This is a genomic window from Mesorhizobium sp. BH1-1-4, assembly GCF_020165665.1.
Lineage (GTDB): Bacteria > Pseudomonadota > Alphaproteobacteria > Rhizobiales > Rhizobiaceae > Mesorhizobium.
Genome location: NZ_JAIUIN010000007.1, coordinates 56,769 through 113,393 on the forward strand (window position 1 = coordinate 56,769; position 56,625 = coordinate 113,393).

Genomic DNA, 56,625 nt, shown 5'->3' on the forward strand with positions numbered 1-56,625 from the left:
GCCCGTGGCCGCGCTTGTCGTAGACCAGCAAGGGCATTTGCCCCTCAAGTGCGGTGACAATTTCGTCCCATATGCGGAAGTCGGTGCCGAGCGAATTGATGAATACCAGCGGTGGCGTGCTACCGTTCGCCGCGACATATCGGTGATGCAGCGTGATGCCGCCAAGGGTGACGAATGGCACGGTTTCAATCCTCCATCCCCACATTGCACAAGGCATTTGGTTCGGTAAAATGATATTTTGCGCCGTTTCATTAACTCAGGGGTTATCAAACTCATGTCCGAGAGCCGCATCCGGTTCCGTCACCTGCAGGCCTTCCTGGAAGTCGCGCGGCAGGGCAGCGTGGCCCGCGCCGCCGATTTTCTGCATGTCAGCGCGCCGGCGGTGACCAAGACGCTGCGTGAACTGGAAGAAGCGCTCGGTGTCGCCGTCGTCGAGCGGGACGGGCGCGGCATCCGCGTCACCAGGCTTGGCGAGATTTTCCTCGGCCATGCCGGCTCGGCGATCACGGCTCTGAAGCGTGGTGTCGATTCAGTCCGCCAGGACGGCGCCGTCAATCGCCATCCGATCCGCATCGGCGCGCTGCCGACCGTGTCGGCGAAGGTCATGCCGCGGGCCATGAGCCTGTTCCTGAGGGAAAATACCGGAGCCGCGCTCAAGATCGTCACCGGCGAGAACGCCGTTCTGCTCGAGCAGTTGCGCATCGGCGCGCTCGACCTCGTCGTCGGGCGGCTGGCGGCGCCCGAGAACATGACCGGCTTCTTCTTTGAGCATCTCTATTCCGAACAGGTGTTGTTCGTGGTGCGGGCCGGACATCCGTTGCTAGAGCCGGAGGCCGACATCTTCGCCCGCCTCGACGACTTCCCGGTGCTGATGCCGACACGCGAATCCGTCATCCGCCCGTTTGTCGATCGCCTGTTCATAACCAACGGCATGACCGCGCCGGCCACCGAGATCGAGACGGTCTCGGATTCGTTCGGCCGCGCGTTCATGCGGCAGAGCAATGCGGTGTGGATCATTTCGGCCGGCGTGGTCGCCAGCGAGATCGCCAGCGGCGCTTTCGTGGCCTTGCCGGTCGACACCGAGGAAACCAAGGGGCCGGTCGGGCTGACGATGCGCACCGATACAGCCCCCTCGCCCGCTTTCTCCATCCTGCTGCAAACCATTCGCGAGGCGGCAAGGCCGGGCAATTGAGCCCTGGACGGCCGACAGGCCCTCCGGGCCATCGAAAATCTGTTAACCCAGAGGTTAATGAAACACGTCAAAATATCATTTTACCGAACCAAAACGCTGGTGCACTGTGCCTATGGAGGAGCCATAAGGGAGGAACACATGACCCAATTTATCGGCAGCAGATCCATTGCTCGTGGCGTGTCGCGGCGCCAGTTCATCGCCACCTCGATCGCCGGCGGCGCGGCATTGGCACTTGGCGGCAACAAGGCCTTCGCGCAGGCCGCCGACACGCTCAAGGTCGGCTTCGTCAGCCCGCGCACCGGGCCGCTGGCCGGCTTCGGCCAGACCGACGGCTATGTGCTCGATCTCGCCCGCAAGGCGCTCGCCGGCGGTCTTGAGATCGGCGGCAAGAAATACAGCGTGGAAATCCTCGACCAGGATACGCAATCGGATCCCTCCCGCGCCGGCCAGCTCGCCAAGGACCTGATCAACAACCAGGCCATCGACCTGATGCTGGCCGTCTCGACGCCCGAGGTGATCAATCCGGTGGCCGATGCCTGCGAAGCCGCCGGTGTGCCGTGCCTGTCGACGGTCATGCCGTGGGAAGCCTGGTATTTCGGCCGTGGCGCCAAGCCGGGCGCGCCCTCGCCGTTCAAATGGACCTACCATTTCGGCTTCGGCGTCGGTGAGTTCTTCAAGACCTACATCTCGCAGTGGAACCTGATCGAGACCAACAAGAAGGTCGGCGTCATGTATCCCAACGACGCCGACGGCAACGCCATCCGCGCCAATCTGGCGCCGCTCTTGGCCAAGCAGGGTTTTACCATCGTCGACCCGGGCGCATACGAGACCGGGACCACCGATTATTCCTCGCAGATCGCGCTGTTCAAGCAGGAAGGCGTCGAGATCTTCAACTCCTTCCCGATCCCGCCTGACTTCGCCGCCTTCTGGCGTCAGGCGGCACAGCAAGGGCTGATCAAGCAGATCAAGATCTGCCAGGTCGCCAAGACCGGGCTGTTTCCCTCGGATATCGAGGCGCTCGGCGATCTCGGCGCGAAGATTTCCAGCGCCGCCTATTGGCACAAGGCCTTCCCGTACAAGTCGCCGCTGACCGGCGTTTCGGGAACCGAGCTTGCCGACGGCTATGAGGCGGCGAGCGGCAAGCAATGGACGCAGCAACTCGGCGCATCGATGTCGCTGCTCGACGCCGGCTTCGAGGCTTTGAAGGCGAGCACCGACGCCAAGGACAAGGCGGCGGTCGCCAAGGCGCTGAGCACGCTCAAGACCGAGACGATGATCGGCAAGGTCGACTTCACCAGCGGCCCGGTGGCCAATGTCTCGCCCGGACCGATCATCGGCACGCAATGGATTGCCGCCAAGGAAGGCAGTAAGTTCCCGCTCGACTATGTCGTGACCGAGAACGCCACTGACCCGAAGGTGCCGGTCGAGGCCAAGCTTCTGCCTTACAACGGCTGATGGACCGCTGACGAGGACCGTCTGGTGACCCATCCGCAACAACAGGCCGTTCTCGCCGCCGCCGGCATCCACAAGCGCTTCGGCGCGCTGGTGGTGCTGGATGCCGTCGACTTCACCATGTCGGCCGACGAGGCGGTCGGCATTGTCGGGCCGAACGGTGCCGGCAAGACGACGCTGCTCAGCGTGCTTTCAGGCGCCTTTCCGCCAAGCTCGGGGACGGTCAGCTTCAAGGGCGGCGACGTGACGTCCCTGCCGGCGACGCAGCGCTGCCGGCTCGGCCTGGTGCGCACGCACCAGGTGCCAAAACCGTTCAGCGGCATGACCACCTTCGAGAATGTCTTCGTCGCCGCCTCGCATGGCGCCGGCCTCGCCCGCGACGAGGCCTATGAGGAGGCGCTCGGCTCGCTGAAGCTGTGCGGCATGCTTGGGGTCGCCAACCGGCGCGCCGAGACGCTAGGGCTGCTCGATCGCAAGAGGCTGGAACTGGCGCGCGCATTGGCGGCCCGGCCGACGCTGCTGTTGCTGGACGAGATCGGCGGCGGCCTGACCGATGGCGAAGCCGGCGAACTGGTCGACACGATCAAGGAATTGCGCCGGCGCAAGATCGGCATCGTCTGGATCGAGCATATCGTTCACATCCTGCTGCAGGTGGCGGAGCGACTGATCTGCATGGATGCGGGCAAGATCATCGCCGATGGCGACCCGCAAACGGTGATGGCCGACCCACAGGTGATCCACGCCTATCTCGGCGGAGGCCCGAAATGAGCCTGTTGTCGGTGGAGAACCTGGTTGTCCGGCACGGCCTGCTGCAGGCGGTGCGCGGCGTGAGCTTCAGCGTCGAGCGCGGCGAGACGCTGGCGCTGGTCGGCGCCAACGGCGCCGGCAAGACGACGCTGCTCAGGGCCATCGCCGGCGCGCATCAGCCGGCGGCCGGCCGCGTGCTGCTGGATGGTGCCGATCTCACCAGCGTGCCATCGCACAGCCGCGTCGGCATGGGCATAGCGCTGGTGCCGGAGGGGCGGAAACTGTTCGTGCGGATGACGGTCGAGGAGAACCTTCTGCTCGGCAGGACCGCTGGGCGGCCAGGCGAGTGGAGCGTCGACAAGGTGCTCGAAATGTTTCCCAATTTGAAGCCGCGCCGTCACGCCAGGACGGGCCATCTGTCGGGCGGCGAGCAGCAGGCGACGGCGATCGGCCGGGCACTAATGAGCAATCCGGATGTGCTGCTGCTCGACGAGGTCTCGCTTGGCCTGTCGCCACTTATCGTCGATCGCGTCTATGCGGCACTTCAGGGGCTGATCCGCTCGGGGACCACGATCATCCTGGTCGAGCAGGATCTAAACCGCGCGCTGTCAGTTTCCGACAAGGTGATTTGCATGCTGGAAGGGCGCATCGCGCTCGCCGCGGACAGCAAGAGCGTTTCGCGCGACGAGGTGACGAAAGCTTATTTCGGCCTGCACAGGCAGAAAGCCGAGCCGGCATGACCAACCAGATCATCCAGGGCATCCTGCTCGGCGGCTACTACGCGCTGATCGCCTGCGGCCTGTCCTTCATGTTTTCGGTGATGCGCATCATCAATCTCGCCCATGGCAGCCTTGCCGTGTTCGCAGCCTATGCGCTGTGGTGGCTCGCCTCGCGGCTCCACATCCCGCCGTTTTTCGGCCTGCTCATCGTGCTGCCCGTGATGGCCGTGATCGGCTGGGCGTTGCAGCGCTTCCTGCTCGAACGTAGCGCGCGCGGCGGCGCGCTGCTGCCGATCCTGACCACGTTCGGCCTCGCCATCGTCATCGACAACATGCTGTTCGAGCAGTTCGGAGCCGACACCCGTTCGCTGGCGCCCTTCATCGGCAGCCTGTCCTATGATTCCTGGGAATGGCCTGGCGGCATCTATGTCGGCAAGCTCGCGGTGATCATGTTCGCCACCGCCGTGATCCTGCTTGGCGGGCTGCAGCTGTTCCTGACCCGCACCCGGCTCGGCCGCTCGATCCGCGCCACGTCGGAAGACCCAGACACCGCCGGCCTGGTCGGCGTCGATGCACGGCGTGCCAACGCCATCGCCGCGGCCATCGCCATGGTCACCGTCGGCCTGGCTGGCGCCTTCCTCGGCATGCGCGCCACCTTCGATCCCTATGCCGGCGCGCCGCAATTGCTGTTTGCCTTCGAGGCGGCGGTTATCGGCGGCGCCGGGTCGCTGTGGGGAACGCTGATCGGCGGCATCGTGCTAGCGCTGGCCCAGACACTCGGCGCGCAGGTGCATCCGCAGGGATTTCTGATCGGCGGCCATGCCGTGTTCCTTGTCGTGCTGTTCGTGCGGCTCTCGGCGTCGGGCCTTGGCCTGCGCGGCCTGTTGCACCTGCCTTCCCGGAGCGGGCCATGAGCGCGGTTTCGCCGATCATCGAGCGCGGCACGGCGACATCGCGGATCGCCGCGATCGCAGTCGCACTCGTCATCGCGCTGCTGGCGGTCGCGCCGCAATTCCTGTCGGCCGGCGCGGTCGACCGGATGACGGCGCTGTTCATCTACGTGATCCTGGCGGCGATGTGGAACGCGCTGGCCGGGTTTGGCGGGCTGGTCTCGGTCGGCCAGCAGGTGTTCTTCGGGCTCGGCGCCTATTTCGCCATCCGGCTGGCCGATGCCGGCCTCAACCCTTTCCTGGCGCTGTTTGCATCGGGACTTATCGTCGGCGCCGTCTCCTGGCCGCTGTCGCTGTTCATGCTGCGGCTGAGGAACGGCGAGTTCGCCATCGGCATGTGGGTAATCGCGGCGCTGACGCATCTGCTGGTCAATCTCGACCGGCTGGTGCAGGGCGAGACCGGCACCTCGCTGATCTCGCTCAACGTCTACGATGCCGGCACGAGACGAACCACGATCTACTGGTTGGCGTTGGCTTCGATGACCGCCCTTCTTGCCATCCTGTTCGGCCTGCTGCGCGGCAGCACCGGTGCCGCGATCCGCGCCATCCGCGACAATGAGGATGCCGCCGCCTCGGTCGGCGTGCGCGTCACCGGCACCAAGCGGCTGCTATTCGTGCTGGCCGCCTTCGGCATCGGCATTGCCGGCGCGCTGTGGCTGGCGACGGCGATCACCTTCCAGCCAAAAACCTACTTCAACGTGCAGTGGACAGCCTACATGATCTTCATGGTGCTGGTCGGCGGCATCGGCACGTTCGAGGGCGCCATTCTGGGTGCCTTGGTGTTCTTCCTCATCGAGACGTGGTTTGGCGGCGCGGGCGTCTGGTACCTGGTCGGCCTCGGCGCTATCGCCGTCCTGTTCTCGCTGTTCCTGCCGCGCGGCCTGTGGGGCACGATCGAGGAGCGCTTCGGCCTGCGCCTGCTGCCCATAGGCTACCGGGTCAGGCTACCCGGAAACCCGGCAGCGCCGGCCAACGACGAAACCGCGCCATCGCCGCAGACCACACAGCATCAGGAGAAGGCATGACCATGCTTTTCGGCAAGACGATTCTCATTACCGGCGTTGCCTCCGGCATCGGCGCGCGGACGGCGGAACTCGCCGGCCAGCTCGGCGCCGACGTGATCGGCGTCGATGTACGCGAGCCGGCCGCACCGGTCGTCGGTTTCGTCAAGGCCGACATCTCGTCCAAAGCGGGTGTCGATGAGCTCATCGCGCGTCTGCCGCAACGCATCGATGCACTCTGCAATGTCGCCGGCCTCTCCGGCAACACCGGTGCGGCCTCGACGCTGGCCGTCAACTTCTTCGGGCTGCGGGCGCTCTCGGAAGGGCTTGCGCCGAGACTTCGCGAAGGCAGCGCCATCGTCAACGTCGCCTCGATCGCCGGTTATGGCTGGCGCGCCAACCTCAACCGCGCCGCCTCGATGGTCGGCATCGGGGGTTTTCCCGATGTCGCCAAAGTGGTCGCCGACCACGCGGTGAAGAACGAGGAAGGCTATCCCGTCTCCAAGGAGTTGCTGCTCTTGTGGACCATGCGCGCCGCGCATCAGGAGCTGTTCAGGCGCCGAGGCATCCGCGTCAATGCAGTGAGCCCCGGTCCGGTCGAGACGCCTATCCTGAAACAGTTCCGCGGCGTGCTTGGCGATGCCCGCGTCGACAGCGACATTGCCCGGGTCGGGCGTGCCGGCACATCGGGCGATATCGCGCCCGTAGTGCTGTTCCTGTGCTCGGATGGCGCGCGCTGGGTCAACGGCGCCAATGTGCCGGTTGACGGTGGCCTCGAGGCATCGATCAATGCCGAAGTGCTCGGCTTCCAACATCCAATCTGAGAAGCTCCATCGAGAGCGAGGGAAAGAACAATGGATATAGTGCTTCTGATCGACGGCGACGAAAAGGCGGCAACAGGCAAGGCTTCCTACGAGCGCATGGACCCGTTCACCGGCAAATTGGCGACGCGCGCGGCGGCGGCAAGCATCGCCGATGTCAACAGCGCCGTCGACGCGGCCGCCGCTGCCTTTCCCGCCTGGTCGAAGACCGGGCCTGGCGAGCGCCGCGCACTGCTCTCCAAGGCGGCCGACGTCATGGCGTCGAAAGTCAGCGAATTCACCAGGCTGATGATGGAAGAGACAGGCGCGACCGGCCCCTGGGCCGGCTTCAACGTCATGCTGGCGGCCAACATGCTGCGCGAGGCGGCCGCCATGACGACGCAGATTTCTGGTGAGATCATCCCCTCCGACAAGCCGGGGACGCTGGCCATGGCGATCCGCCAGCCGGCAGGCGTCTGTCTCGGCATCGCGCCATGGAATGCGCCGGTCATTCTCGGTACCCGCGCCATCGCCATGCCGATCGCCTGCGGCAACACGGTGGTGCTGAAAGCCTCCGAAATGTGCCCCGGGACGCACCGGCTGATCGGCCAGGTGCTGGTCGAGGCGGGCCTGCCCAAGGGCGTCATCAATGTCGTCACCAACGACCCCAGGGACGCCGCCGGTATCGTCGAGGCGCTGGTCGCGCATCCCGCGGTCAAGCGCGTCAACTTCACCGGCTCGACCAAGGTCGGCCGGATCATCGCCGAGCTCGCCGGCCGGCACCTCAAGCCGGCGCTGCTCGAACTCGGCGGCAAGGCGCCGCTCCTGGTGCTGGACGATGCCGACATCGATGCGGCTGTTAACGCCGCGACCTTCGGCGCTTTCATGCATCAGGGCCAGATCTGCATGTCGACCGAGCGGCTGATCGTCGACCAAGGGATCGCCGACGAGTTCGTCGCCAAGCTCGCCGCCCGCGCCTCGCAGCTGCCGGCGGGCGACCCGCGCGGTCATGTCGTGCTGGGCTCGCTGATCAGCAGCCAGGCGGCCGACAAGATGGAGGAACTCGTTGCCGATGCGGTGGCCAAAGGCGCCAAGCTTGTCGCCGGCGGCAAGCGTACGGGCACCGTGGTCGAGGCAACGCTGCTCGACCACGTGACACCGGCGATGCGCGTCTATTCGGAAGAATCCTTCGGGCCGGTCAAGCCGGTGATCCGGGTGAAGGGCGAGGATGAGGCCGTGCGGGTCGCCAACGACACCGAGTATGGCCTGTCGTCAGCCGTCTTCAGCCGCGACATCAAACGTGCGATGGCGGTCGCCGCCCGTATCGAGGCCGGCATCTGCCACATCAACGGACCGACGGTCGGCGATGAGGCGCAGATGCCGTTCGGCGGCGTCAAGGGCTCCGGCTATGGCCGCTTCGGCGGCAAAGCCTCGATCGCGGAATTCACTGACCTGCGCTGGGTGACGATCGAAGATCCGGGCCAGCACTATCCGTTCTGACCCAGCTTCGGGCTCCCGAAGCTCAAACACCCAGCGACGGTGTGAAGCGAACGCTGGCGGATGTTATCTGACCGGGCGCCAGCACGATGCAGCCGGTTTCGATGTCCTCGTCATCCATCCGGTTGAAAGCATCGGTGATGTTGCTGACTGGCTCGGCGCAAAAGAACGGCTCGCCCGGCGGCGTGTAGAGGACGAGGAAATCGAGCGGCGCCTCCGCCTCGATGTTCAACTCCCGCCCCTGCTCCGGCCAAGAAATCCGGGCGCGGCGCTCCCATCCGGTGAAGATCGTGTCGAAGTCCACTTCCGACACGTCAAAGCCGATGGATGGATCGGCCCCGGCAGGCGGCGGGACATGCCGGACAGGCAGGACCTCCGCATCGGTTTCCCACATGCCTGACACCCGGGCCTGGACATGCGTCCACGGTGTCGACGGGAAATAGGGATGGAGGCCGAAGCCGACGGGCATCGGCGCGTCCGACAGGTTGCGCACCGCAATGGTCATGCAAAGCCTGCCATCGGCCAGCGAGATCGCTTGCTCGGCTTCATAGCTCCATGGCCAGGTATCGGCGGCATGGCGGTAGCGCAGGAAGATCGCGCTGGCTTGGTGGCTCACGATGCTCCATGGGCGACGCCAGCCATAGCCGTGCTCATGATGTGGATCGTCAGGCTGGCTCGGCAATTGGATGGAACGCCCCGCGAATTCGAAGCGGCCACCTCTGATACGGTTGGAGTAGGGCACGAGCGGAAAGCAGGCCATGGCGCCGGCATCGCGACGGCTGATCGCCGCCGGGTCGGCGGGCCGCAGCCAATCCACGGCAGTGCCATTTGGCCACCAGCGATACGACGTCAGCGCTCCGCCAGCGGCTGGAACAATGTCGACCGTCGCGATGCCGTCACTGATCGAGACCAGCTCCGTGTCCTGCGCGACGGCCACAGCGGAATTCTTTGTCATTGGCTATCCCCAATCCCTTGACTCCAAGCGCTACGAGTATAAGACATATCATATGAATAGTATGAAGAATACCAAAACGTTCAGCACGGCACGCACCTCAAGGGTCGCGGTGGCGGTTTCCAGCGGCTCCACCGCGCTGCACGCCACGGTCGTCGAGCAGATCGGCTTGCGCATCGTGCAGGGCGATTTCCTGCCCGGCGAGGCGCTGCCCAATGCCGACGATTCCAGCGAGATGCTGGGCGTCAGCCGCACGGTGCTGCGCGAGGCGATCAAGGTGCTGGCCGGCAAGGGACTGGTTGAATCCAGGCCGAAGACCGGTACCCGCGTGCGTCCCCGCGCCGACTGGAATTTCCTTGACCCGGACGTGCTGTCCTGGCGCTATGCAGGCGGCGTCAGCGCCGAGGATGTGCGGGCGCTGTTCGAATTGCGCCGCGCCATCGAGCCGATGTCGGCGGCCCTTGCCGCGCAACGCGCGACGCCGGCGCAGATCGCCGATATCCATGCGGCGTTGGCCGAGATGGAGGCGGTTGTCGATGACGGCGACCGCTTCGCCAAGCCTGACCTTGTGTTCCACCAGACTATTCTGCGCATGACCGGCAACGAGTTGATCGGCTCGCTGGCGGCGCTGGTGGAGACCGCATTGGTGATGAGCTTTCGCCTCTCCAACGACAATCCGGAAGGGCAGCGCCATTCCTTGCCGCTGCACCGGGAAGTCGCCGAGAAGATTGCCGCCGGCGACGACGCCGGCGCGCAAAAGGCGCTGCTGGTGCTCATCGACAATGCGGAAGAAGACGTGCGCCGCAGCGTCGAGAACCGCAACAAACGCCGCAACGACCGGGGCCAGCAATCGTGACCGAGACCAAACGCAAATTGCGGTCCGAAGCCTGGTTCGGCGGTGAAGGCAAGAACGCCTTCATGCACCGCAGCTGGATGAAGAACCAGGGCATTCCCGCGGATGCTTTCGACGGTCGCCCGGTGATCGGTATCTGCAACACCTGGTCGGAACTGACACCATGCAATGCGCATCTGCGGGCGCTGGCGGACCACGTCAAACGGGGCGTCTACGAGGCCGGCGGCCTGCCGCTGGAGTTTCCGGTGATGTCGCTGGGCGAAAGCAACATGCGCCCGACCGCCATGCTGTTCCGCAACCTGGCCAGCATGGATGTCGAGGAATCCATCCGTGGCAATCCGATCGACGGCGTCATCCTGCTTGTCGGCTGCGACAAGACCACGCCGGCGCTCTTGATGGGGGCCGCCTCGTGCAACCTGCCGACCATCGCCGTCTCCGGCGGGCCGATGCTCAATGGCAAGTTCCGCGGACAGGATATCGGCTCGGGCACGCATGTCTGGAAATTCGCCGAGGAGGTCAAGGCCGGCCGCATGCCGGTCGCCGACTTCCTCGCCGCCGAGCAGGGCCAGAGCCGGTCGGCGGGCAGCTGCATGACGATGGGCACCGCTTCAACGATGGCCAGCATGGTGGAAGCGCTCGGCATCGGCATGCCGGACAATGCCGCGATCCCGGCGGTGGATTCGCGCCGTGGCGTGCTCGCCCAGATGGCCGGACGGCAGATCGTCGACCTGGTTCATCGGGACGTGACGATCGCACAGATCATCACCCGGCAGGCTTTCGAGAATGCCATCCGCGTCAATGGCGCGATCGGCGGCTCGACCAATGCGGTGCTGCATCTGATCGCCATCGCCAACCGGGTCGGCGTCGATCTCGGTCTCGACGACTGGGACCGCCTTGGCCGCGACGTCCCGACCATTGTCGACCTAATGCCGTCGGGCCGGTTCCTGATGGAAGATTTCTACTATGCCGGGGGGCTAGCTGCGGTCATGGCGTCGCTTGATGAAGTGGGGCTTCTTCATCGCGACGTCATGACCGTCAGCGCCAAGACCATCGGTGAACTGATCGACGGCGCGCCCAACTACAACCGTGAGGTCATCCGGCCGCTGAGCGAGCCGCTGACCAAGGAGGGCGGCATTTCGATCCTGCGCGGCAATCTGGCGCCCAATGGCGCCGTCATCAAGCCGTCGGCCGCGACGCCGGAGTTGATGCAGCATCGCGGCAAGGCCGTCGTCTTCGAGAATATCGAGCACTACCATGCCCGCATCGACGATCCGGAACTGGATATCGATGCCTCCTCGGTGATGGTGCTGAAAAACTGCGGGCCGCGCGGTTATCCCGGGATGGCCGAGGTCGGCAACATGCCGCTGCCGGCCAAGCTGCTCAGGGAAGGCGTCTCCGACATGGTGCGCATTTCGGACGCGCGCATGAGCGGCACGGCCTATGGCACCGTCGTGCTGCATGTGGCGCCCGAGGCCGCGGCTGGCGGTACGCTGGCCCTGGTGCGTGACGGCGATATCATCGAGCTCGACGTCGCCGGCCGCCGGCTGGAGCTTTTGGTGTCGGATGAGGAACTGGCGATCCGCCGCCGTGACTGGAAGCCGCCGGCGCCGCCGCAGGGCGGCTACCAGAGCCTCTATGTCGAGCGCGTGCTGCAGGCCGACAAGGGCTGCGACTTCGACTTTCTCGTCGGCCGGCGCGATGCCGGTATCCCCCGGCATTCCCATTAGAGGCGCGCGATGACGGATCAGATCGGTAGCTACGCGACCTACCCCAGCCTCAAGGGCCGCAGCGTGTTCATTACCGGTGGCGGCAGCGGCATCGGCGAAAGCCTGGTGCGCCATTTCTGCGCGCAAGGCAGCCGCGTCGCCTTCGTCGATGTGGCCGAGGAGCCTTCGCGGCGCCTGGTCGATACGATCGCGGCCGAGGGACACCCCGCGCCGCTGTTCATTGCCTGCGACCTGCGCAATGTCGAGCAGCTGCAGGCGGCAACCGTGCAGGCGATGCAGCACAACGGCCCGATCCAGGTGCTGTGCAACAATGCCGGCAATGACGACCGCCACCAGACCAAGGACGTTACGGTAGCCTATTGGGACGACCGCATGGCGGTCAATCTGCGCCACCAGTTCTTCGCCGCCCAGGCGGTGCGCCCGCAAATGAGTTCGCTGGGTGGCGGCTCGATCATCAATTTCGGCTCCATCACCTGGATGGTCGGCGATCCCGATTGCCCGGCCTATGTCACCGCGAAGGCCGCTGTCTACGGCATGACGCGGGCGCTGGCTCGCGAACTCGGCCCCGAGCGGATCCGCGTCAACTGCATGGTGCCTGGCTGGGTCATGACCGAGCGCCAAATGCGGCTGTGGCTGAACCCGGCCGGCGAACGCCAGATCGCGGAGAGGCAATGCCTGCCCGACCGGCTGCAGCCTTCCGATATCGCGCGCATGGCGCTGTTCCTCGCCGCCGACGACAGCCTGATGTGCACGAGCCAGCAGTTCATCGTCGATGCCGGCTGGGTGTGATCCGTACGGTCTCAAGGAGAAGGTTTTTCATGCGTCTCGTTCAGTACACACCGCTCGATGGCGGCAGGCGGGTCGGCCGCGTTTCCGATGACGGCAATCGGCTACACACGCTCGACAAGACCAGCAGCGTGCTGGAGCTCGCCGAAGCAGCGATCGCCCAGGGCACGTCCATCGCGGCGCTGGCCGAGAAGCGGACCGGCACCGCGACGGTCGACTATGACGAACTGCTGCGCGATGGCCGCGTGCTCGCCCCCGTCGACCATCCGGAGCCGGCGCGCTTCCTGGTCACAGGCACCGGCCTGACCCACACCGGAAGCGCCGCCGCGCGCAACCAGATGCACTTGCTGACACATGGCGAGGAGGCCGAGGAATCGGATTCGCTGAAGATCTTCAAGATGGGCCTGGAAGGCGGCAAGCCTGGCGCCGGCAAGATCGGCATCCAGCCCGAATGGTTCTTCAAGGGCGTTGGTACCTGTGTGGTTCCGCCTGGCGCCGACCTGCCGATGCCGGCATTCGCGAAAGCTGGCGCGGAAGAGGCCGAGATCGTCGGGCTCTACCTCAATGGGCCGGATGGCCGCCCCTACCGCATCGGCTATGCGCTCGGCAACGAATATTCCGACCATGTGACCGAGGGCGAGAACTACCTTTACCTCGCCCACTCCAAGCTGCGCTCCTGCTCGATCGGCCCAGAGCTTTTGGTAGGCGACCTGCCCGAAGAAGTGCGCGGCCATTCCCGCATCCTGCGCGACAGCGCGGTCGTCTGGGAACAGGAATTCCTGTCGGGCGAAGCGCACATGTCGCACTCGATCGCCAATCTCGAACATTTCCATTTCCGCTACCCGATGCACCGCAGGGCGGGCGACCTGCACGCCTATTTCTTCGGCGCGGCGGTGATGAGCTACGCCTCCGGCATCAAGACAGCCTCCGGCGACGAGTATGAAATCCAGGCACCGGCATTCGGCAAGCCACTGCGCAACCGGATGGTTTCGGTGCCGGACGAGGGGCTGGTCACCGTCACCCCGCTGTGACGGCAAGAGCCCCGGAAATTACGGTCCACCAGAACGACAATGGGAGATTAAAAAATGGGACTGAAGAAAGCATTTCTGAGACTGGCGACGATCGGGCTCGGCATCGGCCTGATGACATCGGCGGCGCTCGCCGCGAACCTTCGCGTGCTGGCCTGGGACGGCTATGCCGACCCGGACTGGGTGAAGGACTTCACCGCCGCCACTGGCATTGGCGTCGATGTCGTCTTCATCGGCAGCGATGACGAGATCTGGGCCAAGATCAAGGGCAGCGAAGGTCAGGACTTCGATGTCTTCGCCGTCAACACCGCCCAGCTGCAGCGCTACATCAAGGCCGATCTGGTATCGCCGATCGACATCACGAAATTGCCGAACCAGAAGGAGGTGCTGCCGCGCTTTCGCGATCTGTCGCAGGTCAGCGGCGACACCAAGGACGGCAAGGTCTACGGCATTCCATTCTGCTTCGATTCCATCGGGCTGATCTACGACACCGACAAGGTCAAGCCGGCGCCGACCTCGATGTCGGTGCTGTGGGATCCGGCCTACAAGGGCAAGATCCTGGCCTACGACAATGGCGAGCACAATTTCTCGTTCACCGCGCTGACGCTCGGCTACAAGGATCCGTTCAACCTCGATGCGGAGCAGATGGCGGCGGTCAAGGCCAAGCTGGTCGAACTCAAGCGCAATGTGCTGAGCTTCTACACCACCGCCGACGAGGCGCAGCAGATCTACCAGAACAATGACGTCGCGCTGATCTGGGCCAATTACGGCCAGCAGCAGGTCAAGGCGTTGCAGAAGATCGGCGCCCATGTCGCCTACGTCAACCCGAGCGAAGGCGCGCTTGCCTGGCTCGACAACTGGGTGATCTCCAAGGGCGTCCGCGACAATGCGGCGGCCGAGAAGTGGATCGACTTCATGCTGAGCAAGAAGATCGGCGGCGAGCTTTCCGAGCGCACCGGCTTCGGCAACACCGTGGTCGAGTCGAGCAGCGCCGGCGGCAACGACAAGCTGGTCTGGCTCAACAATGTCGAGGATCCGCTCAAGCGCTCGGATCTGTGGAACGAGGTCAAGGCGACACCCTGATCCTTTCCGCACCTGATTTCGAAGGACCCGGCGGTCCGGACGTTCCGGACCGCCGCGGCGTATGCGAGACTATTCCATGAGCCAGAACACCGACCTCTTGACGCTGCGGTCCGTCTCGAAATCCTACGGCACGGTTCCCGTGCTGCACGACATCGACCTGTCGATCCGGGACGGCGAGTTCCTCACCGTGCTTGGACCATCAGGCTCGGGCAAAACCACGGTGCTGCGGTTGATCGGCGGGCTGGAACCGCTGACTGCGGGCGAGATCCGGCTGGACGGCCAGGACATCAGCCGCATGCCGATCAACAAGCGGCCGTTCAACACCGTGTTCCAGGACTATGCGCTGTTCCCCCACATGACCGTCTCCGGCAATGTCGGCTACGGGCTTTCGGTGCGCCATATCAAGCGCAAGGAGATCGCGCGTCGTGTCGCGCAAGCCCTCGAACTGGTCCAGCTCGGACGTTTCGCCGAGCGCTTTCCGGCGCAGCTTTCCGGCGGCCAGCGCCAGCGCGTCGCGCTCGCCCGGGCGCTGATCTGCCAGCCGCGCCTGATCCTGCTCGACGAGCCGCTGGCGGCGCTCGATCTCGAACTGCGGCGGCAGATGCAGGAATTCCTGAAGTCCATCCAGCGCGAGATCAATACCACCTTCCTGTTCGTCACCCACGACCAAGAAGAAGCGATCGGCATGGCCGACCGGATCTGCGTCATGCAGGCCGGCCATATCCGCCAGCTCGGCACGCCGCACGAGCTCTACTACAAACCGAATTGCGAGTTCGTTGCGCGCTTCTTCGGCGAGAACAACCTGGTGGCCGGAAAACTCGGTCCCGTGCAGGGCGAGCAGCGGCGCATCGAGACCGCGCTTGGGCGCCTGGTCTGCTCGATCAGTGATCAGCCGCATCTGAAAACCGCACCGGATGGCGCCAGCGCCTTCGCGGCGTTCCGTCCCGAAGCCTTGCGCCTTGCGGATGCCAATGATGGCGACAACCGCTTTTCCGGCACGATCGCCGATCTGGCCTTCGCCGGTTCGTCGACGGTCGCCACGATCATGGTAGGCGCGGACAACGCCGCGCAACGCTTGCGGTTGCGCATGCCGAGCCGGATCGACGGCAGTATTTTGAAATCAGGCGAGACGGTCTCGCTTTCGTTCGCGCCGCATGAAGGCCATCTGGTGCTGGCATGAGCGGAGCCGGGTCGACACATGCCGCGGAACGGCGATTGTCGCAGCTGATCACGGTGCTGGCCTTCGCCTTGCCGGTGGTCTTCGTCCTCGTGCCGCTGGCGATCTTCCTGGTCTACAGCTTCTTCAGCGTCAACCAGGGCACGATCGTCCATGCGCCGACGCTCGGCAACTATGTCAGGTTCTTCACCGATCCGATCTTTCTGCCGGTGTTCTGGAACACGATCGTGCTGTGCGTGTCGGTGGCCGTCATATGCATCCTTCTCGCCTATCCCGCCGCCTATTTCCTGACGACGCTGAAAGGGCGGTGGCGCTATGCCTTGCTGATGCTGCTGCTGGTGCCGCTGCTGATGAGCTACGTCATCAAGATCTACGCGATCCGCAGCATCCTCGGCCTCAACGGCTTCCTCAACAAGGCGCTGGTGGCGCTCGGCATCCTGGATCAGCCTTCGACGCTGTTCGTGTTCAACATGAACGCCATCCTTTTGACGCTGAGCCTGCTTTTGATCCCCTTCGCCATCCTGCCGATCTTCCTCTCGCTGGAGCGGATCCCGCAGACCTTGCTGCGCGCCTCCGACGATCTGGGCGCCAGCGGCCTGCAGACATTCCTGCGCATCACCTTGCCGCTCAGCCTGCCCGGCGTCGCCTCGACGGCGAGTTTCGTCTTCGTGCTGGCGATCGGCGATTTCCTGACGCCACAGATGGTCGGCGGGATCAGCGGCTTCACCTTCGGGCGCATCCTCTACAGCCAGTTCGGCACCGCCTATAACTGGCCGTTCGGCGCCGCACTCTCGGTCGCGCTTGCGATCGTGGTGATCGCCGCCATCCTCATCGGCGAACGGTTCGGACGCAGCCGGGGGACGTCGGTATGAGTGCCCTACCCCGGCCTTCCACAATCTTCCTCGCCGCGATCACGACGTTGGTCGCGGTGCTGCTCTACAGCCCGCTGTTCGTGCCGATCGTGTCGTCGTTCTTCATCATTTCACATGGCAATGTCGACTGGTCGACGCCTACCCTTTCGACCTATGTGGCGTTGGCCGAAAACGACGACATATTGGCCGCTCTGCGCACCACGCTGATCGTCGGCGTCTGCACCGTCATCCTCTCGGTGGTCAGCGGAACGCTGCTGGCACTCTACTATCACGGCCGCCGCTCAGGCCGTTCGATCCTGCAGTTCATCATCTTCCTGCCGTTCCTGATGCCGCCCATCATCAGCGGGCTGGCGCTGCTGATCTTCTTTCGCGAAATGGGCCTCGAACGCTCGCTGCTGACGGTCGTCATCGGCCATACGGTGTTCGTGCTGGCGATCGTCTATCGCACCGTTCTGATGCGGCTGCAGTCGATGAGCCGCACGCTGGTCGAAGCGTCCTACGATCTCGGCGCCAACGGCTGGCAGACCTTCTGGCGCATCATCCTGCCGAACCTGTCGAGCGCCATGGTCGGCGGCGCCATCCTGGCCTTCGCGCTGTCCTTTGACGAGACCATGATCACCATCCTGGTCACCGGCACGCAAAGCACGCTGCCGGTCAGGCTGTGGGCAATGATGCGGCTTGGCTTCTCGCCCGACATCAACGCGCTGGTGGCGCTGATCCTGATGTTCACCGTGCTGCTGTGCGTGCTCGCCGCCCGCTTTCTCATTCCCAGACAGATGGCGACGGAACGGAATTGAGGTTCAAGCCGATGGGCCGAGGTCGAAGACCCGTCCCGGGTTAAGGATGTTCTTCGGATCGAGTGCCGTCTTCAGCCGCCGCATCGCGGCGATTTCGGCGTCGCTGCGCACCAGATGCAGCCACTGCTTCTTGTCGAGGCCGATGCCGTGCTCGGCCGACACGCCGCCTCCGGCCGCCGCCACGCCGCGATAGATGATGCCGTAGGCCGCCGCCGGATCCGCCGTCAGAACCTGGTAGTGCAGGTTGCCGTCGCCGAGATGGCCGAAGACATAGATGTCGGCGCCGGGATCGACGGCATGGATGGCGGCGGCGGCTTCTTCCAGGAAAGTTGCCATACGTGCCAGCGGGATGCTGATGTCGACGCCGATCAGGCCCTTGATCGCAAACAGGATACGATTGGCGTCCTCGCGCACGTCCCAGAGCGCGCGGAATTCGCGCGGCGATTGCGAGACGACCACATCGTCGACGACGCTGTTCTCGACCGCCTGCATCAGGACCTCGGCGAAGCGCTCGCTGTCGCGGTCCGGCTCGCTGCCCTGGATCTCCGCCAGCACATAGACGGGCGCGCCAGCCGGCAGCGGCGCCGGCATGGCCATGCTGGCGACCATGAGGTCATAGAGCGGCGCGAAGTTGACCTCATAGGCGGACAGAAGCGGACCGAGTTTCTGCCGCAGCAGACCAAGCAGGGCGATCGCCGCATCGAGCGAGGGCAGCGCGCAGAAGGCGTTCACCTCGGAGGCTGGCTTCGGATGAAGCCGGAGCGCGGCGCGCGTAACGACGCCAAGCGTCCCTTCCGCGCCGATGAAGAGCTGGCTCAGATCATAGCCGGAATTGTCCTTGGGCAGGCCCTTCAGCGACGTCAGCACGCTGCCGTCGGCAAGCACCGCCTCCAGCCCCAGCACCTGTGCCCGGTACATGCCATAGCGCAACACGCGGATGCCGCCGGCATTGGTGGCGATGTTGCCGCCGACCGTGGCCGAACCCCGCGCGCCGATATCGACGCCGAACATCAGCCCGGCGCCGTCGACGGCCTCCTGCACCGCCTGCAGCGTGGCACCGGCTTCGGCAATGATGCTCGCGGCTTGGATGTCTGGCGCGGCAAGGCCGGTCATGCGCTCCAGCGACAGCACGATCTCGCCCGGCTGGACGCGGGCGCCGCCGGCCAGGCCGGTGCGTCCGCCCTGGACGACGACCGGCTGACCGACAGCGTTGCACCCGGCAAGGACAGCCGCGACACCGATTGTGTCGCGCGGCCGCAGCACGGCTTCGGGAAGTGCGCCAAGCTTGCCGTCGGGATCGTCGCGATAGCGCTGGTCGACGTCGGAGCCGGCGAGGATGCCGCCGGCGCCCAGCCGGTCGCCGAGAGCAGACAGAAGTCGTTCCGTTTCAGGCCACATCGCCTCAAGCGCCTGTGTGGCGAGGCGCGTCGTCAGCACCCACCGATCGGATGGCACGATGAGTATTTCCGTCCGACACGCTCGCCATCCCAGAATTGCAGCCAGCCGATCCTATTCGTGATCGCATGCCGTGCAAGCAATATCGACTAGGCCCAGGCGATGCCGGCACCGATCGCGACGAGCGAGATCGATGCCGGAAGCACGATATCGCCTTACTGAAGCTTGGCCTGCAGCGCGTTGACGTCGTCGGTGGTCATTTCGCCATCGGTCGTCACCTTGCCGTCGGCGATCTTCCACAGCCGGAACGGGCCGGTGATGTCGCCAAACTTGTCGAAGGCGACTGGACCGATGACGCCTTCATAGCGGATCGGCTTGCCGTCCTTGATCAGGCCGAGCGCCTTGGCGAACTCCTCCTTGCCGGCATAGATCGGCGTGCCGGCAGGGTCGACCGCCTTGTACATGGCATCCTTGATCTTGGCCGGATCCTCGGAGCCGGCAATGGCGATGGCCAGGCCGACGATGGCGCCGGCATCGTAGGAACGGTCGGCCGCCGGGTTCGACGGTTCGATGCCGGAGAATGCCTTGTAGTTCTTGGTGAAATACTCGGTCGAGGCGGTCGGGCTGGTGCCGGACGACGTGCCATAGGCGTCCTTCAGGTAGTCGGCGCCGACCGACTCGATGAAATCGGGGCTGTTCATGCCGTCATTGAGCAGGAATTTCTGCACGCCGCCCTGCGAAATCCAGGTGCGGGCGATGGTGGCGCCGTCAACGGGTGTGCTGACCAGGTAAAGCCCGTCAGGCTCGCCTCCCATCGCGGCGGTGACCTCGGAGGCATAGCTCGATTGCTTCTCATTGTAGGGCGTGTCGGAGACGATGGTGCCGCCGAGCGCTTTGTAGGCACGCGAGAATTCGGCCACCATGTTGACGCCGAAGTCGTTGTTGACGTGGATGATCGCCAGCTTCTTGAAACCCTTGTCGACGGCATATTTGGCGGCGGCGACGCCCTGCAGCGCATCCGAGGTGATGGTGCGGAAGAAGATGCCGTTGGTCTTGCCATCACGGCCGAGCGTCGTCAGCGTCGGCGAGGACGACGCCGGCGAGACCTGGACGATCTTGGCCGGAGCGGTGACCGAGGTCAGGATGGGAATCGACACCGAGGAAATGATGCCGCCGATGATCACAGGCACTTTCTTGACCTGAACCAGCTGGGTGGCGGCATCGACCGCGATGTTGCCCTGGCTCTGGCTGTCGCGCGTGTCGGTGACGAGATTGCAGCCACGAACGCCGCCGGCATCGTTGATGTCGCGGAAGGCCATTTCGACCGACTTGGCGCCGGCCTGGCCGTATTCGCCAGCCGGACCGGTCAGTTCCATGACGAGACCAACGGTGATCTTGCAGTCGGCGGCCTGGGCAGCACCGGCAATCGTGACAAGAGCAAGTGCGGTGGTGAGTTGGAGTATCGTCTTTCTCATTGTTGTTCCCCTTGAGTTACACGAACTGATTTGACGTCTGGAAAGTCTCAGTGTTCCGGCACCTGCAGCCAGGTTTCATGCAGATGCCGCCATTGGACGCCATTGGGCGCCGATGAACTGGTGGTGAAAACGGCGCTAGACTGGCGGCGGCTGTGTTTGCCGCCACGCGACTGCGCCTCGACGTAGAGGACGACGATCGTATCGCCGTCCTGCCATCCGGGCTTGATGTCCTCGATCGAGATGGCGAAGCCGTCGTCGCAGGTGGCGCGGCTGGAGCGAACATGGTCGATCACGGCATCGCGGTCGAGGACCTGGCCGCCTGGCGCGATCATGGTAAGGCCTTCGCCCATGACGGCTTCGAAGCGGCCGAAATCCACTTTGTCGGCGCGCGCCGCGACGAACCAGTCTACGAAGAAGCGGTGCAGGTCGATGATCTCGGCGCTGGCCTGCGAAAACAGCCTGTCGTCCATGGTTTCACACCCGGCCCGCGTTCAGATTGTAGTGCATGATCGAGCCGTGGCGGCCCTGGCGGTCACGCTCCAGCGTGTAGACGTCCCCCTCGAGGCCGTTGCCCTGGGCGATGACGGCGGTAATCCGCGCGCGGTCATCGGCGTCGAGCACGACATCCATGATTTTGACATTGGCCAGCGCATGCGCCTGGTTGCGGGCGCCGACGATGACGGCGGCCACTTGCGGCTGCTCCAGCACCCAGGCGCTGGCTATCGTGGCGATATCGACGCCGTGGCGGCCGCCGACGGCCTTGAGTGCCTGGAGCAGTTGCTGGAACAGGTCCCAGCCGCCGAAATCATCGATGATCAGCTTGTACTTGACCAGCGAGCGGTTTTCGAGCGGGGTGGCGGGTTCGGCCACGCCGAGCCATCTGTCGCTCAGAAAGCCGCCGGCGACGGAGCCATAGCAGAGGAAGCTGACGCCGTTCTTCGCGGCCAGTTCGGCAAGGCTGTTCGCGGGGCGCTGGTCGAGCACCGAATATTGCAGTTGCTGGCTGACCAGCGGGATGCCGGCGGCCATGATTTCGGCGAGGCGCGGCGTGTCGAAATTGGTGGTGCCGAGATTGCGCACCTTGCCCTCGCGCCGAAGCTCGTCGAGCCAGCCCATCGCATCGACATAGCCGGCCATCGCATAGTCCCACCAGTGGAACTGCACGAGATCGAGCCGCTCGGTCTTCAGCCGCCGCAGCGACTGGTCGACAATGCCCTTGATATAATCGCGGCTGATATTGGTCAGCCGTTCCAGATCAGGCACCAGCTTGGTGTGCACCTTCATTTTGGCCGCCGCATCGAGGCCGCGCTCATTGGCCAGCCGCAGGCGCGCGGCGCCGATCAGTTCCTCGACGCCGGTGTAGATATCGGCGCAATCGTAGGTCCAGATGCCGGCATCGAAGGTGGCGATCAGGTCGGTCACCGCTTGACCGCGATCGATGGCGCCATGCCCGCCGGCCAGTTGCCAGCCGCCACGAATGACGCGCGAGATCGTGTAGCCGGGCCCGAGTTCGAAGGTCCTGGCGGTCATGTCAGGTCATTCTCCTTGGGCAGTGGCACGGCCGTGGTTTCGGCATGGCTGAACCGTCGCTTGGCCAGCCTGACGATCCGCAGCCGGCTGCCGCAATTGGGATCGGGACAGGCGATCTCGGCATCCGAGGTCATCCAGTCATTGGCGTCGGTCGGGCGCTGCTTTGCCGCGAGCAGAGGCAGCACCGCAGCGAGCGAATAGATCGAAAAGCCCTGCCCCGCCGGCATCGACAGCATCTCGCCCTTGAGTTCGAAATAATCGCCTGATTTGGCGCCGCAATAGATCGGTTTGCCCTGCGGGATGACCGCCTCGACGCGGAGGTCGAAGAGTTCGAAACTGTCGTCGCGTTCAGCCATTCAAGCCTCCGCCAGACTGAAGGTGATGTCGCACGCGCCGTTGCGGCGGATGATGCCGCAGGCGGCCGCGAATTGATCGCGCTCCTCGGGCTTGACCTGCGCCACCACGCTGCCGGCCAGCCAGCCGATCGGGAACAGAAGCCGAGCGCCCTGGCCATAGAACAGGCCGATGTCGAAGATTGCATTGGGATTGCCGCCCCACATGCGCGGCGGCACATAGGACAGTACGATATCGCCCGGCTGCGGCGTCAGCGTCGCGTTCTCCGCCGGCAATGGCCTGGCATAGGCTTGCCCCTCTATATCGGCGGCGGGAACCGGGCAGGAAATTTCCGGTCCCGTCCACATGGCGTGGATGCCCGGAACGACGCGTGGCGCGGCCAGATAGGCCGTGAGAAAGGCGGCGTTTTCCGGCGCCTTCCCGGGCAGCAGCAGCGCCGTGACGGAAAGCTTCGAGCGCGGCTCGCTGATCCTGATGGCGGTCATGGCTGGCCTTTCGCGGCGGCGGATTGCAGTTTGCTGCGCAGGAAGGTGAAGGGCCGGCTGATGTCGGCGACCAGCGCTTCGCGTGCCGCTCGCGCGTCCTGCGTGGCCAATGCCTCGACGATGCGGCGGTGATACTGGGCGGTGTCGACCTCGCCGGCTTCCGAGAAGGCGTAGATGGCGACGCGGATGCATGGCCCCGATTGCAGCCACAGGCTCTCGATCATCGGGATCAGCACGGCCGAGCCACAGGAGCGGTAGATCTCGAAGTGAAAGCTCTGGTTGAGCGTCACTTCGCGGTCGACATCCTTCTTGTGCTTCAGCGCCCGCATCTCGTCCCATTCGCCGAGAATGGTTTCGATGGCGGCGATCTGGCGCTGCCCCATGCGCGCCGCGGCAAGCGCGATCGCCTCGCCCTCGATCAGGACTCGGGCCCGCAGGAGATCGTCGAGACGCTCCAGCGTGATCGGCGGCACGCGCACCGAGCGGTTGGGCAGCGCCTCCAGTGCCTTTTCCGTGATCAGCCGGCCGAGCGCCTCGCGCACCGGCATGGTCGAGGTAACCAGCGCATCGGCCAGGCCACGGATGGTCAGCACCTGGCTTGGCTCGAAGAGGCCGCCGATCAAGGCGCGTCGCAGTTCGGAATAGACCCGATCCTGCACCGTTTCGCGGCCGACCGGCGCAAGCTGGGCCGCGATCGCCTCGTTGTTCCTTTCGATGGCAGCCTTTTGCATGGGATTCCGTTCTTGGCCGGATTTCGGCTTGCGGAGGAAATTAAAGCCGAATAGCGTGATCAAAGCAAGTGTGATCACAAATCAAAAATCAGGAGACGGCGACGATCGTCTTCGGCCAGAGGGTTTGATGAGCGAGGCAAGCAGACCGCAAGGGCGGGAGACCCGTGCGCCGGTCCTGACGGCAAGGAACGTCGTCAGGCGTTTCGGCGGCCTTGTCGCGGTCAACGATGTCTCGTTCGACGTCAAGGCAGGCGAAATCCTTGGCCTCATCGGACCCAACGGCGCCGGCAAGACGACGATGTTCGACCTGCTTGCCGGCAGCATCCTGCCCACCAGCGGCGATATCATGCTCAACGGCGTGCGCGTCTCCGGCGAAGCCGCTCATTTGCGCATCGGCCGAGGGCTCGGCCGCACCTTCCAGATCCCGCGCCCGCTGCCCAATCTGACACTGATCGAAAACATCATGCTGGCGGCACAGGGCCAGGCGGGCGAAAGGCTGCTCGCCAACTTCGTCACGCCGTGGCGGGTGGCGGCGCAGGAAAGAGCCGCCCGGACAAAGGCGCTCGACCTGCTGGACCTGGTCACCCTCACCCACCTCGCGCATGAGCCGGCGCGCGTGCTGTCCGGCGGCCAGCGCAAGCTCCTCGAACTTGCCCGGGTGATGATGGCCGATCCGGCGATCATCCTGCTCGACGAACCGGCGGCGGGCGTCAACGCGACGCTGCTCGAAGTCATCATCGACCGCATCCGCGACATCAATGCGCGCGGCATCACCTTCCTGCTGATCGAGCACAATATCGACATGGTGACGCGGCTCTGTCACCGCGTCCTGGTCATGGCGAGCGGCCAATTGCTCAGCGAAGGCAGGGCGGAAGAGGTCGCGCGCGATCCACGCGTCATCGAGGCTTATCTTGGGGGCGCGGCATGAGCGAGACTGTCCTCGACGTCCGCAACCTGGAAGCCGGCTACGAGCCCGGCGTGCCGATCGTGCGCGGCGCCTCGATCACGGTCAGAAAAGGCGAGATCGTCGTCGTCCTCGGTCCCAACGGGGCCGGCAAATCGAGCTTCATCAAGGCGATCGCCGGCCTCGTGCCGATCACCGGCGGCACGGTGTTCCTGGACGGCAGGGATATCACCGCCGCACCGGCCCACACCATGGTGCGGCTTGGCCTCGCCTTCGTGCCGCAGACCGAGAACATCTTTCCGCTGATGTCGGTCGAGGACAATCTCAGGGTTGCCTGCGGCATCCTCGAGCGGCGCGAAATTCCCGGCCGCATCGAGGAAATGTATGCCGCCTTCCCCGACCTCGTCCGCCAGCGGCGCACGGCCGCCGGCAATCTTTCGGGCGGCCAGCGGCAAATGCTCGCCGTCGCGCGGGCGCTGATCGTCCACCCCAAGGTGCTGGTGCTGGACGAGCCGTCCGCCGGCCTGTCGCCGAAATTCGTGTCGATGGTGTTCGAGATGCTGGCCGGCATCCGCAAGTCCGGCGTAACAATCCTGCTTGTCGAGCAGAACGCCAAGGCGGCGCTTGCCATCGGCGACCGCGCCTATGTGCTGGTCGAAGGCAAGGACCGGCATGAGGGCATCGCCTCCGAATTGTGGAATGACCCGGTCGTCGCCGAACTCTATCTCGGCCAACGCCCCTCTCACGCCAGCAAGGGAGGCGCGGCATGAGCCTGCAATTTGTCGTCGACGGATTGCTGACCGGCTCGATGATCGGCCTCGGCGCCATCGGCGTGACGCTCACCTATTCGATCCTGCGTTTCTCCAACTTCGCCCATGGCGACTTCATGGCCTGGGGCACCTATGCGACGCTGGCCGTGGTCAGCGCCATCGGCGCGATGTTCGGCAAGGTGGCGCCGATCGGGCCGCTGTCCTTCGGCTGGCCGCTGCTTGTTGCCCTGGTCGTCGGCATGGCGTTCACCGCACTGCTGGCGCTGCTGCTCGACAAGGTGCTGTTTTCGCGGCTGCGCTCGCAGGGGCAGGCGATCATCGTGGTGATGGCGAGTTTCGGCGCCTCGATGGCGCTGCGGAGCCTGCTGGAGTTCATCTTCACCTCCCGGCCGACCTATTTCAGCCGGGCGATCCAGATCGCCATGCCGGTCGGCTTCGGCATCCGCATCACGCCCGACCAGATCGCCCTGCTGCTGCTGACCGCCATACTCGTGCTCGGCGTGCATCTGTTGATGGCACGCACGCAGACCGGCCGCTCGATGCAGGCGCTGAGCCAGAACGCGGCACTGGCCCGCATCGTCGGCATCGACGTCGCCAGCGTGGTGCGCGTCACCTGGATCATCGGTGGCGCGCTTGCCTGCGTCGCCGGCGTCATGATCGGCGTCCTGGTGCAGATCCGCCCGTTCATGGGCTTCGACATGCTGTTGCCGATGTTCGCCGCAGCTATCCTCGGCGGCATCGGCAGCATCCCGGGCGCGGTGCTCGGCGGCCTGATCATCGGGCTCGCCGAAGCCGGCGCGGTGCAATTGATCGGTGCGGAATGGCGCGCCGCCGTCTCCTTCATCATCCTGATGGCAGTGCTGTTCGTGCGGCCGATCGGCCTTTTCGGAGTTCGGGAAAGATGATCGATCTCGTCGGCTACGGCGCCTTCTTCCTGACCACGGCGCTAATCTTCTCGCTGGTCACGCTGGGGCTCAATCTGCAGTGGGGGCTGACCGGCCTGTTCAATGTCGGCCTCGCCGGCTTCGTCGCCATCGGCGCCTACACCTCGGCGCTTCTGACGACGCCGGACGATCCCACGCGCCTCGGCGGCTTCGGCCTGCCGATCCTTGTCGGCTGGATTGGCGCCATGGTGGTTGGCGGCATTGCCGCGGCACTTACCGGCATGGCCACGCTGCGTCTCAGATCCGACTATCTGGCGATCACCACCTTTGGCGTGGCGGTCGTCGTGCAACTGGTCGCACTCAACGCGCAGAAACTGACCGGCGGACCATTCGGCATCGGTTTCATCCCACGCCCGTTCGGCGGCCTGGCCGAAACGCCGCTGCTGTTCAACCTGTCCAACCTTGCGGTCGTCTGCGCGGTGACGCTGATTGCCTATCTCGCCTTGGAGCATCTGTCGCGCAGCCCCTGGGGACGCGTGCTGAGGGCGCTGCGGGAGGACGAGCGGGCGGCGATCTCGCTCGGCAAGAGCGCGCGTTTCTACCGCGTCCAGGCCTTCGCCGTCGGCGGCGCCATCATGGCGCTGGCCGGCGCAATGCAGGCGCATTTCACCGGCTTCATCGCGCCCGACAATTATTTGCCAATCCTCACCTTCCAGGTCTGGGTCATGCTGATCGTCGGCGGCTCCGGCAGCAATCGCGGCGCCGTCATAGGCAGCATACTGGTCTGGGCGATATGGGCGGGATCGGGCACGCTGACCAGCGTGTTCTTCCCACCGGAGCAGCAGGCGCGCGCCGCCTCACTGCAGATCGTCGCCATCGGTGTCATGCTCTGCGTCATCCTGCTGATCAGGCCGAACGGATTGTTCGGCGACAGGCCCCTGCGGACGCGCCTTGGCAAGCGTAAGCGGATCGACACGGCCAAAAGCGGTTCCAACGGATGAATGCCGTGGTCAGGCAGGAGGCGCATGGCGCTTCGCTCTGGCACGCCGTCAGCCGCGATCGTCGCGAGCGGCCCGCGCTGAATGGCGACCTCGATGTCGACCTCGCCATTGTCGGCGGCGGTTTTTCCGGACTTTCAACCGCACTGCACGCCGCCGGAAAAGGACTTTCCGTCGCCGTTCTCGAAGCCGAAATCATCGCCTGGGGCGCGACCGGCCGGAATGCCGGTTTCGTCGTACCGAACTTCGCCAAGATGGACCCCGATAGCATCCTCGCGCATCTCGGCCCCGAACGCGGCGAACGCCTCATCGATTTTGCCGCCGGCAGTGCCGATCTCGTCTTCAGCCTGATCCGGCGGCACGGCATCGACTGCGACGCGGTCCAAAACGGATGGATCCAGCCGGCGCACTCGCGCGCAGCTCTGGAGAAGGTCAAGTCACGGGCCGCACAATGGGCGCGGCGCGGCCGGCCTGCCGTTACCCTGGATCGGCGGGATGTCGAAACGCTGACGGGCGCGCGCGGCTATCTCGGCGGCTGGATGGATCGTTCAGGCGGCGTGCTCAATCCCGTCGCCTATGCGCGGGGGCTCGCCGACGCGGCGGAGAAAGCCGGCGCGCGCATCTTCGAGCAAACACGCGTCACGTCGGTCGATCGCGTGGCCGACGGGTGGGCGCTAAAAACGCCATCGGGCTCGGTGCACGCTGCTAGGGTGCTGATCGCCACCAACGCCTATGGCGGGTCGCTCGAGCCGTTGCTGCGGCGAACCTATATTCCACTGAAGGTTTTCCAGATCGCCACGGCGCCGCTACCGCTCGAAATCCGCACGCGTCTGCTTCCCGGGGGGCAAGGCGTCGGCGACACCAGGCGCAATCTCTTCACCTTCCGCTTCGATGCCGACAACCGGCTGATCAGCGGCGGCATGCATATCCTTGGCGCCGGCGCCGACACGCGCGTGCCGGAAACGATCTGGCGACGGCTTGGCCGGCACCTCGACCTGCCTGATTTGCCACCGCTTGCCTATGGCTGGTCAGGAATGGCAGCGGTCGAGCCGGATTTCCTGCCGCACCTCCTGGATCTTGGCCCCGGCCTGATCGCCGGCCGCGCCTGCAATGGACGCGGCATCGCCATGACCACGGCGATGGGCAAGGTGCTGGCCGACTGGGCCGCTGGGACCGACGCCCAAGAGTTGCCGCTGCCGTTCGCGCCGCCGGCGCCGATCCCGTTCCATGCCCTGCTACGGCACGCACCCAGCATGCTGCTCGGCTGGAGCATGCTGCGCGATCGGATGGACGAAACGGCATAACCCAATCGGGCCTGCCGTGCGATCAGTGCGCGGCGCGAAGATTTTCGGAGAGAATAGCCGCCGCCACGGCGATGTCCTCCGCAAGGCAAGCCTGGACGGCGGGGCCATTGCGCTCCTCCAACGCGGCAACAATCCTGAGATGCGCGTCGTTCGACTGCGGAATGTAACGGTCGGCCTTCATCAGCAGCTTGAGATAGGGTCCGACGCGCCCCCAGAGATCGTGAATCATATTCAAGAGGATCGGCGCGCCGGCATGCCTGTAGATGGCGAAGTGGAAAGCCTCGTTGAGCGCGAGATAGGCCCTGGCGTCGCCGGCCTCGATGGCGCGCTGCATGCCGGCGAGCGCGGCCTGTATGTCAATCAGCGCGCTCTCACTCATGCGCGTGGCGGCCATCTCGCCCGCCAATCCCTCGACGGCGATGCGGATGCGCGTCAGCTCCTCGAAAGCGGGCTCGGACAGCAAGGGCACGATGATCGAGCGGTTGTTCTGCATTTCGAGCAACCGCTCGGCGACCAGCCTTTGCAGCGCCTCGCGGATCGGGGTGGTCGAAATGCCAAAGGTCTCGGCGAGCTTGCGGATGACCAGTGTCTGGCCCGGGCTGAAACCGCCCGAGATCAATTCCTGCTTGAGCGCGCCATAGGCGCGGTCGTTGAGGGTTTGATGTTCGAGCTTCAGCATGCGCCCGCTCAGTTCACCATTTCGACAGTGCGCGATCGAGCGTCTCGGCCAGCTGCTCGGCATTGTCCCTGGCAAAGGGCAGCGGCGGCCTGATCTTCAGCACATTGCCGCGCGGACCGCAGGACGAGATCAGCACGCCGTCCTCGCGCATGGCTTCGACGACGGACGAGGTCTTGGCAGCGGCGGCGGCCTCATCCTCCGCCGTCAGTTCGACGCCGAAATAGAGGCCGTTATGCCTGACGTCGGCGACCATGCCGTGGCGGCCTTTCAAGGCGTCCAGCAGTTCTCCGGTATAGGCGCCGACCGTGCGCGCGTTCTCGATCAGCCCTTCGCCCTCGATGACGTCCAGCACCGCGATGCCGACAGCGGCCGCGACCGGATTGCCGCCGAAGGTGTTGAAGTAGCCGGTGTTCGAGCCGAAGGAGGCAACAAGCCGTGGCCGCACGATGACCGCGCCCATCGGATGTCCGTCGCCGATCGGCTTGCCCATGGTGACGATGTCGGGTTCGAGGCCGTAATTGGCGAAGCCCCACATGCCCTGTCCGAGCCGGCCGAAACCGGACTGGACCTCGTCGGCAACGATGATGCCGCCCGCTTTCCTGACGTGATCGGTCGCCTCGCGCATGACAGTGGCACCGGGGAAGAAGATGCCGTCACTGGAAAAGGCGGAATCGAGCAGCAGCGCCGCCGGACGGATGCCTTGCGCGCGCATATCCTCGATGGCGGCGGCGACATTTCTGGCGAAATCATGCGCGGCGCGGCCGCCGTCGCGCAACGTGTCCGGCGCCGCCACGGTCCGGTGTTGCGCGGGCACGCCTTTCGCCCCGACCGCCGCCGGCGATAGCTGCGCGGTGGCGATGGTGGCGCCGTGATAGGCGAAGTCGGTGATGATCACGCCGGTGTTGCCGCTGGAGTGCTGGGCAATGCGGATGGCAAGGTCGTTGGCCTCGCTGCCGGTGCAGGTGAACATGGCATGGCCGAGATGGGGCGGCAGCGTGCCAAGCAGCTTTTCGGCGTAATCGAGGATGATCTCGCTGAGGTAGCGCGTGTGCGTGTTGAGCGTGGCGGCCTGTCCCGACAATGCCTCGACGACGCGCGGATGGCAGTGCCCGACCGAGGCGACATTGTTATAGGCGTCGAGGTATTTTCGGCCCTGGGCATCGTAAAGCCAGACGCCGCTGCCACGCACCAGATGGATCGGGTTGCGGTAGAAGGCGCGGTAGGTCGGCCCGAGCAACCTCGCCCGGCGATCGAGCAGGGCTTGCTCGGATGCCGCCGAGCCGGCGTTTGCAGGATAGGGCGAGGACTGGGACACGGGCATCTACTCCGGCTTGGAATGGTCGAGAAAATAGCGGCGGGCGTCAGCGGGCGATAGACCGTCCAGCCGTTCGAGCGAGGTCCAGACCTCGGTTATGAGGCGCAACACATAGTCACGTTTGGCCGGAAACCGCTCGGCCTGCCAGCTGGCGATGTTGGCGATGAGCGCGAGCCGTGCGCGAATGAGATGGAAGAGGATACCAAGCTCTTCGATTTCGAGCGGCTGCACGGACTGATAGCCGGCGACGAAGCGAGCCGCAGGCGCCAGCGGATGACCTTCGGCGGGCCAGCGGTAAACGGCACCGATGGCGAGGTCGCAGATCAGCGGCGAATGGATCATGTCGCCGAAATCGAGGATGCCGCTGACCACTTCCGGCCGCGCGGCATCCACTACCACATTGTAGGAGTTCATGTCGTTGTGGACGATCTGGGCGCGCAGGCCGGGGATCACTGGCGCCGCATGTTGCTCGAAGGCGTCGATGACACGCTCGACCATGACGCGGTGGGCGGCGTCGGTGATATGCGCCAGCATCGGCCGCGTCTTGGCGACCTTGCGGATGTCCCACAAAAGGTCGCTGCCCGCGGCCGGATGGAAGAATCCGCGCAGCGCCCGGCCAAGCCGGGCGAGGAAGATGCCGAGATTGCGGTCCTGCGCCGCCGATGTGGGCGAGCGCGAAAGCAGCTGGCCCGGCAGATAGGTGACCAGCCGCACGATGCGCGGCGCCGATCCGCCGACGCTGACCATGAACTGTGCTTCGCCTTCGAGGCTCTTGCGCACCGAAGGGACGGGCAAGGAAGGATCGACCGCCAGGATATGGTCTAGCGCCTTGTTCTGGAAATCGGTGAAGCCGGCCTCTTCCGCCGGATGCGAGACCTTCAGGACGAACGCGCCCTCGCCTTCGGTCTCGATATGGAAATTGTGGTCGCGCTCGCCCGGCAACGGACGCGCGCTACCGATAATTCCGTAGTGGCGACGCAACAGGGCAAGCGCCTCGGCGATCGAAACGTCGGGCGCATCCTCCGCGAGCGTCTCGCCGAAGGCATCCGTTACCGCCTCGTTCATGGCCCGACCTCCGCATCGATGGGTTCGAGGCCGCACCAGTCGGCGATGAAGAGCGCGATGGTCTGCGTGACCTTGCGCACGGAGTCGAGATCGACGGCCTCGTCATAGCCATGCGGCATGCGGCAGATCGGGCCATAGACGATGGCCGGCGTGTCGGCATAGAGGCCGAAGAAACGCGCATCTGTCGTGGCCGAGGTGACGTGCTCCGTCAGCGGCTCGCCCCACACGGCGGTATGGCTGCGACGCAGCACGGCTTCCATCTCGTCGGCCCCTTCAAGCACGTAGCCCTCGGCCATGAAGCCGTTATAGGTCATCCTCGGCGGACGATTGGCGAGGAACGGATCGGCGCGCGCCGCGTCCGCGATGCAGGCTTCCAGCTCGGCCCGGGCGTCCTCGAGCTTCTGGCCGGGATAGGTCGCGACACGCATCTCGAACACGCAACGCGCCGGAACGCTGGACGTCCACTCGCCGCCCTCGATCTTGCCGAGGTTGAAGCGGATCGGATGCGGGTGATCGCAGAAATGCCTGTCATCGACCTTGCGCGCGTTCCAGACGATTTCGAGTTGCTTCAGCGCCTGGATGATGAGGAACGCCTTTTCAATGGCATTGGCGCCGGTCGAGAAGGCGCCCGACGCATGCTGCGGATCGCCATCGACCTCGACCCTGAACCAGATCGGGCCGACCTGTGCCCGCATCAGCCTTGGCTCCAGCGGTTCGGGAATGAAGGCGGCGTCGGCGCGGTAGCCACGTTGCAGGCAAGCGAGCGCGCCATTGCCTGTGCACTCCTCCTCGACCACGGACTGCAGGAACACGTTCGCGGCCGGCTGATAACCGAGGCTCCGCAAGGCGGCCAGCGCATAGAGGCAGGCCGACAGTCCGGCCTTCATGTCGCCGGCGCCCCGGCCATGCATCCAGCCGTCCTCGATCACGGGATCGTAGGGATCGCGCACCCAGCGGTCGAGCGGCCCCGTCGGCACGACATCGATATGGCCGTTGAGGATCAGCGATCGGCCGGTAGCGTTCTTCGGCGTATGGGTGGCGACGACATTGAAGGCGTCATCATAGGAAACCGCCACGGGTGAAAATCCGGGCAAGTCACGGATCGCGTCGACATCGACACGCCACATATCGACCGCATAGCCATCGGCTTCATAGGCCGCCGCCATGAAGGATTGCGCGGCATGTTCCTCGCCGCGCTGGGAGGGAAAGCGCACGAGATCGGCCAAAAAGGCGAGCTGGCGGTCGAAACCATCGTCGACCGCCCGCAAAATGGCCTCGTCCGCAATTCGCTCCGGCATGATATTCCGCTTCTCCGTGAATGGTGTATCATATCTCATATGCCATTTCCCGAAAAGGCAAGAAGACAGGCGGGCAAAATCATGGCCCACCCCTGCAGCCTCTTGGCAGGCGGCCGCGGAGTTGGCATCAGCTTCCTGATATGCCAGCGAGGCCACGCGGCGGAGATCGAGGACGAATGCAAGTCACCGAAGGTACGTTGCCGGATGAAATCACCGACCTGCCGTTGGGTTACCGGCGCATCCCGGCCGGCAAGATCGTCAACGCGGTGACGTGGATGGAGGCGCGCGCGTCGGTGCAGGGTCTCGCGCATCCGCTGGCGATGACCCGCGTCATCGAGCCCGAGCCCGCCTTCTACCGTTCGGTCTTTCTCGAGATCGGCGCTCCCTGGCTCTGGGACCGCGCCGCGGAAATGTCGGACGCGGACATCGCGGCGCATTTCGCCGACCCGCGCCAGCATCTCTACTACGGCCACGATGACAGCGGCGGCCATGTCGGCATGGTCGAATTCGTTGCCGGCGACGGCAACGAGATCGAGATCACCTATTTCGGCCTCTTCCCGTCCTCGACCGGTCGAGGCCTTGGCAAGCGGCTGATGGCGGGCGCGCTCGATCAGGCCTGGCGCCTAAAACCCGACCGCATCTGGCTGCACACCAGCAGCTTCGATCACCACAGCGTCATCGGCTTCTACAGGGCGTGCGGGTTTGAACCCTTCGCGGCCGGCTTCGAGATCACCGACGATCCGCGCGTCAAGGGAACCCTGCCGCGCGATTGCGCACCGCAAATCCCGCTGATCGAAACCGAATGGGTGTCCGGCGCCAGATGAGACCGTCTTCGCAACCCGACAGCCAGGCATCGCCCCACCACCGCCGGTGGGTGCGGCGCGAGGCTATCCTGTCGAGGCTGGAGCGACATGTCGACACGCGCATCGTGCTGTTCGCCGCGCCCGCCGGCTTCGGCAAGTCGACGACGATGGCGCAATGGGCAACCGAGGTCGCGCGCCATGGCCGGCTGACGGCATGGCTGTCCTGCGAAGCGACGGACAATGACGAAGGCGCCTTCCTGTCGCATCTGGTCGGGGCGCTGCGCCATCTCGTGCAGAACCCGGCCGAGCTCGACCTCGCCTTCCAGTCGAGTCCCCTCCCGCAGCTCGACGTGGTGCTCGCGGCCCTTATGGCGGGGTTTGCGGCACGCCGCGCCGACATCACCCTGTTCTTCGACGACTATCATGCCATCGAAGAACCGGCGGTGAAGCGCTTCATGGAGCGCCTGACGCGGCAGGCGCCCGCCAACGTCGCCTTGGTCATCGGTTCGCGCAACCTGCCCGACCTGCAGCTCGGCAAGCTCCGGGTGCTCGGCGATGTCTTCGAAATCGGCCCGGACGATCTGCGTTTCGCCTCGTCCGAGGCCGAAGCCTTCTTCAACGACAAGCTCGGCCTCTCCGTCAGCAGCGGCACGGTGGAGACCCTGTGCTCGCGCACCGAAGGCTGGGCCGCCGGCCTGCAGCTCGCCTCACTGTCGCTCAGTGCCGCCCATGCGCCCGAAACCGTCATCGGCAATTTCACCGGCGCCAACCGCAATGTCGCCGACTTCCTGATGGGGGAAGTGTTTTTGGGACTGCCGCCGGCGCTGGCGAAATTCCTGCTCCATTCCTCGATCTTCGAACGCTTCAGCGCCGAGGCCTGCCGGGCGGTGATGCGCACGGCGGACGCCGAGGCCGATATCACCGAGATCGAGACCCGCAACCTGTTCCTGGTGCCGCTCGACGAGGAGCGGCGCTGGTTCCGCTATCATCATTTGTTCCATGACTTTCTCAGCCGCGAGATGGAACGGCGCGAACCGGAAATGATCGCGCCGCTGCACCTGGCGGCTTCGGAATGGTTCGGCGAACGCAAGATGCTGACCGAAGCCATCGGCCATGCGCTGGCCGCCGGCGACCAGGCCCGCGCCGCGGTGTTCGTCGAGAACAACGCGCTCGAACTCATCGCCCAGTGCCAGCTTCTCTATGTGCGCCAGTTGCTGGCGCTGCTGCCGAGAAAACTGATCGACCAGCGCATCCGGCTGCAGCTTGTCGTGCTCTGGCTTGCGGTGCACTCGAGCCAGCCCGAAATTGCCCGGCAGACGCTCGCCAACGCGCGCAAGCTGGTGGAGGCCGGGCCGGCTGATGGCAATGACCCGGGCACGCTGACCGGCACCACGATCGAGGCCGAACTCGAGGTTCTTGCCGCGGCGGTGCACAGCACGCTGGAACAGTTCGAGGACGCACGCGACACCGCACTGGCCGCCCTGCGCATCATCGCGCCCGATGCCTGGTTCATGGAAGGGGCGACCGCCAACGTCATCGGCTACAACCTCTATGCGCTGGGCGACCTCGCAGGGGCGCGCGCGGCGGTGGACGCGGCGCGCAAGGCGCATGAGCGCAGCGGCAGCCTGCTCGGCGTCACCATCGCCAATTGCTACATGGCCGTCATCGAACGCTCGGCCGGCCGCCTGCCCGCCGCCGAACGGCTGCTGCGCAACGCGATCATCGAGGCCAGGACGCGCATCGGCGCCAACTCCTATGCCGAGGCGCTCGCCGGAACGCTGCTTGCCGAACTCGCCTACGAGACCAACGCGTCCGGCGAAGCGCTGGCGCTGGTCGAGAATCTCGGGCCGCTGATCGAGGGCGCCGCGGTCATCGTCTATCCCCTGGCCAGCGTGCCGACCTATGCCCGCGTGCTGCAACTGACCGGTCGGAGCGAGGCGGCCCTCGACATGCTGGAGCGCGTCTACCAGCGTGTGCGCGGCTCCGTCTACCGCCGCCTCGCTTCGGTGCTGGTGCATGATCGCATCCGGCTGCTGATCGACCAGAACCGCATACCGGAAGCGCGCGCGCTGCTCGACGAACACCGTCGCGACCAGGGCGAGACCACCCCAACCGTCGCCAACGAATTCGAGTTCTTCGCCGAGGGCCGGCTGCTGACGGCGGAGAAATCCTATGCCGCGGCGGCGGCGATTTTCGACGCGCTGCTGGAGCGAACGAAAAGCAGCGGGCGCATGCGCCGCCACATACTGGCGCTGATCCTGCGCGCCAAGAGTGCCAGCCATGACCAGCGTGAGGCCGATCGTCATCTGCTCGAAGCGCTGCGCCTTGCCCAGCCCTCCGGCTTCATCCGCTCCTTCGTCGACGAGGGCAGGGCCGTCGTCGAGGCCTTGATGCGGCTGCGCGCGGCTCAGGCAAAGACAGATCCGGCGCTGTCGGCTTATGCGACGCGTATCATCGATGCCGCGCAGACGATGCCTGTCGCGACGCGCAAGCCGGCCATGCCGGCAGCCGAAAAAGAGGAACTCACACAGCGCGAATCCGAAATGCTGCGCTGCCTGTCGGAAGGCATGTCCAACCGCGATATAGCGCTCGCTTTGTCGGTCAGCGAGACGACGGTGAAATGGCATCTGAAGAACATTTTCGGCAAGCTCTCGGTCTCGAACCGCGTCCAGGCCGTGCGCGCCGCACCGGCCGCCTTGAACCTGCTCGCCCCTCCGAAAGGAGGGGCATAGACATCCGCCAAACCCCTCTTTCGGGTCGGGTCATGTGATTGTTAGCCTGCTAGCGTCGTCTGGTTGGTAGAGGACGCTGCGGATGGCGACAGGGTACGTTTTTCACGAACAGCTGATGTGGCATGATACCGGCTCCAGCGCCGACATGATGCCTCCCGGCCGCTTCGTGGAGCCCGGTCGCCATCTGGAATCGCCCGGATCGAAGCGTAGGCTCAACAACCTCATCCAGGTCAGCGGCCTGGCGCGCCATCTGGTGCCGATCATTGCCGAACCGGTGACGGTCGAGGACCTGCTGCGCGTCCATACGCAGCGCCATGTCGACGATATCAGGACGCTGAGCGAAGGCGGGTCTGGTTTCGCCGGACCTCAGGCACCGATCGGCGTCAACAGTTTCGACATCGCGCTGTTGTCCGCCGGAACCACCTATGCGGCGATGCGCGCGGTGCTGACGGGCCGCGTCGATAATTCCTATGCGCTGGCGCGCCCGCCAGGACACCATGCCGAGCCCGACCAGGCGATGGGCAACTGCCTGTTCTCCAATATCGGCGTATCAGTGCGCCGGCTGCAGCATGAAGGCCTGCTAGGCCGCGCCGCGGTGGTCGACTGGGACGTGCATCATGGCAACGGCACCGAGACGGTGTTTTATGCGGACCCGTCGGTGCTGACGATTTCAATCCATCAGGACAATCTCTATCCGACCGGACGCGGCGCGCTGGGCGACAATGGCGAGGGCGCAGGCGAAGGCTACAACATCAACATCCCGCTGCCGGCGGGCAGCGGCACCGGCGCCTATGAAGCGAGCTTCGACCGCGTCGTCGCCCCGGCACTGCGCGCCTACAAGCCCGACCTCGTCATCGTCGCCTCCGGCTTCGACGCGTCGGGCTTCGACCCGCTCGGCCGCATGATGCTCAACAGCGAATGCTTCCGCCGCCTGGCCGCGCGCATGGTGGCGCTGGCCGCCGAAGTCTCGAACGGGCGCCTGATGATGACGCATGAAGGCGGCTACTCCGAAGGCTACGTGCCGTTCTGCGGTCATGCCGTCATAGAGACGCTCGCCAACCATCGCACCGAAGTGGTCGATCCCCTGTCGGACCATATCGACGAATGGGCCGGACAGGAGCTGCAGCCACACCAAGCCAAGGCAATCGACGCCGCCGAAGGCCTGCTCGCGGGCCTGCGCCAACGCCTCGCCAGCGCGGCCTGAGGCGATGGACTTTGCCGTCACCACGCTGCTCAACGCGCTGACGCTGATCAGCATCCTGATGCTGGTCGGGCTCGGGCTGGCGATCAGCTTCGGCCTGATGAACGTCACCAATCTGGCGCATGGCGAATTCGTCACCGTCGGCGCCTTCGCGGTCTATTTCGTCCAGAGCATCGGCGGCTCGTTCTGGCTGGGGCTGCTTGCCGCCCCCATCGCCGGCGCGGTGGTCGGCTGTATCCTGGAATTCGCCATCATCCGCCATCTCTATTCGCGGCCGGTCTCGACCGTGCTCGCCACCTGGGGCGTCAGCCTCATCCTGCAGCAAGGGCTGGAACTGACCTTCGGCCTCGGTGCCAAGCCGGTGACGCCACCGATCGAGGGCACGTTCGACCTGTTCTTCACCGTCTATCCCGCCTACCGGCTGATCCTGATCGGCATCGCCATGGCGACCTTGCTCGGCGTCATCCTGTTGATCAGCCGGACATCCTTCGGGCTCGACATCCGCACCGTCATCCAGAACCGCGAAATGGCCGAGGGCGTCGGCATCAACACGCGCCGCACCTACGCCATCGCCTTTACCTTCGGCGCGGCAATCGCGGGCCTGGCCGGCGGCCTGGTCGCGCCACTGGCGATCGTGCTGCCGCAGATGGGGGTGAACTATCTCGCCAACGCCTTCTTCGTCGTCATCGTCGGCGGCGTCGGCTCGATCGGCGGCCTCGTCGCCGGCAGCGTCTTCGTCGGCGGGCTGACCAGCATCCTCAACTACCAGATCTCGCCGTCGCTGGCGCAGGCGATCGTGCTGCTGGCGGCCATCGTCGCCGTGCGGCTGCGGCCAAACGGCCTGTTCAATGGAGCGTCGCGATGATCGCCCGCGACCGCAACTGGCTGCTGATCTTCGCCGTCTGCGTGGCGCTCGCGGTTCTCTATCCCTTCATCGCCGACGGCTACCAGCTGACGGTGATCCGCGATGCGCTGATCTTTGGTCTGTTCGCGGCGAGCCTCGATTTCTTCTGGGGCCGGACCGGCATATTGTGCTTCGGCCACGCCGCCTTCTTCGGCATTGGCGGCTACATCATGGCGCTGGTGACGCTCAACGACGCCGTTCCTTTCGGCAGCCTGCTCGGCATCATGGGCGCTATATCAGGCGCGGCCTTCGTCGCGGCCATCATCGGCTACTTCCTGTTCTTCGGCGGCATACGCGGCAGCTACTTCACCATCGTCACGCTCGCCATGGGCGTGATCTGCCAGCAGGCCGCTGTCTCCTGGAGTTCGGTCACCGGCGGCGACAGCGGCTTGATCGGCATCCCGCCGATCGCGTTCGATCTCGGCGGCCTGCATGTCGATCTCAGCCAGGATCTGCCGAGCTACATCTTCGTCGCGGCCATTGTCGCGGTGGTCGTGCTGGTGCTGTGGTCGATCAGCCGTGGCCGCTGGGGCACGGTGCTGACCGCGATCCAGGACAATGAGGTCCGGGCGGCGGCACTCGGCCATAATGCGCCGCTGCGGCTGCTCGTCACCTTCATCCTTTCAGCAGCCATCGCCGGTCTTGCCGGTGCGCTTTATGTCTGCATGGCCGGGCTTGTGGCGCCAGATCTCTCCGGGCTGCTGCTGTCGACGGAAGTCATCGTCTGGGTGGCCGTTGGCGGACGCGGTACACTGCTTGGTCCGGTGCTGGGCGCCATCTTCATCCAGCGCGCGCAGCAGACGATCAGCAGCTTCAATCCAAGCCTATGGCCGCTGCTGCTCGGCTGCGTCTTCGTCATCATCGTCTTTGTGCTGCCGGACGGCATCCTGTCGATCCATGCGCGGCTGAAGAGCCTGTTCAAGGGCAGGAGGCAGGCGCGATGAGCGACGTCCTGCTCCAGGCCGAAAATGTCGGCATCCGCTTCGGCGGGCTGCAGGCGCTGGAAGGGTTGAACCTGACGGTGCGCGACAAGGAGCTGTGCTGCATCATCGGGCCGAACGGCGCCGGCAAGAGCACATTCCTCAACGTGCTGACCGGTACGCTTCGGCCGACCAGCGGCAGCGTGCGCCTCCTCGGCCACGACATTGCCGGCCTGCCGCTGCATCGCATCGCCCGGCTCGGCATCGCCCGCAAGTTCCAGATTCCCTCCGTCTTTCCCAGCCTCTCGGTTGAGGACAACCTCCAGGTCGCACGATGGGGCGCCCCCTCGCCGGCTCGCCCGATCTGCGAGTTGATGGAGCTGGTCGCGCTGACCAACCGTGCCGACACATTGGCCGGCGCGCTGGCGCATGGCCAGAAGCAGTGGCTGGAAATCGGCATGGCGCTGGCGATCGAACCACGGTTGCTGTTGCTCGACGAGCCGACCGCCGGCATGACGCCGCAGGAAACGCTTGCCACAGCCGAAATGCTGCTGCGGCTGAAGGGCGAGTTCTCGATCGTCGCCGTCGAACACGACATCCGCTTCGTGCGGGCGCTGAACTGCGAGACGCTGGTGCTGCATCAGGGGCGTCGGCTGCGCAGCGGTCCCTTCCACGACATCGAGGCCGATGAAATGGTCCGCGACGTCTATCTGGGGAGGCGCTGACCATGCTGCGCACGCTTGCCGTCTCCGCCGGCTACGGCCTGCTTCCGGTGCTGAACGGCATCGACCTCAGCGTCTCGCCGGGCGAAGTCGTCGGCCTGCTTGGCCGCAACGGTGCCGGCAAGACCACGCTGCTGCGCGTCATCGCCGGCGGCTTGAAGGCGAGCGGCGGCGCGGTGGTTCTCGGCGACCAGGATCTCACCAGCGCGCCGGCTTTCCGCCGCGCGCGCGCTGGCATCGCGCATGTGCCGCAGGGGCGCGGCATCTTCAACCAGCTGACCGTGCGACAGAACCTGGAGGTCGGCACCCGCGCCGCCCGGGATCGTGGCGACGGCGGCATTCCGAACGACATTTTTGGATATTTTCCAATCCTGCGCGAACGCGAGGCGCAAATCGCCGGCACGCTCTCCGGCGGCCAGCAGCAGATGCTGGCGATTGGCCGCGCGCTGTGCGGCCTGCCATCGGTGCTACTGCTCGACGAGCCCTCGGAAGGCATCCAGCCCAACATCGTGCAGTCGATCGCCGAACTGGTGCCGCGCATCGCCCGCGAGCGCGGCATCGCCATCGTCCTCGTCGAACAGAACCTCGACCTCGTTCTCAAGGCGGCCGATCGCTGCCTGGTGATGGAGAAGGGCAGGATCGTGCACGAGGGCACGCCCGAAGCATTCGCCGACGAGAGCCTGCTGAAGGATCTCCTGGCTTTGTAAGGCGTGCATGGGGCGCGCCTGGACTGGAAGGGAACACAACAATGATAAGCAGAAGAACTGTTTTGAAATCCGGCGGCGCGGCGGCCGCCTTTGCCATGGTCGGCGCGCCGTCGATCCTGCGCGCCGCCGATACGGTCAAGGTCGGGCTGTCGATCCCGATCACCGGCCTGCAAGCGATCCTCGGCGAGACGCTGCTCAATTGCTACAAGCTCGCCGCCGCCGAACTCAACGCCGCCAACGGCATTGGCGGCCGCCAGGTCGAATTGTTCATCGAGGACAACCAGACCACGACCAAGGGCTCGATCGACAAGGCGCGCAAGCTCCTCAACGAGGACAAGGTCGACGTGATCATGGGCACGATCATTTCGCCCGAGCGCAGCGCCACGCTGTCGGTGACGTCGAAGGCCAAGAAGCTGTTCTTCTACCCGACCAATTTCGAGGGTGGCGAGTGCAACCGCTACTTCGTCGCCACCGGGCCGATCCCGATGCAGCAGGTCGACCCGATGATGCCATGGGTGGCCGAGAATCTCGGCAAGACGATCTACATCATGGCGTCCGACTATGCCTGGCCGCAGAAGATGACCGAGGCGATCACCGCTGCCTACGAAAAGGCCGGCGGCAAGATCATCGGCGCCGACTACTATCCGTTCGGTACGACGGATTTCGGCCCGGCTTTCCAGAAGATCAAATCGCTGAAGCCCGATGTCGTCTGGTCGATGGTGGTCGGCAATGACGCCGTCACCCAGCTCAAGCAGTATCGTAGCTTCGACATCAAGCAGCCGCTGATCGCGCCGCTCGACGAGGTCTTCAACAAGGATGCGCTGCCGCCGGGTGTCGCCGCCGGCACCTACGCGCCGCAACCCTACTGGATGGCCCTCGACAATCCGGTCAACAAGAAGTTCATCGCGAGCTTCCGCGAAAAATTCGGCCAGGAGAAGATGGTCAACGGCATCGGCGAGGCTGGCTATAACGGCCTGCATCTCTACGCGCTGGCCGCCGAGAAAGCCGGCTCGCTGAAGGACGACGATGTGCTGAAAGCGCTGCCGACGATCGAGTTCGACGCGCCGCAGGGCAAAATCCGCGTCGATGCCTCGAACAACCACACGCTCTGCCATTCCTATGTCGGCAAGGCGGCGGCGGACGGCATCGGCTACGAGATCGCCAAGGATTTCGGCACCATCGCGCCGGTAACGCCTTACTGCACGCTGTAGCCCTCGACAAAGCCTGACGGCGGCGTTGCCGCTGCCGTCAGCTCGCCTTTGGCGCCGGCAGCCGCTCGCGCAATTCGTCGACAAGCACCTTGGTGTTTTCGGAATAGTCGATGGGCACGACGACAAGATGCACGCCGCCGCCGGCGAAGGCCTGTTCCAGCGTCGGTTGCAGGTCGGCGATCGCGCCGACCCTGGTCCCCTTGGCGCCATAGGCTTCGGCGTATTTGACGAAGTCGGGATTGTCGAAGGTCATGCCGAAATCCGGGAATTCGTCGACCGCCTGCTTCCAGCGGATCATGCCATAGGCATGGTCTTCCAGCAGCAGGACGACGAGGTTGAGCTTGAGCCTGACGGCGGTCTCCAATTCCTGGCTGTTCATCATAAAGCCGCCGTCGCCTGCGATGGCCATGACACGGCGCTGGGGATAGAGCAGCGCCGCCATCATCGCCGACGGCAGGCCGGCGCCCATGGTGGCCAGCGCATTGTCGAGCAGCAGCGTGTTGGCCATCCGGGTGCGGTAGTTGCGCGCGAACCAGATCTTGTACATGCCGTTGTCCAGCGCGAGGATGCCGTCGGCCGGCATTACGGCGCGCACGTCGTGCACGATGCGCTGCGGCGTGAAGCGGTCTTCGGTGGCGCGCGCGGCGATGCGGCTCAAAATGCCTTCGCGCAGCGGCAGCAAGGCCTGCGCGTTGGGGATCCTGCCTTCGACGTGATCGGCCAGCAGCGCCAGCGACGGGCCGAGGTCGCCGACGATCTCGGCTTGCGGGAAATAGACCTGCTCGACATCGGCTGAGTGATAGCCGACATGGATGACCTTCGGCCCGTTGGCGCCCATGATGAAGGGCGGCTTCTCCACCGTATCGTGACCGATGGTGATGATCAGGTCGGCCTGCTCGATGGCCTCGTGGACATAGTCGCGTTCCGACAATGCGGCCGTTCCCATGTAGAGTTCGGTGCCGCCGGGCACGGTGCCCTTGCCCATCTGCGTGGTGAAATAGGGAATCTGCGTGCGCAGCACGAACTGGGCGATGTCGGGGGTGACGCGCGGGCGCGATGCCGCGGCGCCGAACATCAGCAGCGGACGCTTGGCCTCGATGATCATGCGAGCGGCGCGGTCGAGCGCGTCCGCGCCGGCTATGGGCAGGTCGACCGGGTGCGTCGGCACCAGCGCGACCGGATCGCACTGCGCCGCCGCGATGTCTTCCGGCAGTTCCAGATGCACGGGGCCGGGGCGCTCCTCCTGGGCGACGCGGAAGGCTTCGCGCACCAGCGAGGGGATCATCCTGGGCGAGACGATCTGGCGCGACAGCTTGGTCAGCGGCTTCATCGCGGCGACGATGTCGACGATCTGGAAGCGCGCCTGGCGCGACGAAAGGATGCCCTTCTGGCCGGTGAGCATGATCATCGGCATCGCGCCGAGCAGCGCATAGGCCGCACCGGTGGTCAGATTGAGCGCGCCCGGGCCAAGCGTGGTGATGCATACGCCCGGCTTGCCGGTGAGCCTGCCATAAGTGGCGGCCATGAAGGCGGCCGCCTGCTCGTGGCGGGTCAGGATCAGTTGGATCGAGGAGCGGCGGATGGATTCGACGACGTCGAGATTTTCTTCGCCCGGAATGCCGAAGATCCGATCGACCCCTTCGTTCTCCAGAGCCGCCACGAAAAGATCCGAACCCTTGGTCATAAACCGTCTCTCCTGCGATGCGCATTCCGTCAGCCACCTTCATATGGCATTGGAGCGCGACACCTCAAAGAGGCGATCTCAAAGCGCGGATCAAAGCGGCGTGTCGCACCCCGCCGCCTTGGGCGACGCAAAGAGCTGCGCCGGCGCCGACCATTTGCTAGGCGGCGCGCCACGCGTGCCGGTAAGGAGCGACCGCAGCTCCGACAGATAGGTCTGGACGAAGAACGAGGTCTGGCTTTCCAGCGGTGTGTACGGTCCCGGCCGGTAGGCGCGCGAGAGGATGCCGTCGGCATTGTCCTCGGTGATCTTCTTGTCCTGCACCGTGGTCACGTCCCACATCCAGGAGATGGCGTCGGCGTCGACCTCGCTATCGGCATCCTTGTCGACCAGCCAGGTCACGATGACGTCGGTCTCCATGGCATTGCGCGGCACCATCTGGAACAGCGTGACATAGTCGTTGGGAGCGCTGGCGAACGACAGGCGCCCGAGGCGGAAGCCGCTCTCACCGCCATCATAGGCGCTGCGGCCGCCCATCAGGCACGAGACTGCCTCGCCCGTGTTGGACAGCGTCTTGCGCCCCGAGCCGATCGGCTTGCGATGCATGGCGAACGGCATCGTGTCGATGTCGCCCGCCTGCCAGGCGCCCTTGTGGAATTCGGCGTCGCCAATGACGCTGTGCCATGCCTCGATTTCGTTCTGCCACGCGACCGCCTTGTCGGCATCGCGCGTCGCGGTCACTTTGACATGGCCGTTGACACGGTAATATTCGGGATGCGCCGGACGGCAGTGGTAGCATTCGAGGAAATTTTCGAGCACCAGCTTCCAGTTGGCTTTGGTCAGATAGTTCTTGCGCGCGACGATGCGCGCACGGTTGAAGCCGTTTTCGCGTAACCCGTCCGTCAGTCCCTTGGCGACCGGCTCTATGTCGGGCAAGGAACTGGCATCGAGGCCACAGAAGACGAGGCCGCCGAAACTTTTGCTGGGCACGCGGTGCAGCCCCAATGCCTCGGGGTCCACGTTTTCCGGCAGATCCTGCCGCGACTGCAACTCGCCGGTCAGCCTGAACGACCAGGCGTGATAGGGGCAGACTAGGAGCTGGCCGCGCCCATCCTTGGTGCAGAGCCGCGAACCGCGATGGGTGCAGACATTGTAGTAGGCCGCGATGTCCTCCTCGCCGTCGCCGAAGCGCACGATGATGATCTCCTCGTCGAACAGCTGGCGCACGATATAGCGCCCCTTCTCGGGCACCTCGCTGGCATGGGCGACGAGCACCCATTGGCGCGGAAACCACAGATCCCGCTCCAGCGCGAAGATCGCCGGATCCGTGTAGAAAGCCTGTTCCAGCGACCAGTCCTGGCGCTGTCGGTCAATCAGGCGCACGACCTCGCTTCGGTCCAATAGCTGGCTGTTTTGTGTGTAGGCCTGCACGGCAAACACCTTTCCGCACGCTGGCGCTAGGATGACGTTTCGATAGAGTTTGCGATGTGGAAGTGCTTGCGGCAAATACAGAAATGATAGACCTTCATATCGAAAAAGCATGAAGGCCTGCTGTGAAGACGCTCAAGACATCGCTGCCGCTACTCAACGCCATGGTCGTTTTCGAGGCCGCCGCGCGGCATGGCGGGCTGACGCCCGCCGCGCAGGAGCTCAACATCGCGCAATCGGCGGTCAGCCGGCATGTCGCCAATCTCGAGCGGCAATTGTCCGTCGAACTCTTCACCCGCAGGGGCAACCGCGTTGCCGTTACCGGGGCCGGCACGGCGTTGGCCGGGGCGATCCGTGAAGGGCTGACGACGATCCGACAGGCGGTCGAGGAGCTGACCGAGCGCGACAGCGATACGTTCGTCGTCGGCTGCAGTCACGACCTCGCCCAGGCATGGCTGATGCCGCGCTTCGGCCTCATCACATCGCTGGTCGCCGACGGCCGGGTGCTGCTGCAGACATCCAGCGACTACGGGGATTTCGACCAGCCCGAGGTGGCGCTGTCGATCCGCTTCGGTGAAGCCGAACAGTGGCCCGACCTCGTTGCCGAGAAACTGTTCGACGGCGAGTGGTTCCCGGTCTGCGCGCCGGCTTTCCTGGCGCGCTATCCAGCACTTGCATCGGAAGAGCCCGATGCTTTCCTCGATGTGCCGCTGCTGCACCAGGCGACGCCGCCGAGAGCGATCGACAGCTGGCAATCCTGGATCGGAACCGACCGCAAGCTCGAGGGGCCGCGGTTCACCAGCTACATGTCGATGATCCACGAGACCATCGCCGGACGCGGCGCCGCACTAGCCTGGGCGGGTTTCGCCGACGAGCAGCTCCGTCTTGGCCAGCTCATCCGGCTGACCAGGATTTCGCGCCGTCACGCCGGCTCCTTCCATATCGTGATGAGGAAGAATGCCGGCCCGACGGTCAAGGCGGTGGCGCGAGCACTGCTCGGCAGCGTCGGCGACAGCTGAAAGATCAGGTCTCGCGGCCAAATCGCGATGCCTCGTGACGCGCGCCCCAGGCCGGCATGGCGGCCTCGACCTCGGCCTCCGATTTGAAAGCATCCGATGCATAACGCTCTACGCGGAACCGCGCCGGGGCGACGAACGGTTGCTGTCCGAGCACGAGTTCCGACGCCAGCCTGCCGAGGCCCGGACCATGGGTCACCCCGCTCTCATTGTCGCCACCGGCGACGACGACATTGGCGCTGCCCGGGACCTTGCCGACGACAAGCCCATTATCGGGCGTATAGCAGGGCACGCCCTGCGCCCAGCTCGCGACCTTCGAGCCGCGCAACGGCGGGAAGATCGCCTGCAGTTCGGCAAGCTCCTCGTCGAAAGTCTCCCGCATCAGCTCCATGTTGTGCGGCTGGCCGGGCTCGATCTCGCTGTCGCCGGTCTTGTACAGAGGCTTGTAGTGCCGTCCCGTACCCCACATGACGGCGCCGAAGGTCTCGCGCAGCCATAGCCGCAATTCGCGGCATTGGACGGTCGGGATCGTCGACGCCAGGCCCCTGTTGTCGGTGACGATGCGTGTCGCCACGACGCGCAACAGCGGCAACCGCCAGCCGAGGCCTGAAATCACCTGGTTGTTCCAGGCGCCGGCGGCCGCGATCGCGGCATTGGCCTCGATGCGACCCTGATCCGTTTCGATCGTCACCCGATCGCCCGCATCATGGATGGCGGTGACGCGCGTCGCGTTGCGGAATATGCCGCCGAGCTCGCCGATCTGGCCAATCAGCACCTTCATCGCCAGCGAGGTATCGACCTGGATACCGTGCGGATTATAGGCGGCCGAGTGGACGCGGGAGGGATCGATCAGGCCTTGCATCTTCTGCCCGATCTCCGCGGCGTTCAGATCCTGCATTTCCGGCGGCGCGTAGGCAGACTCCAGCACCGGCCGCACGAAGCGCTCGCGCCCGTCCTCTGTCAGCGCCATGATCAAGGTGCCGTTCGGGCGGTAGCCGATCTCGACGCCGACCTCATGCAGCCGGCGATAGAAATCGAGGCCATATTGCTGCAGCTGAAAACCTTCCGCGCCGAGCGGGATCATGCCGGCGGACCAGTGGGAGACGAAACCCGCGCCGGCGCCGGTGGTGGCAGCACCCGGCTGGCCCGCATCGATGACCGTCACCTGGCGTACGCCGGACTTGAGCAGATGGAAAGCCGCGCTGCAGCCGATTATGCCGCCGCCGATGACGACGATATGCCTGTTGTCGGCCCCGCCGTGGCTTCCATTCGAACTCATCATCGTTCTCCCTTTGGCACGATGATGGCGACCATACAGGCTCGACCGGACCTGTCTAGACACATGTGTCCGTGGCCTGATAGTTGATATCCACTGCATCTGGAATCCGGCGTTCGGAACGCCGTCTGGTGGGCCATGCCATCGTGCCGACGCGGCCCATGAGAGTGAGGAAAAATGAGCAACTCGACCACCGCCCAGGCAATCTTCGACAGTGAAATCATATGGGACGCGCATTCCGGCTTCATGCCGGACCCGGCGGCGGACCTGAACAATCTCGAGATCTGGCGCGACGCCGGCATCGACTATCTGTCGATCGATGTCGGTTTCGATCTGTTGCCCTGGGAGCAGACGGTGAGGACGCTGGCAAACTTCCGCCACTGGGTTCTTTCCAATTCCCAGCACTACACGCTGGTCTCCTCGGTGACGGACATCCGCAAGGCCAAGGCCGAGGGCAAGCTCGCGATCACCTTCGACATCGAAGGCATGAACGCACTCGACGGCCGCATCGAGATGGTCGAGTTCTATCACCAGCTCGGCGTGCGCCAGATCCTGTTCGCCTACAACAGGAACAATCTCGCCGGCGGCGGCTGTCACGATGTCGAGACCAGCCTGACGGCGTTCGGCCGCGAGGTGATCGACGAGATGAATCGTCTCGGCATGTTCGTCGACGTCACCCACACCGGCTACCGCACCTCGATGGAGGTGATGGAATATTCCAACAGGCCGGTGATCTTTTCGCACTCCAACCCCAAGGCGCTGTGCGGCCATGGCCGCAACATCACCGACGACCAGATCAGGGCCTGCGCGCGCACCGGCGGCATTGTCGCGATCGTCGGGCTCAACCGCTTCCTCGGCGAAGGTCGGACGGATTCCGAAAGGCTGGCCGACCATATCGAGTATCTCGTCGACCTGATCGGCCCACGCCATGTCGGCATCGGGCTGGACTATGCCTTCCCGGTCGATGTCGAGGGCATCGACCGCATCATTTCCGACAATCCGCAGTTCTGGCCCAGGGATCAGTATCCGGAGGGGGCGACCAGCTATTCCGCTCCCGGTCAGATGCGCGAACTGGCCCAGGTCCTGCTGCGTCGCGGCCAGTCGGAGAGAGCCGTGCGCGACATCCTGGGCGGCAATTTCATGCGCCTTGCGGCCGAAATCTGGAAATAGCCGGGAGCGGCGGCGGCGCTGCCTCGGTTCTTGAGCCAGAATAACCGACCACCCCGCGCCACCTCAGCCGATCGCATGTCGCGCCCTGCCACCTTGCCGGCCACAGCGCCTGCGCGGCCGGATCGGACCTTGCGCTGTTGCGCAAGGCCGGCGGTATCCAAGATTCGGACAAGCCAGCAAAATTTTCGCTAGACATACATGTCTATCCCTAGCAGTTTTAGCCGACCGAAGTATTCGGTGCGGCCTCGGAGGCCAGCGGCTCAAAAGCACGACAACGAAAACAGCTGAGGGGTAGAGCATGTCCATTTTAACCGACGCCCGGGTTTCGCGTCGCAGCCTGCTGGCCGGCGCCGGAGCCTTTGGCCTTGCCTCGATGGTCAATCCGAAAATCTCCTGGTCGGCCGATGGCCCGATCCTGAAGGTACGCTCCTACGCCGACATCCAGACACTCGACCCCTGCTTCCGGCTCGCAGCCCCCGAAGGCGATATCACCAGTGTCATTTTCGCCGGGCTCGTCGTCACGACCCCTGGCGATAGCTGGGGCTGGCGGCCGATGGCGGCGGAAACGATCACGCAGCTCGACCCGCTGACCGTCGCCTTCAAACTGCGCGACAATATCGGCTTCACCGACGGCTACGGCCAGATGACGGCGGAAGACGTCAAGTTCTCGATCGAGCGCATCGCCGACCCGGCCAACAAGAGCCCTTATGCCGGCGATTGGGCGACGCTCAAGGAGGTCGAGGTCAAGGACAAGCTGTCGGGCATCATCCATCTCAAGCAGGCTTTCGCGCCGCTGTGGACATCGACCTTGCCGACGCCGTCCGGCACCATCCTGTCGAAGAAGGCCGTCACCGAACTCGGCGGCAAGCTGGGCGTGAAGCCGGTCGCGCAGTCCGGCCCCTACATCTTGAAGGAATGGCTGCCCAAGCAGCGCACGGTGCTGGTGCGCAATCCGGACTGGAAATACGAACCGGGCGGCTTCGCCGAAATCCACATCCATCCGATCGAGGACGAAAAGACCGGCGAACTGGGCTATGAAGCCGGCGACCTCGACTACACCTGGACCGCGGTGTCCTCGATCTCGCGGCTGAAGCAGACGCCGCCGCCAAAGACCAAGGTGGTGGAAAAGCCCTCGCTGGCCTTCGTCTGGCTCGGCATGAACCAGGACGTCGCGCCGTTCAACAATCCGAACATGCGCCGCGCGGTGCAATATGCCGTGGACCGCAAGGCCGTGGTCGATGCCGCCTATTTCGGCGCGGCCGCCACCGGCACCGGCATCATCGCGCCCGGACTGCCCGGCCATCGCGACAAGAACCTTTTCGATTTCGATCCGGACCGCGCCCGCGACATGATCGCCAAGGAGGGGCTGGCCGGCACGACGATCACGCTCGACATCCTCAACAAGACAGAGCGGCTGACCGCCGCGCAGGTGGTGCAGTCGAACCTTCAGGATGTCGGCCTCAACGTCGAGATCAAGCAGAGCGACAGCGGTACCTTCTGGACGCTGGGCGCCAAGGAAGGCAATTACTGGAACAAGCTGCAGATGATCATCAGCCGCTTCTCCATGCAGCCGGACCCGAGCTGGGCGACAGCCTGGTTCACGCGCGACCAGATCGGCGTCTGGAACTGGGAGCGTTTCTCCAGCGAGGAATTCGACAAGCTCAATGCCGAAGGCATGGTCGAGCTCGACCCGGCCAAGCGCGACGTCATCTACAAGAAGCTGCAGGACCTGATGGAGGAGAACGGCAACTACGTCTTCCTGACCCATGAGGTGACCGGCGTCATGTATCGCGACTCGGTCGTGGCCGGCCTGAAGCCGAATGGCGAACCCGTGTTCACCGATTTCAAACCGGCATGATTTCGACCCGCGGGGGCCAGCTCCCGACGGAGACCTTCCGACAGGTATTGAAATGATCCGCTACGCCCTCAAGCGTCTGTGGTTGGGCGCCATCATCATCAGCGTCGCGCTGATGATGATGTTCGCCATGGTTTACCTCATCCCAGGCGACCCGGCCTCCGTCGCGCTGGGGCCGCGCGCAACACCGGAAATGATGGAGGCGCTGCGTGTGCGCATGGGGCTGGATCAGCCGGTGTGGCGGCAGTTCCTGAACTTCTACGGATCGGCGCTCCATGGCAATCTCGGCACCGAGGTCTTGTCCAACCGGCCGGTGCTGGACGTGGTGATGGAGCAATTGCCGTTCACGCTGGCGCTGATCGTCGGCGGCATCACATGGTCGGTGGCGCTGGGCATTCCGCTGGGCTGTATCGCGGCGGTGCGGCGCGGCGGCTTCGTCGACCAGGTGATCGGCGTGCTGTCCGTGGCGATGATCGCGGTGCCCTCCTTCGTCGTCGCCATCTATTCGCTGCTCGTCTTCGCGGTTGCCCTGCAATGGCTGCCGGCGATCGGTGCCGGGGAGCCGGGCAATATCGCCAGCCAACTCCAACACCTCATCTTGCCATCGCTGGCGGTCGGCCTCGGCTGGATCGGCTACATCTCGCGCATGGTGCGCGCCTCGATGCTGGAGACGCTCGAGGCGAGCCATATCCGTACGGCACGCGCCTTCGGCCTGCCGGAGCATCGTATCGTCTACACCTACGCGCTGCGCATCGCCGTGCTGCCAACCATCACCCTGCTCGGTGTCGGCATCGGCCACATGCTGTCGTCTGCCGTCTTCGCCGAAATCGTCTTCGCCCGCCCCGGTATCGGCAAGCTGGTCTACGAGGCGATTTCGGTGCGCAATTATCCGATCGTGTCGGGAGCCGTGCTGGTCACCACCATCTTCTTCGTCCTCGTCAACGTAGCCGCCGACATACTGGTCGGCCTCCTGGATCCCCGTGTCAGATCAAGTTTCAACTGAGCTGCCCTTGCGCAGCGGCCGTCTTGGCAGCGTGTGGCGCGCCGTGCGCCGCATCATGCGCGAGCCGCTCGGTGCCATCGGCCTGACGCTGGTGGCGGTGGTGGTGCTGTCGGCCGTGTTCGCCAGTGTCCTGACCAGCTATGCGCCGAGCAAGATCTCGCCGGCCGAACGCTTCGCTTCACCAAGCCTCATGCATCTGCTCGGCACCGACCACCTCGGCCGCGATCTTTTCACCCGCGTGCTCTATGGCGGGCGCGTCGCCTTGATGATCGCGCTGGGTTCGACCGCCGTGTCGCTGATCATCGGCGTCGTGCTGGGGCTGATCGCCGGCTACGGCCCGCGCTGGCTCGACAATGTGCTGCTGCTCATCTTCGACGCGGTGAAGAGCTTTCCCACCGTCATGCTTGCACTGACGCTGGTCACCCTGTTCGGCCCCTCGCTCTATGCCGTGGTGGTGGTGGTGCTGCTGGTCAACGTACCGGGCTATGCCCGTATCATCCGAACCCAGACGTTGGTTCTGAAGTCGGCCGAGCATGTCATGGCGGCGCGCTCGATGGGGGCAAGTGCCGGCCGCATCCTGCGCGTCCATATCCTGCCCAACATCATCGGACCGATCCTGATCCTGGTGTCGATGGACATCCCGGTGGTGGTGGCGATTGAGGCTGGCATGAGCTTCCTCGGGCTCGGCGTGCGGCCGCCGACGCCGAGCTGGGGCGCGATCCTCAATGACGGCTTCGCCAACATCCGCGATTCCTACTGGATCGTCATTGCCGGCGGCCTGCCGATCGTGCTGACGACGCTCGGCTTCACTTTCTTCGGCGAGACCTTGCGCGATCTCTTCGATCCCCGGCTGAAGGGGCGGTCATGACGGTTCTCGCAGTCAAGGATCTCAGCGTCGCCTTCCACACCGGGAGCGGCCGGCTAGAGGCACTGAAACAGGTGAGCTTTTCCGTGCCTGCCAACCGCAGCGTCGGCGTGGTCGGCGAATCCGGCTGCGGGAAGTCGACGCTCATCAACGCTATCCTCGGGCTGCTCGCCGACAATGGCGAGATATCGGCGGGCGAGATCGTCTTCGAAGGCGACAAGGACCTCGCCCGGCTCGACCCTACCGCCATGCGCGCCCTGCGCGGCCGCCGGATCGCCACCGTGTTCCAGGATCCGATGGGCGCGCTCAACCCCGTGCTGTCTGTCGGCCGGCAGATGCGCGACATCCAGTACCGATCGAAGCTGTCGAAGCGGGATAAGGATGCCCGCTCGGTCGCCATGCTGCGCAAGGTCCGCATTCCCGATCCCGAAAGCCGGCTGGCGCAGTTTCCGCATGAATTCTCCGGCGGCATGAAACAGCGCATCGCCATCGCCATGGCGCTGATGATGGAGCCGGCGCTGCTGATCGCCGACGAGCCGACCACCGCGCTCGACGCGACGCTGGAAGTGGCCACCATCGAACTGCTCAAGGATTTGCAGCGCGAGATCGGCTGCTCCGTCCTGTTCATCTCGCATCATCTGGGCGTCATCGCCGAACTCTGCGACGAGATGATCGTGATGTATGCCGGAGAGGTGGTGGAGAGCGGCACGACCCGCGAAATCTTCCACAACGCGCGCCATCCCTATACGCAAAAGCTGCTGGCCTGCGACCCGGCGCGGCTGTCGCAGCGTGTCGCACGCCTGCCAACCATCGCCGGAACCTTGCCGGATTTGCGCCGGCGGCCAAGCGGCTGCGTCTTCCAGCCGCGCTGCGACCGCGCCGATGCGCAATGCCTGACGACGCCTCCGAGCGCTCCTCTTGGCGGGTCTCATATCGCCCGCTGCTGGCACGCGGACATTCCCCTGGGAGCGATCAGCGCATGAGCTCTGAAACCCTGCTCCGCGTCAGCGACCTGCGTGTCTCGTTCCGGGTCGGCGGGCTGTCCGCAAGGCTGGCGGGCCGCGCCACCGAGATCGAAGCGGTCTCTGGGGTCAGCTTCAGCCTAGAGCGGGGCACCACCTTCGCGCTGGTCGGCGAATCCGGTTCGGGCAAGACCACGCTGGCGCGCACGCTCAACGGTCTTCAGCCAGTGAAAACGGGCACTATCCTGTTCGAAGGGCAGGAATTGCAGGGACTCTCCGATGCCGCCATGAAGCCGGTGCGACGGCGCATGCCGATGATGTTCCAGGATCCGGTCGGCTCGCTGTCGCCCCGGCTTAGCGTGCGCTCGCTGCTGGCGGAGCCGTTCGTCATTCATGGGCTGCCGGACCGCGATCTTCACGCCGAAGTCACACGGCTGCTCACGCTGGTCGGACTGCCGCGCGATTTCGCCGACCGCTATCCGCACCAGCTTTCCGGCGGCCAGGCGCGCCGGGTCGGCGTGGCGCGGGCGATCGCGCTTGACCCGGTGCTGGTCGTCGCCGACGAACCGACGGCCGGCCTCGACGTTTCGGTGCAGGGTGAGGTGCTCAACCTGCTCAACGACCTGCGCGACCGCATGGGGCTGTCGATGCTGATCATCACTCACAATCTGCATGTCGTGCGCCAGATCGCCGACCGAATGGCGGTGATGTATCTCGGCCGCTTCGTCGAGCAGGGCGAAACCGAGGCGATCTTCCGCGCGCCGCATCATCCCTATACTGCGGCACTTCTGTCGGCCAATCCGGAGCCCGATCCCGACAGGGTGCATCAGCGCATCACGCTGCCGGCCGATGTCCCGTCGCTGCTGGCGCGCCCCTCGGGATGCGAATTCCACACACGCTGCCCGCAAGCGCGGGAGCGTTGCGCGGTGGATGTCCCCGTACCGGCCACGGTGGGCGACAGCCGCCCGACCTGCCATTTCCCGCTCAACGCATAAGGATCGCCACCGGCACGAGCTTGGACCGGGGCATCGAGAGGAGCCACCATGCAAGATATCCCCGTCGTCACCGATTTCCCGCGCAAGGTGCGCGAGATCGAGAATTTGTGGATCCCGATGCCCGATGGTGTGAAACTGGCGGCCCGCGTCTGGCTGCCGGAAGATGCCGACGCCGACCCGGTGCCGGCGATCCTCGAATATCTGCCCTATCGCAAGCGCGACGGAACGGTGGAACGCGATGCGCTGACGCATCCCTATTTCGCCGGCCATGGCTATGCCGGCGTGCGCGTCGACATGCGCGGCTCGGGCGACAGCGAGGGGCTGTGCAAGGGCGAGTACCTGAAGCAGGAGCAGGACGACTGCCTGGCCGTGATCGAATGGCTGGCAGGGCAACCTTGGTGTTCGGGAAGCGTCGGCATGATCGGTATCAGCTGGGGCGGCTTCAACGGACTGCAGGTCGCCGCCCGCCGACCGCCGGCGTTGAAGGCCGTCATCTCGCTGTGCTCGACCGATGACCGCTACAATGACGACGTGCATTATCTCGGCGGCGCGATGATGTGCGACAATCTGATGTGGGGAACGACGGCCTGGGCGATCGCCATGACCCCGCCCGATCCATTGATCGTCGGCGACCGCTGGCGCGATCTCTGGGAGCAGCGGCTGCATGGCAACGGCATCTGGATGCAGGACTGGTTCGAGCACCAGCGCCGCGACGATTTCTACAAGCACGGCTCGATCTGCGAAGACTATGCCGATGTCGAAATCCCGGTCTATGCGGTGGGCGGCTGGGCCGACGGCTACCCCAATCCGATCTTCAGGATGCTGGAAAAGCTCGCTGGCCCGCGCAAGGGCCTGATCGGCCCCTGGGGGCACAAATACCCTCATTTCGCCATGCCTGGCCCGCGCATGGGCTTCCTGCAGGAGTGCCTGCGCTGGTGGGACCAATATCTCAAGGGAATCGACACCGGCATTGCCGACGAGCCGATGCTGCGCGCCTGGATCCAGGACCCCGCGCGACCGGCGGCGATTCATGACGAGCGGCCCGGCCACTGGGTGGCGGAACCGTCCTGGCCGGGGCCTGGCGTCGGTGAAAAGGCGCTGAACCTTGCGCCCCACGGCTTGAGGGAAACCAAGGGCGAGGACACGATCCTGAACATTTCCTCGCCACAAACGGCCGGCCTGTCGTCCGGCGCCTGGTGCGGCTATGGCGTCATGCCGACCTTGCCCGTCGACCAGCGCACCGAGGAAGGCAATGCCCTGATCTTCGAGACCGCGCCGTTGACCGAGGCGATCGAAATCCTCGGCTTCCCCGAATTCGAGGTGAAGCTGTCTTCCGACAAGCCTGTCGCGCTCCTGTCCGCCACGCTCTCGCAGGTGTTCCCAGAGGGCGCCGCCTCGCGCGTCAGCTACGGCATCCTCAACCTCAGCCATCGCAACGGCGACCTGGACATCGCGCCGATGATGCCAGGCCAGGCGGAAGCGGTGCGTATCAAGCTGCGCTGCTGCGGGCAGCGTTTCGAGGTGGGCGAGCGCATCCGGCTGGCGCTGGCGACGTCGCACTGGCCAATCGTGTTCCCGACGGCCGAACAGGCAACGCTGTCGATCCATTGCGGCGACAGCCGGCTCATCCTGCCGGTGCGCAAACCGCAAGCGCTGGACAACACGCTCGGCGCCTTTCTCGGCGCGGAGAGCGCCAAGCCCATAGAGCAGGAAGTGCTGGCCAAGGGCGATGGCTTCCAGCGCTCCGTGTCGACGGACCAGGTCACCGGCGAGACCGTCTATCAGGTGGTCAATGACGGCGGCACGGTGCGGCATCCGCATACGGGAATGGTGCTTTCAGCTAAGCATGTCGACCGCTTCACCATCCATCCCGAGGATCCGAACTCGGCGGTCGGCACCTGTACATGGGACAAATCCTTTGGCCGGGAGGATTGGCAGACGCGTGTTTCGGTGAAGGCGACAGTGCGTGCGTTGCGCGATGTCTGGCGGATCGAAACCCACATCATCGCGCATGACGGCGATGAGGTGGTCGTCGACCGCAATGAGGTCAAGGAGTATCCGCGCGACCTCAACTGAGAGAAGCAGTGCCAGTTACCCCATCATTTTCGGCAAGCCCGCGGCAAGCGCGTCGACGGCAAGCCGGACCTTGAGCGGCAGACGCGGTGTCCGCAACCAGAGCGCATGGCAGTCGTAGGGATAACGCGGCTGCTCCGGCAACAGCTCGACCAGCGTGCCGGCCCGCATGCGTTCGCGCACCAGCCAATGAGGCAGCCACGCCAGCCCCATGCCGTCGACCGCGGCATCGGCGATGGCGTCGAGATCGTCGAGCCGCAGCCGGCCGGTTGGCATGAACT

General features: G+C 65.0%; 54 protein-coding genes (2 of these 54 running past the window's edge). 37 read left to right on the forward strand and 17 right to left on the reverse strand.

Annotated elements, in window-relative coordinates; all coding sequences use genetic code 11:
- Positions 1–181 carry the 5' portion of a 3-oxoadipate enol-lactonase gene (pcaD, locus tag LB569_RS14725; RefSeq protein WP_224692950.1) on the reverse strand. The gene continues 626 nt to the left of window position 1, outside the view, so the window shows 181 of its 807 coding nt (coding positions 1–181); it begins with the start codon at positions 179–181; its stop codon lies off the left edge, out of view.
- A 93-nt stretch (positions 182–274) separates the two neighbouring features.
- Here pcaD and pcaQ point away from each other — a divergent pair, with 93 nt between their 5' ends.
- The 8 genes from pcaQ (at position 275) to LB569_RS14765 (ending at position 8,361) form a co-directional block, all read left to right on the forward strand.
- Entirely contained in the window at positions 275–1,192 is a 918-nt protein-coding gene (gene pcaQ / locus LB569_RS14730) for a pca operon transcription factor PcaQ (protein WP_224692951.1), read from the forward strand.
- A gap of 138 nt (positions 1,193–1,330) precedes the next feature.
- Positions 1,331–2,647: an ABC transporter substrate-binding protein gene (locus tag LB569_RS14735; RefSeq protein WP_224692952.1), complete on the forward strand. Its 1,317-nt coding sequence runs from the start codon at positions 1,331–1,333 to the stop codon at positions 2,645–2,647.
- Positions 2,648–2,668: 21 nt separating this feature from the next.
- A complete protein-coding gene (locus tag LB569_RS14740) occupies positions 2,669–3,412 on the forward strand; it encodes an ABC transporter ATP-binding protein (RefSeq protein WP_140705438.1) in 744 nt (247 codons plus the stop codon).
- Complete coding sequence (locus LB569_RS14745; RefSeq protein WP_224692953.1) at positions 3,409–4,131, forward strand: ABC transporter ATP-binding protein; 723 nt, start codon at positions 3,409–3,411, stop codon at positions 4,129–4,131. Before LB569_RS14740 ends, LB569_RS14745 begins: the two co-directional genes overlap by 4 nt.
- Positions 4,128–5,024 carry a branched-chain amino acid ABC transporter permease gene (locus LB569_RS14750; protein WP_224692954.1) on the forward strand — a complete coding sequence of 299 codons (897 nt, stop codon included), beginning with the start codon at positions 4,128–4,130 and terminating at the stop codon, positions 5,022–5,024. The genes LB569_RS14745 and LB569_RS14750 overlap by 4 nt, the downstream gene beginning before the upstream one ends.
- Positions 5,021–6,085: a branched-chain amino acid ABC transporter permease gene (locus LB569_RS14755; RefSeq protein WP_224692955.1), complete on the forward strand. Its 1,065-nt coding sequence runs from the start codon at positions 5,021–5,023 to the stop codon at positions 6,083–6,085. Before LB569_RS14750 ends, LB569_RS14755 begins: the two co-directional genes overlap by 4 nt.
- Positions 6,086–6,087: 2 nt before the next feature.
- The gene (locus tag LB569_RS14760) at positions 6,088–6,885 is read left to right on the forward strand and encodes a coniferyl-alcohol dehydrogenase (protein ID WP_224693130.1); all 798 of its coding nucleotides are present in this window, start codon (positions 6,088–6,090) and stop codon (positions 6,883–6,885) included.
- 30 nt (positions 6,886–6,915) lie between these two features.
- The gene (locus LB569_RS14765; protein WP_224692956.1) at positions 6,916–8,361 is read left to right on the forward strand and encodes an aldehyde dehydrogenase; all 1,446 of its coding nucleotides are present in this window, start codon (positions 6,916–6,918) and stop codon (positions 8,359–8,361) included.
- Positions 8,362–8,383: 22 nt separating this feature from the next.
- On the opposite strand, the gene LB569_RS14770 is transcribed toward LB569_RS14765, so the two are convergent.
- Entirely contained in the window at positions 8,384–9,295 is a 912-nt protein-coding gene (locus LB569_RS14770) for an aldose 1-epimerase (RefSeq protein ID WP_224692957.1), read from the reverse strand.
- A gap of 79 nt (positions 9,296–9,374) precedes the next feature.
- Here LB569_RS14770 and LB569_RS14775 point away from each other — a divergent pair, with 79 nt between their 5' ends.
- The 8 genes from LB569_RS14775 to LB569_RS14810 all read left to right on the forward strand — a co-directional run bounded on the left by LB569_RS14775 (position 9,375) and on the right by LB569_RS14810 (position 17,633).
- Complete coding sequence (locus LB569_RS14775; protein WP_224692958.1) at positions 9,375–10,166, forward strand: FadR/GntR family transcriptional regulator; 792 nt, start codon at positions 9,375–9,377, stop codon at positions 10,164–10,166.
- A complete protein-coding gene (locus LB569_RS14780; protein ID WP_224692959.1) occupies positions 10,163–11,890 on the forward strand; it encodes an IlvD/Edd family dehydratase in 1,728 nt (575 codons plus the stop codon). The genes LB569_RS14775 and LB569_RS14780 overlap by 4 nt, the downstream gene beginning before the upstream one ends.
- 9 nt (positions 11,891–11,899) lie before the next feature.
- Complete coding sequence (locus LB569_RS14785; protein WP_224692960.1) at positions 11,900–12,679, forward strand: SDR family NAD(P)-dependent oxidoreductase; 780 nt, start codon at positions 11,900–11,902, stop codon at positions 12,677–12,679.
- Between the two features lie 29 nt (positions 12,680–12,708).
- Positions 12,709–13,707 (forward strand): AraD1 family protein, encoded by a 999-nt coding sequence (gene araD1 / locus LB569_RS14790; RefSeq protein ID WP_224692961.1) that lies wholly within the window; start codon positions 12,709–12,711, stop codon positions 13,705–13,707.
- Positions 13,708–13,761: 54 nt separating this feature from the next.
- Complete coding sequence (locus LB569_RS14795) at positions 13,762–14,787, forward strand: ABC transporter substrate-binding protein (protein ID WP_140705423.1); 1,026 nt, start codon at positions 13,762–13,764, stop codon at positions 14,785–14,787.
- Positions 14,788–14,863: 76 nt separating this feature from the next.
- Positions 14,864–15,967: an ABC transporter ATP-binding protein gene (locus LB569_RS14800; protein WP_224692962.1), complete on the forward strand. Its 1,104-nt coding sequence runs from the start codon at positions 14,864–14,866 to the stop codon at positions 15,965–15,967.
- Positions 15,968–16,002: 35 nt separating this feature from the next.
- A complete protein-coding gene (locus LB569_RS14805; protein WP_263494596.1) occupies positions 16,003–16,836 on the forward strand; it encodes an ABC transporter permease in 834 nt (277 codons plus the stop codon).
- On the forward strand, positions 16,833–17,633 hold the full coding sequence (locus LB569_RS14810; protein WP_224692964.1) for an ABC transporter permease: 801 nt from the start codon (positions 16,833–16,835) through the stop codon (positions 17,631–17,633). The genes LB569_RS14805 and LB569_RS14810 overlap by 4 nt, the downstream gene beginning before the upstream one ends.
- Positions 17,634–17,636: 3 nt before the next feature.
- Here the strand turns inward: LB569_RS14810 and LB569_RS14815 are convergent, their stop codons facing one another.
- The 7 genes from LB569_RS14815 to LB569_RS14845 form a co-directional block, all read right to left on the reverse strand.
- Positions 17,637–19,031 (reverse strand): FAD-binding oxidoreductase, encoded by a 1,395-nt coding sequence (locus tag LB569_RS14815; protein ID WP_224693131.1) that lies wholly within the window; start codon positions 19,029–19,031, stop codon positions 17,637–17,639.
- Between the two features lie 212 nt (positions 19,032–19,243).
- Complete coding sequence (locus tag LB569_RS14820; RefSeq protein ID WP_224692965.1) at positions 19,244–20,503, reverse strand: ABC transporter substrate-binding protein; 1,260 nt, start codon at positions 20,501–20,503, stop codon at positions 19,244–19,246.
- Positions 20,504–20,550: 47 nt separating this feature from the next.
- Entirely contained in the window at positions 20,551–20,973 is a 423-nt protein-coding gene (locus LB569_RS14825; protein WP_224692966.1) for a DUF4440 domain-containing protein, read from the reverse strand.
- A 4-nt stretch (positions 20,974–20,977) separates the two neighbouring features.
- A complete protein-coding gene (locus LB569_RS14830) occupies positions 20,978–22,033 on the reverse strand; it encodes an aldo/keto reductase (RefSeq protein ID WP_224692967.1) in 1,056 nt (351 codons plus the stop codon).
- Entirely contained in the window at positions 22,030–22,389 is a 360-nt protein-coding gene (locus LB569_RS14835) for a TIGR04076 family protein (protein WP_224538394.1), read from the reverse strand. The genes LB569_RS14830 and LB569_RS14835 overlap by 4 nt, the downstream gene beginning before the upstream one ends.
- Positions 22,390–22,872, reverse strand: a complete 483-nt coding sequence (locus LB569_RS14840) for a DUF3830 family protein (protein ID WP_140705405.1) — start codon at positions 22,870–22,872, stop codon at positions 22,390–22,392.
- Positions 22,869–23,603: a GntR family transcriptional regulator gene (locus LB569_RS14845; RefSeq protein WP_224692968.1), complete on the reverse strand. Its 735-nt coding sequence runs from the start codon at positions 23,601–23,603 to the stop codon at positions 22,869–22,871. The genes LB569_RS14840 and LB569_RS14845 overlap by 4 nt, the downstream gene beginning before the upstream one ends.
- 127 nt (positions 23,604–23,730) lie before the next feature.
- On the opposite strand from LB569_RS14845, the gene LB569_RS14850 reads away from it, so the two are divergent.
- Genes LB569_RS14850 through LB569_RS14870 form a run of 5 tightly spaced genes read left to right on the forward strand, consistent with a single transcriptional unit; the run spans position 23,731 to position 28,463 of the window.
- Positions 23,731–24,531, forward strand: coding sequence for an ABC transporter ATP-binding protein (locus LB569_RS14850; RefSeq protein WP_224692969.1), 801 nt, complete (start codon positions 23,731–23,733; stop codon positions 24,529–24,531).
- Positions 24,528–25,277, forward strand: a complete 750-nt coding sequence (locus LB569_RS14855; RefSeq protein ID WP_224692970.1) for an ABC transporter ATP-binding protein — start codon at positions 24,528–24,530, stop codon at positions 25,275–25,277. Before LB569_RS14850 ends, LB569_RS14855 begins: the two co-directional genes overlap by 4 nt.
- Positions 25,274–26,182, forward strand: coding sequence for a branched-chain amino acid ABC transporter permease (locus LB569_RS14860; RefSeq protein ID WP_224692971.1), 909 nt, complete (start codon positions 25,274–25,276; stop codon positions 26,180–26,182). The genes LB569_RS14855 and LB569_RS14860 overlap by 4 nt, the downstream gene beginning before the upstream one ends.
- Complete coding sequence (locus LB569_RS14865; protein ID WP_224692972.1) at positions 26,179–27,162, forward strand: branched-chain amino acid ABC transporter permease; 984 nt, start codon at positions 26,179–26,181, stop codon at positions 27,160–27,162. The genes LB569_RS14860 and LB569_RS14865 overlap by 4 nt, the downstream gene beginning before the upstream one ends.
- On the forward strand, positions 27,159–28,463 hold the full coding sequence (locus tag LB569_RS14870) for an NAD(P)/FAD-dependent oxidoreductase (RefSeq protein WP_224692973.1): 1,305 nt from the start codon (positions 27,159–27,161) through the stop codon (positions 28,461–28,463). Before LB569_RS14865 ends, LB569_RS14870 begins: the two co-directional genes overlap by 4 nt.
- 22 nt (positions 28,464–28,485) lie before the next feature.
- On the opposite strand, the gene LB569_RS14875 is transcribed toward LB569_RS14870, so the two are convergent.
- The 4 genes from LB569_RS14875 to LB569_RS14890 are packed head-to-tail and all read right to left on the reverse strand — an operon-like array spanning position 28,486 to position 32,820.
- Positions 28,486–29,142 carry a GntR family transcriptional regulator gene (locus LB569_RS14875; protein ID WP_224692974.1) on the reverse strand — a complete coding sequence of 219 codons (657 nt, stop codon included), beginning with the start codon at positions 29,140–29,142 and terminating at the stop codon, positions 28,486–28,488.
- A gap of 13 nt (positions 29,143–29,155) precedes the next feature.
- Complete coding sequence (locus LB569_RS14880; protein WP_224692975.1) at positions 29,156–30,463, reverse strand: aspartate aminotransferase family protein; 1,308 nt, start codon at positions 30,461–30,463, stop codon at positions 29,156–29,158.
- A complete protein-coding gene (locus tag LB569_RS14885; RefSeq protein WP_224692976.1) occupies positions 30,464–31,522 on the reverse strand; it encodes a phosphotransferase in 1,059 nt (352 codons plus the stop codon).
- Positions 31,519–32,820 (reverse strand): ArgE/DapE family deacylase, encoded by a 1,302-nt coding sequence (locus tag LB569_RS14890; protein WP_224538416.1) that lies wholly within the window; start codon positions 32,818–32,820, stop codon positions 31,519–31,521. The genes LB569_RS14885 and LB569_RS14890 overlap by 4 nt, the downstream gene beginning before the upstream one ends.
- Before the next feature lie 176 nt (positions 32,821–32,996).
- Here LB569_RS14890 and LB569_RS14895 point away from each other — a divergent pair, with 176 nt between their 5' ends.
- The 8 genes from LB569_RS14895 (at position 32,997) to LB569_RS14930 (ending at position 42,020) form a co-directional block, all read left to right on the forward strand.
- Positions 32,997–33,644, forward strand: a complete 648-nt coding sequence (locus tag LB569_RS14895; RefSeq protein ID WP_224692977.1) for a GNAT family N-acetyltransferase — start codon at positions 32,997–32,999, stop codon at positions 33,642–33,644.
- A complete protein-coding gene (locus tag LB569_RS14900; protein WP_224692978.1) occupies positions 33,641–36,355 on the forward strand; it encodes a LuxR C-terminal-related transcriptional regulator in 2,715 nt (904 codons plus the stop codon). The genes LB569_RS14895 and LB569_RS14900 overlap by 4 nt, the downstream gene beginning before the upstream one ends.
- Positions 36,356–36,437: 82 nt before the next feature.
- The gene (locus tag LB569_RS14905; RefSeq protein WP_318013111.1) at positions 36,438–37,559 is read left to right on the forward strand and encodes a class II histone deacetylase; all 1,122 of its coding nucleotides are present in this window, start codon (positions 36,438–36,440) and stop codon (positions 37,557–37,559) included.
- A gap of 4 nt (positions 37,560–37,563) precedes the next feature.
- Positions 37,564–38,421, forward strand: coding sequence for an urea ABC transporter permease subunit UrtB (gene urtB / locus LB569_RS14910; RefSeq protein WP_224538424.1), 858 nt, complete (start codon positions 37,564–37,566; stop codon positions 38,419–38,421).
- Positions 38,418–39,404, forward strand: a complete 987-nt coding sequence (locus tag LB569_RS14915; RefSeq protein WP_224692980.1) for a branched-chain amino acid ABC transporter permease — start codon at positions 38,418–38,420, stop codon at positions 39,402–39,404. Before urtB ends, LB569_RS14915 begins: the two co-directional genes overlap by 4 nt.
- Positions 39,401–40,105, forward strand: coding sequence for an ATP-binding cassette domain-containing protein (locus LB569_RS14920; protein WP_224692981.1), 705 nt, complete (start codon positions 39,401–39,403; stop codon positions 40,103–40,105). The genes LB569_RS14915 and LB569_RS14920 overlap by 4 nt, the downstream gene beginning before the upstream one ends.
- A gap of 2 nt (positions 40,106–40,107) precedes the next feature.
- Positions 40,108–40,809 carry an ABC transporter ATP-binding protein gene (locus LB569_RS14925; protein ID WP_224692982.1) on the forward strand — a complete coding sequence of 234 codons (702 nt, stop codon included), beginning with the start codon at positions 40,108–40,110 and terminating at the stop codon, positions 40,807–40,809.
- Positions 40,810–40,850: 41 nt separating this feature from the next.
- Positions 40,851–42,020 (forward strand): substrate-binding protein, encoded by a 1,170-nt coding sequence (locus LB569_RS14930; RefSeq protein WP_224692983.1) that lies wholly within the window; start codon positions 40,851–40,853, stop codon positions 42,018–42,020.
- A 37-nt stretch (positions 42,021–42,057) separates the two neighbouring features.
- Here LB569_RS14930 and LB569_RS14935 read toward each other — a convergent pair whose 3' ends face one another.
- Positions 42,058–43,704: an acetolactate synthase large subunit gene (locus tag LB569_RS14935; protein ID WP_224692984.1), complete on the reverse strand. Its 1,647-nt coding sequence runs from the start codon at positions 43,702–43,704 to the stop codon at positions 42,058–42,060.
- A gap of 90 nt (positions 43,705–43,794) precedes the next feature.
- A complete protein-coding gene (locus LB569_RS14940) occupies positions 43,795–45,084 on the reverse strand; it encodes an aromatic ring-hydroxylating oxygenase subunit alpha (protein ID WP_224692985.1) in 1,290 nt (429 codons plus the stop codon).
- A gap of 170 nt (positions 45,085–45,254) precedes the next feature.
- On the opposite strand from LB569_RS14940, the gene LB569_RS14945 reads away from it, so the two are divergent.
- Positions 45,255–46,148 (forward strand): LysR family transcriptional regulator, encoded by an 894-nt coding sequence (locus LB569_RS14945; protein WP_224692986.1) that lies wholly within the window; start codon positions 45,255–45,257, stop codon positions 46,146–46,148.
- Between the two features lie 4 nt (positions 46,149–46,152).
- Here the strand turns inward: LB569_RS14945 and LB569_RS14950 are convergent, their stop codons facing one another.
- Positions 46,153–47,427, reverse strand: a complete 1,275-nt coding sequence (locus tag LB569_RS14950) for an NAD(P)/FAD-dependent oxidoreductase (protein ID WP_224692987.1) — start codon at positions 47,425–47,427, stop codon at positions 46,153–46,155.
- Positions 47,428–47,598: 171 nt separating this feature from the next.
- On the opposite strand from LB569_RS14950, the gene LB569_RS14955 reads away from it, so the two are divergent.
- The 7 genes from LB569_RS14955 (at position 47,599) to LB569_RS14985 (ending at position 56,347) form a co-directional block, all read left to right on the forward strand.
- Positions 47,599–48,591, forward strand: coding sequence for a dipeptidase (locus LB569_RS14955; protein WP_224692988.1), 993 nt, complete (start codon positions 47,599–47,601; stop codon positions 48,589–48,591).
- A 298-nt stretch (positions 48,592–48,889) separates the two neighbouring features.
- On the forward strand, positions 48,890–50,449 hold the full coding sequence (locus tag LB569_RS14960; protein ID WP_224692989.1) for an ABC transporter substrate-binding protein: 1,560 nt from the start codon (positions 48,890–48,892) through the stop codon (positions 50,447–50,449).
- A gap of 52 nt (positions 50,450–50,501) precedes the next feature.
- Entirely contained in the window at positions 50,502–51,449 is a 948-nt protein-coding gene (locus LB569_RS14965; protein WP_224692990.1) for an ABC transporter permease, read from the forward strand.
- A 7-nt stretch (positions 51,450–51,456) separates the two neighbouring features.
- Entirely contained in the window at positions 51,457–52,317 is an 861-nt protein-coding gene (locus tag LB569_RS14970) for an ABC transporter permease (protein ID WP_224692991.1), read from the forward strand.
- On the forward strand, positions 52,314–53,297 hold the full coding sequence (locus tag LB569_RS14975) for an ABC transporter ATP-binding protein (RefSeq protein WP_224692992.1): 984 nt from the start codon (positions 52,314–52,316) through the stop codon (positions 53,295–53,297). Before LB569_RS14970 ends, LB569_RS14975 begins: the two co-directional genes overlap by 4 nt.
- On the forward strand, positions 53,294–54,271 hold the full coding sequence (locus LB569_RS14980; RefSeq protein WP_224692993.1) for an ABC transporter ATP-binding protein: 978 nt from the start codon (positions 53,294–53,296) through the stop codon (positions 54,269–54,271). The genes LB569_RS14975 and LB569_RS14980 overlap by 4 nt, the downstream gene beginning before the upstream one ends.
- A 48-nt stretch (positions 54,272–54,319) precedes the next feature.
- Positions 54,320–56,347, forward strand: coding sequence for a CocE/NonD family hydrolase (locus LB569_RS14985; protein WP_224692994.1), 2,028 nt, complete (start codon positions 54,320–54,322; stop codon positions 56,345–56,347).
- 15 nt (positions 56,348–56,362) lie between these two features.
- On the opposite strand, the gene LB569_RS14990 is transcribed toward LB569_RS14985, so the two are convergent.
- On the reverse strand, positions 56,363–56,625 hold the 3' portion of the coding sequence (locus tag LB569_RS14990) for a LysR family transcriptional regulator (RefSeq protein WP_224692995.1). It continues 640 nt past the right edge of the window; 263 of the gene's 903 nt are visible here — the last part of the coding sequence; the start codon falls outside the window, past its right edge; it ends in the stop codon at positions 56,363–56,365.

Excerpts from the sequence above, each read along its gene's own strand:
- pcaQ (WP_224692951.1), top strand. The coding sequence starts at position 275 with ATGTCCGAGAGCCGCATCCGGTTCCGTCACCTGCAGGCCTTCCTGGAA.
- LB569_RS14735 (WP_224692952.1), top strand. The coding sequence starts at position 1,331 with ATGACCCAATTTATCGGCAGCAGATCCATTGCTCGTGGCGTGTCGCGG.
- LB569_RS14745 (WP_224692953.1), top strand. The coding sequence starts at position 3,409 with ATGAGCCTGTTGTCGGTGGAGAACCTGGTTGTCCGGCACGGCCTGCTG.
- LB569_RS14750 (WP_224692954.1), top strand. The coding sequence starts at position 4,128 with ATGACCAACCAGATCATCCAGGGCATCCTGCTCGGCGGCTACTACGCG.
- LB569_RS14755 (WP_224692955.1), top strand. The coding sequence starts at position 5,021 with ATGAGCGCGGTTTCGCCGATCATCGAGCGCGGCACGGCGACATCGCGG.
- LB569_RS14760 (WP_224693130.1), top strand. The coding sequence starts at position 6,088 with ATGCTTTTCGGCAAGACGATTCTCATTACCGGCGTTGCCTCCGGCATC.
- LB569_RS14765 (WP_224692956.1), top strand. The coding sequence starts at position 6,916 with ATGGATATAGTGCTTCTGATCGACGGCGACGAAAAGGCGGCAACAGGC.
- LB569_RS14775 (WP_224692958.1), top strand. The coding sequence starts at position 9,375 with ATGAAGAATACCAAAACGTTCAGCACGGCACGCACCTCAAGGGTCGCG.
- LB569_RS14785 (WP_224692960.1), top strand. The coding sequence starts at position 11,900 with ATGACGGATCAGATCGGTAGCTACGCGACCTACCCCAGCCTCAAGGGC.
- araD1 (WP_224692961.1), top strand. The coding sequence starts at position 12,709 with ATGCGTCTCGTTCAGTACACACCGCTCGATGGCGGCAGGCGGGTCGGC.
- LB569_RS14795 (WP_140705423.1), top strand. The coding sequence starts at position 13,762 with ATGGGACTGAAGAAAGCATTTCTGAGACTGGCGACGATCGGGCTCGGC.
- LB569_RS14800 (WP_224692962.1), top strand. The coding sequence starts at position 14,864 with ATGAGCCAGAACACCGACCTCTTGACGCTGCGGTCCGTCTCGAAATCC.
- LB569_RS14810 (WP_224692964.1), top strand. The coding sequence starts at position 16,833 with ATGAGTGCCCTACCCCGGCCTTCCACAATCTTCCTCGCCGCGATCACG.
- LB569_RS14815 (WP_224693131.1), bottom strand. The coding sequence starts at position 19,031 with ATGTGGCCTGAAACGGAACGACTTCTGTCTGCTCTCGGCGACCGGCTG.
- LB569_RS14820 (WP_224692965.1), bottom strand. The coding sequence starts at position 20,503 with ATGAGAAAGACGATACTCCAACTCACCACCGCACTTGCTCTTGTCACG.
- LB569_RS14825 (WP_224692966.1), bottom strand. The coding sequence starts at position 20,973 with ATGGACGACAGGCTGTTTTCGCAGGCCAGCGCCGAGATCATCGACCTG.
- LB569_RS14830 (WP_224692967.1), bottom strand. The coding sequence starts at position 22,033 with ATGACCGCCAGGACCTTCGAACTCGGGCCCGGCTACACGATCTCGCGC.
- LB569_RS14835 (WP_224538394.1), bottom strand. The coding sequence starts at position 22,389 with ATGGCTGAACGCGACGACAGTTTCGAACTCTTCGACCTCCGCGTCGAG.
- LB569_RS14840 (WP_140705405.1), bottom strand. The coding sequence starts at position 22,872 with ATGACCGCCATCAGGATCAGCGAGCCGCGCTCGAAGCTTTCCGTCACG.
- LB569_RS14845 (WP_224692968.1), bottom strand. The coding sequence starts at position 23,603 with ATGCAAAAGGCTGCCATCGAAAGGAACAACGAGGCGATCGCGGCCCAG.
- LB569_RS14850 (WP_224692969.1), top strand. The coding sequence starts at position 23,731 with ATGAGCGAGGCAAGCAGACCGCAAGGGCGGGAGACCCGTGCGCCGGTC.
- LB569_RS14855 (WP_224692970.1), top strand. The coding sequence starts at position 24,528 with ATGAGCGAGACTGTCCTCGACGTCCGCAACCTGGAAGCCGGCTACGAG.
- LB569_RS14860 (WP_224692971.1), top strand. The coding sequence starts at position 25,274 with ATGAGCCTGCAATTTGTCGTCGACGGATTGCTGACCGGCTCGATGATC.
- LB569_RS14865 (WP_224692972.1), top strand. The coding sequence starts at position 26,179 with ATGATCGATCTCGTCGGCTACGGCGCCTTCTTCCTGACCACGGCGCTA.
- LB569_RS14870 (WP_224692973.1), top strand. The coding sequence starts at position 27,159 with ATGAATGCCGTGGTCAGGCAGGAGGCGCATGGCGCTTCGCTCTGGCAC.
- LB569_RS14875 (WP_224692974.1), bottom strand. The coding sequence starts at position 29,142 with ATGCTGAAGCTCGAACATCAAACCCTCAACGACCGCGCCTATGGCGCG.
- LB569_RS14880 (WP_224692975.1), bottom strand. The coding sequence starts at position 30,463 with ATGCCCGTGTCCCAGTCCTCGCCCTATCCTGCAAACGCCGGCTCGGCG.
- LB569_RS14885 (WP_224692976.1), bottom strand. The coding sequence starts at position 31,522 with ATGAACGAGGCGGTAACGGATGCCTTCGGCGAGACGCTCGCGGAGGAT.
- LB569_RS14890 (WP_224538416.1), bottom strand. The coding sequence starts at position 32,820 with ATGCCGGAGCGAATTGCGGACGAGGCCATTTTGCGGGCGGTCGACGAT.
- LB569_RS14895 (WP_224692977.1), top strand. The coding sequence starts at position 32,997 with ATGCAAGTCACCGAAGGTACGTTGCCGGATGAAATCACCGACCTGCCG.
- LB569_RS14900 (WP_224692978.1), top strand. The coding sequence starts at position 33,641 with ATGAGACCGTCTTCGCAACCCGACAGCCAGGCATCGCCCCACCACCGC.
- LB569_RS14905 (WP_318013111.1), top strand. The coding sequence starts at position 36,438 with ATGGCGACAGGGTACGTTTTTCACGAACAGCTGATGTGGCATGATACC.
- urtB (WP_224538424.1), top strand. The coding sequence starts at position 37,564 with ATGGACTTTGCCGTCACCACGCTGCTCAACGCGCTGACGCTGATCAGC.
- LB569_RS14915 (WP_224692980.1), top strand. The coding sequence starts at position 38,418 with ATGATCGCCCGCGACCGCAACTGGCTGCTGATCTTCGCCGTCTGCGTG.
- LB569_RS14920 (WP_224692981.1), top strand. The coding sequence starts at position 39,401 with ATGAGCGACGTCCTGCTCCAGGCCGAAAATGTCGGCATCCGCTTCGGC.
- LB569_RS14925 (WP_224692982.1), top strand. The coding sequence starts at position 40,108 with ATGCTGCGCACGCTTGCCGTCTCCGCCGGCTACGGCCTGCTTCCGGTG.
- LB569_RS14930 (WP_224692983.1), top strand. The coding sequence starts at position 40,851 with ATGATAAGCAGAAGAACTGTTTTGAAATCCGGCGGCGCGGCGGCCGCC.
- LB569_RS14935 (WP_224692984.1), bottom strand. The coding sequence starts at position 43,704 with ATGACCAAGGGTTCGGATCTTTTCGTGGCGGCTCTGGAGAACGAAGGG.
- LB569_RS14950 (WP_224692987.1), bottom strand. The coding sequence starts at position 47,427 with ATGATGAGTTCGAATGGAAGCCACGGCGGGGCCGACAACAGGCATATC.
- LB569_RS14955 (WP_224692988.1), top strand. The coding sequence starts at position 47,599 with ATGAGCAACTCGACCACCGCCCAGGCAATCTTCGACAGTGAAATCATA.
- LB569_RS14960 (WP_224692989.1), top strand. The coding sequence starts at position 48,890 with ATGTCCATTTTAACCGACGCCCGGGTTTCGCGTCGCAGCCTGCTGGCC.
- LB569_RS14965 (WP_224692990.1), top strand. The coding sequence starts at position 50,502 with ATGATCCGCTACGCCCTCAAGCGTCTGTGGTTGGGCGCCATCATCATC.
- LB569_RS14975 (WP_224692992.1), top strand. The coding sequence starts at position 52,314 with ATGACGGTTCTCGCAGTCAAGGATCTCAGCGTCGCCTTCCACACCGGG.
- LB569_RS14980 (WP_224692993.1), top strand. The coding sequence starts at position 53,294 with ATGAGCTCTGAAACCCTGCTCCGCGTCAGCGACCTGCGTGTCTCGTTC.
- LB569_RS14985 (WP_224692994.1), top strand. The coding sequence starts at position 54,320 with ATGCAAGATATCCCCGTCGTCACCGATTTCCCGCGCAAGGTGCGCGAG.